Source organism: [Clostridium] ultunense DSM 10521 (assembly GCF_000511955.1).
In the GTDB taxonomy this organism is placed as follows: domain Bacteria; phylum Bacillota; class Clostridia; order Tissierellales; family Tepidimicrobiaceae; genus Schnuerera; species Schnuerera ultunensis.
This window is the reverse complement of sequence record NZ_AZSU01000002.1, coordinates 405691-463361: the sequence shown is the minus strand read 5'-3', so window position 1 is coordinate 463361 and position 57671 is coordinate 405691. Positions and strand designations below refer to the sequence as shown.

The following is a 57671-nucleotide window of genomic DNA, read 5'->3' as shown; positions in this document are numbered from 1 at the left end:
CTAGACTAGTAGTTAGAAGTTTATTAGTAAATCTAGTAACCTTACTATTAGGATTTCTAATTAAATTCTTTGGTAACATTGCGTAAAGAGTAAAAAGACAATTTCCTGCCGAAGAAGTAGCTTCCATAATATTCTGAGTCATAATAGTTAACTCAGCTTTAGCTTTAGTGGAGTAGGGATCAATGCTAAGTCCCAATCCTTCAAATAACACTAAATATCCAGCATTTAAATGGCAACCTCCCCTGTTAGACACTGCATAGCCTAATCCCTGACCTATGGCAGATCTAGGTTCATATGCAGAAAGCTCCATTCCCTTCGAATGCATGGCAAATTCAATCCCCCCATATTTCTCAGAAAGATATCTAGTCCCTTCGGCTAACTGATTTCCTATGCCTTTTCTATAGGCTATATCTTCAAATATCTCCGAAATATTCTCCGTTTTCCCAAATTCTATATTGTTTTCCCATAATCCTTTTTCATTTAATTCCATGGCGAAGGCAATAGTTCCTCCCGTACTTATAGTATCCATTCCTAGTTCATCTAGTTCTAAATTCCACCTTAATATAAGTTCCAGGTCATTATTTAATAGATTAGGCCCCAAAAGACCTAAGGTTTCTAATTCAGGTCCTTTTACTACTCTACTGCCAATTTCCACTTGACGGCCACATTGGATAGGACATGTAACACAACCTTTGTTTCTAATTAGAAAATCCTTTCTCAATCTTTCCCCAGATATCTTTTGGAAATCTTGGTACTGGCCATATTTAAAATTCTTAGTGGCCAATATGTTTCTATGCTGCATCAAACTAATTAACCCAGCCGTACCAAATTTCGGCAGTTGTTCTCCCGTTAGAGGATGATCTCTTAGTGAACCTATCCATTTTTTATAAAACTCCTTAGTCTTTTCTGGCTCTGCAATTTTAGGTCTAAGGTTTCCTTTGGCAGTTATGGCCTTTATTTTCTTATTACCCATGACTGCTCCTATGCCTCCTCTGCCAGCTGCCCTTTCACCGCTAAATATGCTTGCATATTTTACTAAATTCTCCCCTGCAGGCCCTATAACAATTTTCCCAGCCTTTGAATCTAAAGCCTCTTGGGTCATACTCACCTTTTTCCCCCATAGGTCCTTGGCATCATGGAATAATACTTTTTCCTCGGTTATTTCTATCCATATAGGTGATTCAGATTTATCCTTTATTATTAAAGCATCATATCCTGCCCTTTTTAAGGATAAGCCAAAATTCCCTCCACAATTTGAAGAGGTGAGTAATCCCGTTAAAGGAGAAATAGTTGATATATTAAACCTGCTTGAAGCTGGGGCATTGGTACCTGTTAAGGGTCCCGTACTTACAACTATAATATTTTCCTCATCGAAGGCCTTTACATTGGGATTTACATTATCCCTAATTATTTTAGCTGCCATTATCTTTCCGCCTAGATAATCTTCCCTATCGGCATCTGACCAAGGGTAGAGACTAGTAGTTCTGTTTTTTACATCTACGACTAAAACTTTACCCATATACCCACCACATTTGGCCATATTATCCCTCCATCCAAATTTATCGAATATTTATTCCTCAATAAGCCTCCTCTAATATCTTCATAACCCTATCAAAAGTAACCTCTACTGGATTTACAATGGCAGCACCATCGTTTATTGCAGTTTTTGCAATGGTTTCAAAATCCTCTTTTTTCACTCCTACATCCCTAAGTTTATTGGGTAGACCACATATTTCATTAAATTTATTTATAAACTTGTTGATTTCATCTATACACCGTCTTCCTCGATCTTCCCTGGGAGTTTGACTATAGACCTCTGGACCTGAAAAGGCAAGAAGTATTCTACCATATTCTTCTTGGCATAGTTCTAAGTTTAGGTTCATACAATGGGGAAGTAATATAGTCATAGCATCTCCATGGGGTACATTACAAACGCCACCGCAAGCATGTCCAATGGCATGGACTATGCCTACCATAGAATTTGAAAAAGCTATTCCTGCCATTAAGGAACCATTGGCCATGGCAAGCCTTGCCTTTTCATCCTTTCCGTCAACTACTGCTTTTTCAAGATAATTAGAAATCAATTCAATAGATGTTAAGGCATAAACATCACTTATTGGATTCTTTTGAAAACCACTAAAAGCTTCTATACTATGGGTTAAAGCATCTATTCCAGTAGAGGCTGTTAGTTTTGAAGGAAGGGTTGCTGTCATTCGTGGGTCTAACACTGCTACATCTGGCAATATACTATAGGATATAAATTCCATCTTAACCTTTCGACTTGTATCTGCAATTACGGAAACTAAAGTAGCTTCAGAACCTGTACCAGAAGTGCTTGGCACTGCAATAAAAGGATTTAATTTTCCACCTAATATCTCTAACCCCATATATTCTTTCAAATCAGTAGCATTGGTGGATACTAACATATTAACTCCTTTAGCTGTATCTATTACTGATCCTCCTCCTATAGCAACTATGCTATCACAATTATTCTCTTTATATAATTGGCTAATACTATTTACTATTTCAATAGAAGAGTCTTGGGGAATCTCTTTAAAGATAAGTCCCACTTCAATATTTGCATTTTCCATAGCATCTGTAACTATCTTTAATTGTCCGTTTCTAATCATGGATTTAGTAGTTAAGATAAGAGGTCTTTTAGCCTCCAGATTGCTTAACTCAAAAGGAATATTCTCTAAAGCATTCTTTCCAGAAATAATTTTTACCGAGTTTTTAAACTCATAATATTCAGGTAACATATTGGATCTCCTTTCTTTTTAAGCTATTAATCGAATATAGGCCTTAATTTTATTTGATGAAAGTTTTGGAATTTCTTTTAGAATCTTTTTAGAAATGATTTTAGGGAATAAATATGCTTCTACATAATATAAGATACGTATGAAAGGCATACTAGCAATTAAATCTCCTTTTACAATAAAGCGATGCTGTGCATAACCTTCATAGACTCCGATCTGTCCTAAGATTAGCATTAGTGCTGCTTCGTAACTTTTAAAAGCAATTGAAAGATCTGGGGCTCTATTATAATTGCTTCCTAAATATTTGAAGTTGTTTCCTACCTTTTCTACGGCAACTTGAGTATCAGTGTTAAAAACCTTTAATTCAATTATAAAACCGTCTTCGTAAAACTCTAATTCTTTTTGAATCGCCTTCTCTATTTTAGAACATGAGACCAATCCCTTTCCAAGAAATTTTAAACCGATTCCTGTAATCAGCCGTCTAAACTTCACATATCTCCCCCCTTTTCCTATGGACTAACATAACTTTACTTAACACCATTATATTATACTTTGAAAATTGTTCAAACATTTAGAACTTTTTAATTTTAAAATGGACACTCCCTTAAGAAGTGTCCACCTATTATCGAAACTTATATATTGTGTGATCATTACCTAAATAGTTAACTCTCGCATAAATTCTTACCATATGATTCTCTCCATCATAGCTAATTTCCACATCTGATGGCCTTCCGTCGTCTCCCCTATTTTCCAAATGCCTTTCCAAAATATTCAAAGCATAATCTCTATTATAATCATCATAATCCTTTTTGTACTCATCAGCCGAAATTTCCAATACCAAATTATGGACACCCTCCTGAACGGATCTCTTCTCTTTAATATTGTCGAAATCCATACCATCACCCTTTCTACTTTTATATAAAAATGCCAATCTATATTATCTTTTCTCATTAATTAATTATTATGTTATCAATTTTGGTTTAGCATATTATATAAAAGCCGTGGCCAAAACACTACTCATTATAGTAGCAATTAACTATCTCTCCATAATATATGGTATGACAATCACCTGATTTATACCATTTATTATTTTCTTCTTGGTACCACTTACTCCTTATTACATCATCTAAAAACTTTAGATCCATAGGATGTTTATATACTATTTTACACTCATAAACCATATGACAGTTTCCAATAGCAGGGGATTTAACTATCTGGCTATTGATAAGGGTTAAATTGCAATCTTTAATTTTATCATAATCCCTTCCCGATTTACTTCCACAAAAACCTATAGCTTTATTCATCTTATTGTCAAAGGGAATAGATATAGTAAAATCTTCCCCATTCTCTAATAGCTCATGGGTATATCGACTCTCCCTTACTAATACTGTAAATATAGGCCTGCCCCATTCATATCCTATATTTCCCCATCCTATTGTCATGGTATTAACTTTACCATCCTTATCCTTGACGGTTAAAAAAGCTCCCCTTTGTTCCATGTTTTTTAAAGAATCTACTAAATTTAAAGTATAATCAAAATCCATATTACTACCTCCTCAATAATCCGTATCTCAAACTATATTACTAAACTTCAGTTACTATTATATACTAATTGGCAAGTGAAAAACATGGCCTAAATAGCATTATTTACTATGATATAATATTAATATAGGGATTATTATCTTTTCTAATAATTTGGACATAATAAAACCAGGATTATTTTTAACCTATTGTATATATACACTAGCCAAATAAGGGGGTGATCTATATTGGAAATTCGTGAAAATGCTATAATTCCCTTAGGTTATGGGAAGTTTGTTCGATCGGATAAGATTGTGGCCCTGGACCCCATTGAAGAAAATAGAGGCCCTGGACGACGTACATTAGTATATATTGAAAATCTTAAAAATCCCATTGTAGCTTCCAGAACAGAAACTTCTATTCTAGCTAATATGTCAAAAACCCCCAAAGAGGTATTGGAAGCCACATCTGCTATGGAACTATTACAGGATATATTAGACGATATTGAACAAATTGGCCCTATGCTAAGGAAGAGTATTTTAGACGAAGCTGGGTTAGATCTAGACCGAATCCAAAGAAAAATCGAGGAAATATTAACTCATGATTTGGACTCTATAGGCGAATAAAAAAGCATCTCCTTTGATGTGATGTGATGTTACCCCCTAAATCCGGACACGGAATTAGGGGGTTTAATCATGTCTAAATATTCATTTGAGTTTAAGTTAAAAGTAGTTAAAGAATACATGAAGGGAGAAACTGGTGGTTACAAGTCTGTAGCTAAAAAATATGATGTAATAAATCATGGCTTGATTAGATATTGGATTAATGATTATTAAAAGTATGGAGAAGAAGGCCTAAAAATAAAATCTACAAAGACTTTTTACTCTGGAGAATTTAAGCTTCGTGTATTACAATATAGGCAATTCCAGGTAACAGCTCCTACGGTGAATTTTACCACAGATGCCTTGGATGATGCTCTTAAAAAGCTTCCTAAGAAGCATAAATTAGAAGCATAAATTAACAATTCACTCTGACCAAGGCTTTCATTATCAACATGAACAATGGGTGAAAAGATTAAAAAACAGAAATATTGAACAAAGTATGTCTCGAAGAGGAAATTGTATAGATAACTCCCCAAGGAAAATTTCTTTGGGCTATTAAAACAAGAAATGTACTATGGAGAAAAAAATTAAAGGATATATCAACTGGTATAATAACAAAAGAATAAAAGAGAAATTAAATGGCCTGTCACCTATTGAATATAGGAAACAAGCCGCATAATTAATATTATCCGAAAGTCCGGATTAAAGGGTTCACATCAGTTTTTGGATGCTTTTTTATCGTAAATAATATGTTTATATTTTCCACCATCTATATCTATTTAAAATAACTATCCTTTAAAACTAAATCTAGCTTTGCCTTTCTCCTTTAAATAATCTACAAACCTATCAGTGCATGTGTTTATAATTAATTCTTCTGGCATTTCAATGGATATTAATAACTCAAGAGCTTTATCAAATCTTCCTACATCAAAAGCCACATGACTATCACTACCCACGATTACTTTAACCCTGTGTTTTTTACACAACATGGCTATATCATAACAGTTTTCCTTACTGCCCTTTCTACTATGCAAAAATGAACTATTGTTAATCTCAACTAAAGTATTAGTTTCTTTTGCACCAAGTACAAATTCTTGTTTGTCAATTGGAAAAATTGGATTTCCTGGATGAACTATTATGTCTACGTTTTTATTTTTCATAGTATTTAAAAGAGCCTTTGTGTTTCCTTCTATATCACAAGGTTCTATACATGCATCGTGAAACCCTGCCGCTACTATATCTAAGTTTTCTAACATACTATTGGGTATATCTAATCTTCCCTTTTGGTCTAATATATTAGCTTCTACACCTTTCAATATTTCTACTCCCTCTATCACCTTTGGTAAAATTCTCTGGTTTCCTATATGAAAAATATGTGGTCCTCCTGGCATTGCAGGCCCATGATCCGTTATCCCTACATATTTTAATCCCTTTTTGCTAGCTATTGCTGCTATTTCTTGGACAGTACTATAAGCGTGCCCACTTGCAATAGTGTGGTTATGCATGTCTAATAATAATTTCATCAATTATTGCTCCTTTCTAAGCCTGGCATCAACCTTGAATAAATTAATATAATTACTCATAGGTATAAAGACTCGTTATGAAGATATCCCTATTTCTATTAGGAAGATTTACTCATTATTATATTTAATATCTGAAAATCCATTTATTCACATCATTAAAATCTTCCCAATCAATATGATCTATATTATTTTTAATACAGTAATCTCTTAGATAATCTTTGGCAAATAGATAATCTACTTTATCTGCTATGTTAATATCTGTAGAACCATCTCCAATAAATATAATCCTATCATACTTTTTCCTATATTTCTTAACAATTTCTACCTTAAAATCTTTATAACAATCTTTACGAATTAAATCTGGAAAATGTTCTTCATCATAATATTGTGCGGTAACTGAATCACCGTTAAAGATTAGTTTGTTTGCATAAATAGGAATATCATTAAATCCATGCTTGTTCAAAAAAGGCCTAATGCCCGTTTCATAACCACCACTAACAATTACAAAGGGTATTTTGTACTTATTTAAATTAGTATAGAAAAGTTTAAAACCTCTTTGTAATTTTATTTCATTTAATATAAAATCTAAATAAGATTCTTTTGATAATTTAACACTATCAAATTGATTGTTAGACAAAGTTCTTATATCTATTTCACCGTTATAATATTTCTCCCTGTATTTTTGTATAATATCCTTATCGCCAATTTTATTAAATAATTTAACATTAGTATCCTCTGTAGTTATTGTTCCATCAAAATCGCATAGAACTATTATATTTTTATTATTCTTTAAAATATTCATCCCAACCTCCAATTTTGTAAATAATTTTATCACTTATCAACTGGTATTATAGCAATTAGGCCTAAAAAAAGCAAAGTCATTAATATCCCTAATCAAAATAAGGCCACCAATGGTGACCTTAACAATTATATAGCTACCCATCCTAATGATAATCTTTTTAAAGTTCCCTCTGTTGGATTACCCGTTTCCTTATCCCAGCCTGCTATTTCATAATATAATTCTTTTGATTTTTCATATTTTTCTCTATCTAAAGCTGCTCCTTTAGAAGGTCCATCTTTGAAAGGCTCAAAAAGTCTTTCAGGTAAAGTATCATCTTCTTTGGTAAATCCTTCCCTAGCATTGAAATATCTCATCATATTTACCTTTCTCTCACCTATTTCCATAAGCTCATAAAGGGAAGTATCCCAGTCTATGCCATATTTAGCTAATGAGACTAGATCCTTTGGTCCGTATAAAGTCGCAACTCCCCATAGGAATTGACATAGGGATAATGTATCTATGGTAGATTCAAGACATTGAGTATTAAAAGCAAACCTAGTCTTTTCATCGTCTAATTCAAAATTGTCATCATACCCCTTATAAATTCCTATCATGGCTAAGTTCTTCCTTGCCTGACTTTCTGGAGGTAATGTAAGGACTGGGTCATGTTCTGAAGATTGATGGTCAGCTCCAAAGGGATTTACTGCATATATTAATCCTAAGGAAGGTTTATACTGAGGCATATGGGCAGGTAATTCTTGCTTCTTTGCAGTCATACTATATTTCTCAGCACCCTTACCTATTTCCTTTGCTGCTCTATAGCTTCCTTCTGCTAATAGATTCCCTATCCCTTCTCTTTTCCCAATCTTTTCTATTAGTTTAATTAATGTTTCATCGTTTCCAAAGGTCAGTTCTAATCCATCTGTATCTTCCTTGGTCAATATCCCCTCTTCAAAACATTCCATGGCAAAGGATATGGTAGCACCACAGGATATAGTATCTAATCCATACATATTACATAATTGGTTTGCAATCGCAACGGTTTCCAAATTAGTAATACCACAATAAGAACCTAGTGCTGCTGCTGTTTCATATTCGGGTCCGCCATAGAGAGGGTCAACTTTTCCTTCTATTTCTACTACCCTTTTACACCTTACCGGACAGGCATAACAAGTATCCCTTTTCTTTAATATGGTTTCAGTCATAGTAGTTCCAGTGATATTTTCTGCTCCTTCAGGAAAATATCCAGATATCCAATTCCTAGTAGCTAAAAATCCATTTTTATGATGACTAATAAGGCCTCTATTGGTACCATGCTCTCCTAATTGCTGTAATCCATGGCTATTATTAAATCTATCTACACCTTCTCTAGCTAGTGTTTTGAAATTTTCTTCATCAGCCGGTTTAAGGCCTAGTTTCTTCTTTACAACTACGGCTTTTAAATTTTTAGAACCCATTACTGCTCCTGTGCCATTTCTACCGTTGGCCCTATTACACATATTGATAATATTTGCAAACTTTACTAGATTTTCGCCTCCAGGTCCAATTTGAGCTATATCTATATCCTCTATACCTAAATCCTCTCTTATCAATCTTTCTGCCTCTCCGGTAACTTCCCCCCATATCTTTGAAGCGTCTTTCAACTCTATTTCATCGCCGTCTATGTATAAATACACCGGTTTTTCTGCCTTTCCCTTAAACACTAAAGCATTCCAACCATTTCCCTTCAAATAAGCAGGGAAAAAACCTCCAGCTTGACTATCCCCTATACCATTGGTTAATGGGCTTTTAGTAGTTACAGTTATCCTATTAGCCCCCGCTATAGGAAGTCCCGTAAATGGAGAAACGGATAAAACTAGAACATTATCTGGCGAAAGGGGATCCACCTTTGGTTTTAACTCTTTTAATAATATATAGGTACCTAGAGCAGAACCCCCTGGATAGAGTCTATGGGTTTCTCCATCTAATATAGTCTTCTTAATAGTACCCTTGGTTAAATCTACTTCTAAGATATTTGCATTTGGAAAATTCATGTTTGCACCTCTCCTTATTGAAGATTTAATTGTAATATACCTATAATACTATTTTACCCATAAGGGGGCTAGTAAAACAGAAATGGGATAAGATTGGGAAAAATGTAATTTCTGGTATTTAAGCTTAGCCTGTTTACATAATATTTATTTTCTTATATAATAACACCTATGTTGTAAATCAAGTAACAGCTGAATCCTAAATTTTTAGGTACGAGGGAACCAACTGGAGGGGTTTGCCCCTATTTGAAAGCTAACTTCGGAAACTAAGTTTAGGAAGGAGTAGGTAAAATGAAAAGAAACAAAATATCACATATTATTTTGGTCCTGCTAATTTTGGTGGTTTTTACTACACCTACTTTAGCTAGTGGGTCTAGTAGAACATTATATTATGGTCATCGTGGTGAAGATGTTTTGAGGCTCCAAAAAGCATTAAATCAAAAAGGTTACTACCATTATTATTTAGATGGAATATTTGGAAAGATAACAGAAAAAGCTGTAATCAATTTTCAAATAGACCATAGAATAAGAATTGATGGTATTGCAGGACCAGAAACAATAAGGACCTTATACAGCAGTTCTAGTCCATCAAGAGAAGGGACAAATATTAGAAATTATAATACTGGGGATATATACTGGCTGGCTCGAATTATTGAAGCAGAAGCTGGTGGGGAACCTTATGAAGGAAAGGTAGCTGTTGGGAACGTAATTTTAAACAGAGTAAATTCTAAAGAGTTTCCCAATACCATATATAATGTTATATTCGAATACTATGGAAGCATTCCTCAATTCAGTCCTGTTGCTGATGGCACTATTTACAACACCCCTTCTCAAGAAAGTATTAATGCTGCAAAAGATTCATTAAATGGTATGAGGCCCGTTGGAAATTCAACATATTTCTTTAACCCAAATAAAGCAGCTGGTACTTGGATTGTGAAAAACAAATCTTATGTATCAAAAATCGGTGGACATGTATTCTACCAATAATAAGTAATAATAAATCAGGGACTATCAGGAACTAGTCCCTGATTTATTTAACTCCTTTCTCATACAATACCTTCCCATATTTATCAATATGTTCTTTCAATTTATCATGTTCTAAGGAATCATAGTGGACAATATCAAAATAATAAGGCAAGGGCAATTTTTCATTTAATTCAATCCTCAATTGGTTTAATATTTCCATTGTAATATCCTTTCCGAATATGGCTATATCTACATCAGAACCATTCTTATAATTTCCCATGCTTCGGCTTCCGAAAATAAGGGCCTTTTCAATTTCTTCTTTCTGTACCAAAGCATTAATAATTAAGCTCATACTCTTTGACGGTATACCAAAATTCATATTTTTCCTCCTAAATAGTTATGTACTTGTAATATAGCACCATAATATTCTTCTTTTATCTTTTTTACAGCAAAATTAAAACGTTCCCTATTATAGGTATGAGCTAATAGATTGGGGTTTTCTAGCATATCCATCCACACCTCTCCATCTTGGATAATTTCATAGTGAAAGGCAGATTTTACTATTTCTCTTGGAAATTTGACTATTACATCCTGAGATTCTAAATAGTCTTTTAACGTTTTCCAAGCTAACTCAAATGTATATTCAAATCTTTGAACTAATCCCTCTTTTTCCAATATATTTAGGTTACCAAAGTCTAAAATAGCAGATTGAAATTGCTTATAAGCTTTATCAAAATTTTCAAATCTTTGACGCCATCTAATTTCTTTTTGGTTCATAAAATCAGCCCCCAATCTATTATTAGCTAAATTTACATTAGGCAATACTACTATTTATAGTATATCCAAATCCATATAACAACTGCAATAGGAAAACCATTGATTAATACCAATCTTCCATAATACTTGATTTACCCTACCAATAAATGATATTATTTATGTACTAAGTATATAGGAGGTTTTTATGGAAACTACTAATAATGGTCGAGTCTATCTTGCAGCTATATTATATTCTATAATCACTGGGTTTTCTTTCCTATTTGGTAAAATAGCTTTAAATTCTGCAGACCCTTTGGATATATTGGCTTATCGTTTTACTGCATCCTTTATAGCAATATTAATACCTATATTATTCAAATGGATTAATCTGAAATATGATAAAAATAAAATCAAAAGGATCCTTCCACTAGCCCTATTATATCCACTGTTGTTCTTTAGTTTTCAAACCTTTGGTCTAAAATATGCTTCATCCTCTGAAGCAGGAATTATGCAAGCATCAGCCCCCATCTTCACTTTGATCTTAGCCAGCTATTTTTTAAAAGAAAAAACTAGTATATTCCAAAAATTATCTATTATACTATCCGTATCAGGTGTTATATATATAGTAATAATGACCAGTTCATCTATAGAACTTACTGGATTAAAAGGTATACTATTGTTACTATTATCTGCACTATCTTTTTCCGGATATAGCGTATTGGCTAGGATTTTAACCAAGGATTTTAGCGGTATAGAGCTAAGCTATATAATGATTATTATCAGTTTCATTGCTTTCAATATAGTTGCCTTTGTAAAAAATTTGATAAATGGTACAGTTGGCAGTTTTTTGGCACCATTAGGAAATATAGATTTTGTTTTAGCCATATTATACCTTGGAGTATTATCCTCTTTATGCACATCTTTGCTTACTAATTATATTTTATCTAAAATCCAAGCTTCTAAAATGAGCGTGTTTTCCAACTTAGGTACCATTATTTCTATATTGGCTGGCGCCCTAATTCTAGGAGAAAAATTGTACTCTTACCATATTATCGGCTCCATTTTAATTGTTGCTGGGGTATTGGGAACAAACTTTTTAGACTCTAAATAGTTTAAAAGCCGTTCCCATATAAGCCAATAGTCCTGCCATTGCAGGTATTAAAATCCTTATTATATTTCCTGTAATATTAATTCCTTCCATTGAATTATAGACGAATAAAATTGCTACTGGATCTATGTCAATAGTTTGGACAAAAATTTAGGTTTTTTTGTGGGTCTCCGCCACCATTGACAATCCAAACATAAATGCTTTTAGGTTTCTACCCGAAGGCGATAAACTCAAAGCAAGCTATGTTTTGTGCCTTCGTGGTGGAATATTGTAGCATTTATTTATTGGCTTATCAATGGCAAGCCCTACGGGTGGCTATCATCCCCTCAGGCTCAAAATCTAAAGCAAGCTATGCTACTCTACATAGATTCTCATATTCATCTGGAGTCATGTAGTTGATTGATGAATGAATCCTTTTTCTATTATAAAATCCTTCTATATATTGAAATAATATTAACTTAGCATGATTATGATCTATAAATGTATTAAGATATACGCATTCTTTTTTTAGTATTGCATGAAAACTTTCTATACAGGCGTTGTCATAAGGACAACCTTTAGCACTATACGATAGTTTAAATTGCTTTGATTCCACTGTTTCACGATATTCCTTTGACGTATANACTATCTTTTTCCGGATATAGCGTATTGGCTAGGATTTTAACCAAGGATTTTAGCGGTATAGAGCTAAGCTATATAATGATTATTATCAGTTTCATTGCTTTCAATATAGTTGCCTTTGTAAAAAATTTGATAAATGGTACAGTTGGCAGTTTTTTGGCACCATTAGGAAATATAGATTTTGTTTTAGCCATATTATACCTTGGAGTATTATCCTCTTTATGCACATCTTTGCTTACTAATTATATTTTATCTAAAATCCAAGCTTCTAAAATGAGCGTGTTTTCCAACTTAGGTACCATTATTTCTATATTGGCTGGCGCCCTAATTCTAGGAGAAAAATTGTACTCTTACCATATTATCGGCTCCATTTTAATTGTTGCTGGGGTATTGGGAACAAACTTTTTAGACTCTAAATAGTTTAAAAGCCGTTCCCATATAAGCCAATAGTCCTGCCATTGCAGGTATTAAAATCCTTATTATATTTCCTGTAATATTAATTCCTTCCATTGAATTATAGACGAATAAAATTGCTACTGCCATAATACCTGCCGCTATTACAAATTTAATAAAAATCTTAATATCTCTGTGGATATCTATAACTTTTATTCGCTTATTTAGGTCTTTTATCAACAATACTGTGACTAAAGTCGTGGATATGCTAGTAGCTAGGGCTAAACCCTTTACTCCCATATATTTAGATAATATTATATTTAATACTAAATTGGCCAACACCCCTACTGCTGAAGAAACCATAGGCGTTATGGAGTCATGCATTGCATAGTGTACCTTTGTTAATACCAATACCAGGGCCATGCCTCCAAGACCTAAAGCATAATAGGTTAATGCCCTTGAGGTCATTAAAGTTGCAGTTGGTCCAAATTCTCCCCTTTCAAATAATAGTTTTACTATAGGTTCAGATAATGTTACTAATATTACTGTAGCCGGTACAGCTATGGAAAGGATAATTTTAGTTCCCTTTTTCATGGCAGATTTCAAGGATTCGATATTTTCTCTATTGTATTCTTGGGATATTATAGGAAATAGTACAGTCACTATGGCAGTAATAAATATTCCTAAAACCAATTGAATAATATCATTAGCATAGTTTAACCAAGAAATAGAACCGGTAGTCAATGTAGAGGCTATTGATTTATCTACTACTACATTAACCCTATTTATGGAAATGCCTATGACTATGGGCATAAACATTATCCCAAATTCCTTTATATAGGCATTTTTAAAATCTAATATCCTTTCATATCTATATCCTAAATGTATAGAAGCAGGTATTACCGAATACAATTGTACAGCAGAAGCTAGTATACCTGCTACCATCAATCCATAAACTCCATATTTATTTAAAGCGACCAAATATATTAAATATACTATATTATAATAAATCCAGGATTTAGTACCAGCTTTAAAAGCATGGAAACTTTGTAAATATGCTATAAATACTGCCCTTATTATTATAAAAATGCCAATGGGTAAACCTATTTTCATAAGATTTACTGTGGCTTTAAATTCTTCACCAACAAACCCTTTAGCTAAAACTCTAACTACTACTGGGGATAAAACCCAACCAAGTACCATTAATAGTATAGAAAGAATAATAACCATATGAAGTAAATTATTTACATAGTCTACTTTCCTCCAACTTCCTTCCTTTTCCTCAATTTTCAGTAATATAGGTACCATACCAGTACTAATCCCTTCTCCAATTATTTCAGCTAATAGAGTAGCTGCCACAAAAGCTGTAAAATAGGCATCCGTTTCAAAACAACAGCCTATTTTGGAAGCTATTAATGCTTCTTTTACAAAGGTTAGAATTCTATTTAATATACCAAATATAATAATAAATCTAGCAGATTTATATGCCTTCTCCATCATAGATTTCAATTATATTCCCCCAAAATTTATGATCAAATTATCTATTATAGTGATTATTATGGTACCCCAATATAGTTTATACAAAACAAAAATAAATAAAATCTCGGATGGAGATTCTGTGCCCCATCCGAGTACTATTAACTCTATTAACAATCAACAATCACATTTATCTACTTTCTGAATAATTCCTTCAAACATGGATAAATTTGTCTATATTTGTTGTATTTTACATCATATAAAGCTACCTTATTGCCATCTGGATAAATTGTATGAGTTGTTTTTATAAAGTTTTCACATGCCTCATCTACAGAATCAAATAATCCATACCCTACCGTTGCTAAAATCGCAGCTCCATATGCCGGACCATCATCTGAATTTACCTTATTAACTTTCACATTTAATACATCAGCTATAATTTGACACCAAAAATAATTTCTAGCGCCACCGCCATTTATAGTAATCTCAGAAATATTGATTTTCATTTCCTTCATAATTTCAAAAATATCTCTCAAGGAAAAAGCTACACCTTCCAATACTGCAAGGGTCATATCTTCCCTTTGAGTAGTCATATCCATCCCTATAAAAGTCCCTCTTGCATATGGATCATTATGAGGTGTTCTTTCCCCCATTAAATAAGGTAGGAAAAATACCTGATTATCTAAATCTGAATCTTTAATTTCATTTATGATACTATCATAATTCTTAGATTTGTTTATGTTTTCAACCCACCATTTCAACGAAGCAGCTGCTGCCAAGGTAACACCCATTACATGATAACTGCTACTTGCATTACAAAAGGAATGTAATCTATTAGCTTTATCCACAGCAAATTCATTAGAATTTGCAAAAACCACCCCTGAGGTTCCTAAAGATACTGAACATTGATCTTTACCCACTACTCCTCCGCCTACAGCAGCAACTGCCTGATCGCCACCGCCTATTACAATTTTTACATCTTTATTAAGGCCTAATCTATGGGCCAGTTCCCCTTTTATTTTTCCTATAACCTCATAGGAGTTATAAAGCTTAGGTAGCTGTGATATAGTTATATTTAGAATATCCAGCATATTTTGTGACCATTTTCTATTTTTAACATCTAAATATAATGTACCTGAAGCATCAGAAAAATCTGTAGCAAATACCCCACTCATCTTATATGCTATATAATCCTTAGGTAACATAATTTTTTCTATCTTTTTAAAGTTATCTGGTTCGTTTTTCTTTAGCCATAGTAATTTAGGAGCAGTAAACCCTGTTAATGCAATATTACCAGTCCATTTAGAAATATTTTCTCTGCCAATTACATCATTCAAGTATGAGCATTCATCTTCAGTTCTTTGGTCATTCCATAGTATGGCTGGTCTAATCACTTGATCCCTTTCATCGAGAATAACTAATCCATGCATCTGCCCACTCATGCTTATGGCCTTAACTTCACTCCTATCAATACCTTCAAGTAATTCTTCAAGTCCTTCTATAGTCTTATTCCACCAATCCTCCGGGTACTGTTCTGACCACATAGGCTTAGGAAAATAAATAGGATATTCTCTGGTGACTGATTTTATTATCTTTCCTAGTTCATCAATGGCAATTATTTTTACTGATGAGGTTCCAATATCAATTCCAATAAAGTACATCTATATCCCTTCCCTTAAAGTCTATTTCATTGTAATTACAGCCTTTACCACTTCATCTGGATTCTTAATTATATAATCGAAAGCTTCTTTTGTATTTTCAAAATCGAATTCATGGCTTACTATATCCCTAACATTAATATCACCGCTAGAAATAGCATTTATAGCAACTGGATACAAATTCCTATAGCGGAAAATGGTCTTAATCTGTCCTTCCTTATTCATCAATTTCATAAAATTAAATTCGATTTCATCCTTAGGAGTCATACCTACCATAACTATAGTACCTGCAGTTTTTAAAACATCTACCGTTTGTTTTACCGTAGCAATAGCTCCTGCGGTCTCTATTACTACATGAGCTCCTTTTTGTTCAGTTAAAGTCAATATTTCTTCTACTACTTTAACTTCCTTAGCATTTATAATATGAGTTGCCCCTAATTTTTTTGCCTTTTCCAATCTGTTTTCTAGCATATCTACTACTATAATAGTGGAAGCCCCTCTTGCTTTACTTGCTAATAAAGTTGAAAGTCCGATACACCCAGTACCAAAAATTACAACTGTATCACCTAATTCTACTCCACCTAATCCTGTAGCATGAAGTCCAACAGATAACGGTTCCACTAAAGCACCTTCTACACTTGAAACATTATCTGGCAACTTAAAACACATATCTTCTGGATGCGCTACATAATTGGTAAAAACGCCATGATAAGGGGGTGTAGCAAAGAATTCCACATCTGGGCAAAGATTGTACAAGCCATTTTTACAATATTCACATTTGCCACAAGTTTTCCCTGGTTCTAAAGCTACTCTATCACCAACTTTAAGATTCTTTACATTATTACCAACCTCTATAACTTTCCCTGTCGCTTCATGACCCAGTATAAGATCTCCATCAACAACAAACTCTCCAATTTTACCATATTGATAATAATGTAAATCTGAACCACATACTCCTACAGCTTCTATTTGTACTAAAACATCATCTTCTTGAATTTTAGGCATAGGTAGGCTTTTCCAGACCATATTATTTGTACCGCTCATAAATATACCTTTGTTTTCCATATTATTAACCTCCTTTTAAAACTGGTGCGTAAATATTGTAATTCACGCACCAATTTATTATAATTATAAAACTAACTCGTTATTTTATAGCCCCTGCTTTCTTATGCATTTCAATGTATTCATCTACATTATCTAAAGTAATTAATGGACAATCTATATCAATATCTATTTGTTCTTCTTCACCAGTTAATAACTTGTGACTTGTGCTAAGTAAAGCTTCAGCTAAATCATATGCACTTTGTAAACTTGTAGAAGTCATTTTGCCTTCTTTAATTAATAATACAGCTTCTGCAGTACCGTCTACACCATATGCTAAAATATCTTTAAATTTAGGATCATCTTTAACAACTTCTAATGCCCCAGCTGCCATATTATCATTCATGGAGATTATTGCATCAATCTTATCATTAGCTTGAACCCATGTTTCCATATAATTCATTGCCTCGTCTTTGTTCCAGTTTGCAATTTCCTCACCAACTATTTTAACATCTGGTCTTTTAGCAAAAAATTCGTTTTCCCAACTTTTTCGTCTTTCATCAGCATGAAAATTTCCTGGAGGTCCATTTAAAACAACCACATTTGCATTTTCAGGTATTTGTTCAACTGCTAAATCTGCGTTTACCTTTGCTTGCATATATGGGTCAGCATCCACTGAAGATGCCCCTTCAATCCCATCAATACGAGCATTAGTAGTAATAGTAATTATTCCTGCTTCTACCGCCTTTTCTGCATAAGGTCTTTGTGCCTCACCATTATTAGGCTGTATAATAATTACATCGTATTTGTTAGCAATAGCATTTTCAATTAAACCATTCTGGGTATCATCAGAAGCTTGTCCATCTAAAACATCAACTTTAATATCATCATATTTTTCAGATTCCTCCATAACCGCATTGGCTAACCAAGCTGCAAATGAATCTGCTTGAGCACGAGCAATATAAGCTATTCGATATACACCGTTTCCATTACTATCTTCACCACCACCTTCGACTTCACCACCACTTTCAGTGGAAGGGCTTGAACAACCGGCTACCATTGTTATCATTATGATAACCATTAAGATCATTGAAAGTATTTTTTTCATTTTTCAAAACCTCCATTTTTTTATTATTAAAATAGAATTAACTATTTTAACCATATTTTATTCAGCACTTCTAAGCTTTTTATCAGCTTTACCCGTTTTAGCCCAAATATCATAAATTACTGCTAAAGCAATAATTGCCCCTCTTACAACTTGCTGTAAATAAGAATCTACTCCTACCATTACCATAATATTATCTAAAAATCCTACTATGAAAGCCCCAGCTAAAGTACCCATAGCAGTACCTACACCACCAGTAAAACTAGTTCCTCCGATAACAGTTGCAGTAAGAGCCTTAAATTCGTATGATATAGCACCATTAGGCATACCGCCATTAACACGAGACATGAATATTATCCCAGCAATACCTACAAAAATACCATTGATAATATAAGCCTTCATCTTAGTTTTGTTCACATCAATACCTGATGCATTAGCAGCTTCCTCATTGCCACCAACAGCGTATATCGATCTTCCAAATATAGTATGCTTTAATAAATATGCAGTTACTAGCAAAGTAATTATTAAAAATATAATTGGATTTGGAATGCCAAATGTACTACCTTGTCCAAAAATAATATAATCTCCTATTTGATAAATATTTTGTCCCCTTGTATATAGTAACGCTGCTCCACGAGCCATTGTCATCATCGCTAAAGTAGCAATAAAAGGTGGTGTTCTAAACTTAGTTATCATTAATCCATTTAGTATATTACATGTAACGCTTACTATAATTGCGACTACAAAGGATAGAAGTAATGAACCAGTATTTACATAAGTTGAAACTGACAATACACCCGCCAGTGCTAGAACAGATCCAGAAGAAAGGTCTATCATTCCTGATATAACCAATATTGTTTGTCCGAACGCCAAGATTGTGCCAACGGATATTTGGTTAGCAACATTCTTTAAATTATTTGGTTGTATAAAATTTTCATTGGCTAACCAACTGATAATAAAAAGTGCTAATAGTACAAAATATATACTATATTTACTCATCAGATTTAGCCACCTTTTACCATAACTATTTTTTTTCATACTTCCACCTCTTTTTCATTACTTGATGCAGTAGCATATAGCATTATATTTTTCTGTGAGAAATTTTCTCTATCTAACTCACCTGCAATACGTCCTTTAGCCATAACATAAATTCTATCGCACATCCCTATTAATTCTGGTAATTCTGAAGAAATCATTATTAATCCTTTCTTCTCCTTCGCTAGTTCTACCATAAGTTTATAAATTTCATATTTGGCACCTACGTCTATTCCTCGAGTTGGCTCATCTAATATAAGAATATCTGGATTTGTTACCATCCATTTAGCTAATATGACCTTCTGTTGATTCCCACCACTTAAAACCTCTACTATAGTTTCAATATCTGGTGTCTTTACATTCATCTTGTTGCAATATTCAGTTACAGTTTGAATTTCTTCATCTTTATGTAATCTACCACCATAAATGAACCTTTTAAGATTTGATAAGGATACGTTTTCCTTGACAGTGCGAACAGGAATAATCCCAAACCTTCTTCTATCCTCAGATAGCATTACCATTCCATTTTTAATACTGTCTTGAGTATTCTCAATTATTGTTTTCTTTTTATTGATAATAATTTCTCCTGATTCATATGGATCAAGACCAAATAATGCCCTCATTACTTCTGATCTACCTGATCCCATAAGACCAGCAAAACCAACAATTTCACCTTCCTTTAAATAAAAATTAATATCTTCGAACTGCCCAGTACTAGTCAAATTATTTACTTCCAAGATCTTATCTCCGATTTCTACATTTTCTTTTGGATAACTATTGTCTAGTTTTCTTCCTACCATCTGTGCTATTACCGTTTCCATGTCATAATCATCTTTATTTCTAGAATCAACTACAATTCCATCTCTAAATACGGTAATCTCATCTGCTATTCTAAATATTTCATCCATTTTATGAGATATATAAATAATACTAACCCCTCTTTCTTTTAACCCGTTTATTTTGTTAAATAAAACTTCTACTTCTTTTTGAGTAATCGCCGAAGTAGGCTCATCCATTATAATTACATCTGAATTATATGATATAGCCTTTAATATCTCCAGCATCTGAATATCAGAGATTGATAAATCTTTTAATTTGATGGTTGGTAAATAATCTAGACCTTCCTTTTCTAATAGTTCTAGTGTTTTTTTCCTGATCATTTTCCAATCTATATTTCCATATTTCCCCTTAGGCCAATTTCCAACAAACAAACTTTCTTCAATTGTCAATTCTGGTATATAGTTTAATTCTTGAAAAATCATAGAAATTCCTAAGCTTCTTGCTTGTATAGGATTATTAATTTGAACTACCTTTTCATCAATTAAGATATCTCCTGAATCTTGTTTATAAATACCATTTATAATCTTCATCAAAGTTGATTTTCCCGCACCATTTTCACCACATATAGCATGTACAGTGCCTCTTTTGACCGCAAAACTAACATTGTCCAGTGCTTTAACACCTGGAAAAGATTTACTTATATTTTTGACTCTTAATTTGATGTCCTTATCCACTCTAAAACCTCCTTTCTAAAACTTGCTGAGCATTTTATTAAGATAAAGTTGTTTCTCTTTGAATTAATTTAGTTTCAATTAAACGATCTTCAATAGGGATCTTTTCCCCATCTATTTGTCGTATCAATAACTCTGCTGCTAAAGTTCCTAATTCTTTAATAGGCTGACGAATGGTTGTTAGGGATGGATGTAGCAGTTCTCCTATAAAACTATCGTCAAATCCAATCACTTGAACCTGACTAGGAATTTTAATATTTTTTTCTTTCAAATGTCTCATTACTACAGCAGCAGCAATATCATTAAAAACGAATATTCCATCATAAGCTTCGATGTTCTTAATATTATTTAAATTTTCCCCAAGCATCTTAACATGAAAATCTGTTTCGAACTGTACAATATCCACTTCTAGACCCTTTTCCTTGGCTGCTTCTAGAAATCCTTTGCATCTCAATTCTGTAGCTTCAAAAGCCTCTGGACCTTTAATATGGAGAATTTTTCTACATCCTTTTTCATACAAATGATTAAAAGCTATCTTCCCACCATCATAGTTATCAGATGAAACGGTAATTATGGAAGATGATATATGATTCTCAAAGGAAACCACAGGAATTTGAATATTCAGATATTCTTCTTTACATTGAGTCCTAGATGCAATTATACCATCTACCCTATAGGCTTTTAACGCTTCCAAATATTCAACCTCTTTCTCTTTATTATCACCAGTATTACATAGAAATAAGGTATATCCCATCTTATTACAATATTCTTCAATAGCTGTAGCCATTTGATTAAAAAATGGGTTTGTAATATTTGGTATCATTAAAGCTATAGTTTTGGATTTTTTGGTGAAAATTGCCTTAGCCAATGCATTAGGGATATATCCTGCTTTGTCTATCTCTCTTTGAATCTTTAAACTTGCCTCTTCACTTACATATCCAGTACCATTTAAATACCTTGATACAGTTGCTATACTAACTCCAGCTCGCTCTGCTATTTCTCTTATGTTAGACATTGCATACCCCCTTTAACAATTTAATGATTTCGTTTTCCTAAGATGTGAAACATGTTACATATAGTTTCTATTAAAACATGAAACATATTATTTGCATATGTAACATGTTTCATGTCTGTTAATAATATTAACACTATGTAATAGCTTTTGTCAACAAGATTTTATAAAAAATGCTTTTTTATTTATTAATAAGTATTGCTTATGATATTCCAAAACAAAGGATATTATTCTCCTTTTTGGACATAATAAATATAAAAGGGAGAGGGGAGATATTTATGGGGGAAAAATTCGTGGTGATAGTAGATGAAAATTTTTCTGAACCTATGCCAAAGGAAGAAGCTATAAAGAAAGTTAAAAGTTATGATGATAAAACCGTCAATGCTTATATGGTGTCAGAAGAAGAGGCAAAAAAATTAAAAGCTATCATAAAATAAGACAGAGGTCTTTATTTTCCTCTGTCTTATCTATTAATTAGTCCTTTTATCAATAGCCTAATTTCTTTTATCCTTAGTATAGAACATAGTATTAAATATACTAATACCCCTACTACTACAGATAACAACAGGATTAAGAGCTCTCCCATTCCTGAACTGATAAACTTGGCAGTTAATCCATAGTATAGGAAATATACTATTATTCCCATAATTGTTGATGCAAACAAGATTTTAAAAAAGCATATTAAAAACTTTTTTAGCCCAATAGGACCAACTTTTTTTCTTAGACTTAAAAATAATAATAAAGTTGTAAAGGTTGCAGATATGCTAGTAGCTAAGGCTAGTCCTGCATGGCCCATAAATCTAATAAATATCAGGTTTAATACGATATTCAAACCTACTGCCAAAGCACCATTTACCATAGGGGTTTTAGTATCTTGGAAAGAATAAAATACCCTATTTAACATAAGCCTTAAAGATGCCCCTACTAACCCTAAGGAATAAAATATAAGGGCTCGGGCAGTCATTATAGTAGCCGTTGAATCAAAGGCTCCCCTTTGGAAGAATATCCTTACCATAGGCTCAGCTAATACCAACATTCCTATGGTGGCAGGTACGGTTATTATCAGTATTATATTAATACCTTGTCCCATTATCCTTTTAACCTGCTGATTATCTTCTTGAGAAAAGGCCTTAGATAACATTGGAAATACTACAGTAGTAATGGCCATAATGAATACGGAGATAACTAAATCCTTTAACCTAGAAGCATAGGTAAGGGCTGAAATACTTCCCTCAACTAAACTGGAAGCTAAAGTTTTGTCTATCACCACATTTATCTGTTGCACTGCAGAGCCTATCATTACAGGTAAAACTAAAACCAATGCTCTTTTTAAATAAGGATCCCTTAAATTAATATCCACTCTAAATCGATAACCCTGATATTTAATAGCTGGAACCTGGATTAAAAATTGGGTGGAAGCTGCTACTACACTAGCCAACATAAGTCCTTCTATATTTCCTTTATCTCCTAAAAATATCAAAAAAAATAAGAATACAAAATTATAAGGAAGTCCCATAATAGCAGGAGGGCCAAATATCTCGCTACTATGTAGATATCCAGAAAACACATAGGTAAAGCCTAAAAAGATTACTATAGGTAGACCTATCCTATTTAATTTTACAGCCAATTCAAATTGTTCCCCTGTAAAGCCTTTAGCTAATATTTTTATTATTAAAGGAGATAGAAAAAATCCTAAAAGGGCTAACAATATGGTAATAAAAAAAACCATATTGAGTATATTATTCAAATATTTAAGTTTAGCTTTTTTGCCACCTTTCCCTTCTACTTCAGTAAAGATAGGGATTAAAGTTGTATTCAAAGAAGCCCCCAGAGTAGTCATTAAAATAGTTGTAGCAGTCATGGCTACAAAATATGTATCCGTCTCAAATCCAGAACCATATTTGGAAGCAATTAACACTTCCCTTAAAAATCCTAAAAACTTACTTATCAAGGTGAAAATTGCAATCATAGCTGCTGATTGGGCTACTTTCCCTGTTTTTGTCATATATATTCTCCTTTTCTAAACCCTAGGCTCTCATTAGTTAATTTCCTTATAAGTACCAACTGTTCCATGTACATTAATATATTATATCATACTATGTACGCACAAAATATAAAAAAATAACCCTAAGGAATTTCTAAATTCCTTAGGGTTAAATTGTTTTAAATTTGCCCCAAAACTTTTAATAAAACATGAGCTATAACTGCAGAAGCCATATAGGTTCCAAACATTACGAAGATTGCAAGAATCACGATTCTCCAGCCTGTCTTTTTAAGTGAATCTAAATTTTTGCCAGTATAAATTCCAGCATAGCCAAGAATTGGAGTAGCTAATGCTAAAAAATTCACCTTTGATACCAGTTCCGATATAATAGCTGAACCAGGAACTCCTGGCACCGTTAAAATTGTTGATAAGGTGACAATATAGGCTACACTTGGAATCTTAAGAGGAATTATCTCAGATAATACTATTCCAATTAATGCTATGAGCACTAATATTAACATTCCGGGTATAGCTTCTATTACGCTTACTTTATATCCAGCCATATTTCCAAATACTGAAATTATTCCCGTTATCAATAATACAATTAAAGACTCTTTTAATTTCATTTTAATTTCCCTCCTTAGTTACAGGTGCCTCTGGCAATTGTCCATATTTTAGTTTATATACCCTTTTATATAACCACTCGGATAAAGGTAAAGCTAACCAAAGGGACATATATAAACCATCCAATCCAGAAAGCATATTAGATGTAGCTCCAAAAGCCGTAAGCATCTCTTCCATTTCAGGAAACATTGCAACTAAGGAACCAACACCAGCAGTCATCATACTACCAGAGCCTACTCCTGAAGCCATAGCTAATGCATAAGGATGTAGGGGAGTATTTGCTGCTAAAAAGCTAGCCAATAACCCAATAAATATAGTGCCAAATACGGTTCCAACTATATAAACCCCAAGAACTCCTTGTCCTTCTTTACTATCCAATCCATACATATCACCAATTAAAGCAACATTAGGTTCTCTGGCTATTGAATGGGCTCCACCAATTGCCTCTCTTTTTAATCCTAATAAGACTGCAATTGGAATTCCTAATAAAACGGTTCCTAAATTACCAAATTCTTGTAATATAAGAGCAGGACTGGCAGCTATTATTTTAGGTAATGTAGGTCCAATATTGGTGCCATATTTAGCCATCAATAACATTAAAGTCAAACCTATTAAGGATCCCGCATCCTCCATTTCCTTTTCTTTTGCAATATTCAGAAACTTTGGAGTTGTTAGAAGTCCAAAAATCATAGCATATAACATTGGTAGCAGGACTATTGTTCCAATTCCAATGGGAATGTTTTTTACGCCAATGAATTCAGCAATGACTACCAATATTAAAACCAATAAATGCAGTTTAACATTTTTCATTATTTCACCCCATTTTTATTTTGAATTACATAATCAATGCCCTTTAAAACCATATTGCTCATAACCGTTGAGCCAATAATAAGTGCTCTATCATCGCCATCAAATTTGGGGCTATGCCAAACATAAGTCATATCCTTTTCTTTATTGCCTACCCCTAGCCAAAAGAAAAATCCTGGAATCTTCTCAGTGAAGATGGAAAAATCCTCGCCTCCCATAGAAGGTATCGGGTCAATAATCCCCTCTTCCCCCACTATTTCCTTTGTAGCATCATAAGCTAGTTTTGTTAATTCTTCGCTATTGAATACAGCTGGTAGATCAAATATATAATCTAACTCCACATCTACCATATAAGCCTTTGCAGTATAATCCAATACTTCCTTAATCCTCTTTGGCAACATTTGCCTTGTTTCTGGGAGAAAGCTTCTTACAGTACCTGTCATTTCTACAAGCTCAGAAATAACATTATTGGCTGTTCCCGAATTAAAAGTTCCTATGGAAATAACTGCTGAATCTAAAGGACTAACATTTCTACTTACTATAGTTTGTAAATTCATTATCATAGCAGAGGCTGCTACAATAGGATCTCTTGTGGCATTAGGTATTGCTCCATGCCCTCCTTTCCCTTTAACTCTCATTCTTATAGTATCAACGGCTGCCATTAATCCACCCTTTTTGATGGCAATTTTCCCCCAGGGTATCTCAGGATTATTATGCAAGCCAAAAATTAAATCCGCCTTTACCTCTGTAAATAGCCCTTTCTCTACCATTAATTTTGCACCCTTATTTATTTCCTCTGCAGGTTGAAATACAAACATTACATTTCCCCTTAATTCATCTTTTATACTAGATAAAATTATGGCAGCGCCCATTACAGTAGCTGTATGGATATCATGACCACAAGCATGCATTACTCCATCTATTTTAGATTTGTAGGGCACATCATTTAATTCCTGAATAGGAAGGGCATCAATATCTCCCCTTAGAGCAATAGTAGGTCCATCTTCCTTTCCCTTTAATAAACCTACTACACCTGTTTCCAATCCTATATCTATTATTTCAATGCCCAAGGATACCAGCTTGTCCTTTATCTTTTCAGTAGTCCTATATTCTTTGAAGCTTAACTCTGGATGCATATGAAGGTCTCTTCTAAAATCGATTACTTCCTCTTCATATAATTTTTTCATTTCATCTAAATTTAACATAGAAGTTCTCTCCTTTTTCCACTTTTTTATGAAATCATGGATCCTTATCCCTTCTCAATTCAAATTTATTTAAAATATCCTTCATATAATGGGAAACTTTTACTGATTTTCAATACTTCTGCTTTAATTTCATCAAGTACTTTCTCAGTATCTATATTATCAGCTACTTTATTTATTATTTCCCCTATTTCTTCCATATCCTTTTCCTTCATCCCCCTTATGGTCATAGCCGTAGTCCCTATCCTAATTCCGCTAGTTACCATAGGCTTTTCAGGATCAAAAGGTATCATATTCTTGTTTACAGTAATACCTACATAATCTAAAGCTTCTTCTAATTGTCTACCTGTCAATTTTCTAGGCCTTAAATCTACTAATAATAAATGGGTGTCAGTGCCTCCAGATACTATTCTAAATCCATAATCCGACAATACTTCCCCTAATTTTTGTGCATTTTTTATCACTTGGGTCATCAGCTGTTTAAATTCCTCTGTAGCAGCTCGCCTAAAAGTATAGGCTTTTGCTGCCATTATATGAAGATGGGGGGACCCTTGAGAACCAGGGAACATGGCTTTATCAATCTGTTTAGCATATTCCTCTTTACATAGTATAAAACCTCCCCTAGCTCCACAAAGGGTCTTAGTTGTAGTGGATGTAACAAAATCCGCATATTCCATAGGATTTGGATAGAGTTTTGCTGCTACAAGACCTGCAACATGAGCCATATCTACCAAGAAATAGGCATCTACAGATTTAGCTATTTCTGCAATCCTTTTGAAATCAATAGATCTAGGATAAGCGCTCCCTCCAGCCACAATCAATTTAGGATTATGCTCCTTTGCTATTTTTTCAATTTCATCATAATCGATTAACTCCGTTTCTCTATTGAGGCCATAGGGAATAAAATTATATATTTTCCCAGAAAAATTTACTTTATTCCCATGAGTCAAATGGCCACCTTGATCTAATCTTAGACCTAGCACAGTATCATTAGGTTCTAGTATAGCAGCATAGACCGTTTGATTTGATTGGGAACCGGAATGGGCTTGTATATTTGCATGGCTTGCCCCATATAGGGCTTTTGCCCTTTCTATCCCTAGATTTTCCATTTTATCAATTACATGACATCCTGCATGATATCGTTTGCCAGGAAAGCCTTCTGTAGTCTTATTAGTCAATATACTACCTTGTAATTCTAATACTTCAGTAGGTACATAGCTTTCAGAGGCAATCATTTCAATGCCCGACCTTTGTCTTTCTAATTCCTCTTCTACTATTTTAGATAATATTGGATCTGATTTTTTTAAAGTTTCTAACATATTTGTCTCCCCTTTACATTGTCATTGTGTAGTACTATTATTACAAATATTCTAACTATTTGTAATTAACAAAATCACTATTTTATTGAACTATTTCACCAAACAAAAACAGTAGCCGAAGCTACTGATAATTCTTTGGGGTACTACCAGTTATAGATTTAAAGGTTTTATAGAAATAATTTAGATTGTTAAAACCTACTTCTCCTGCTATTTCCTTTATAGTCAGATCCTCATTTTGTAATAGTTCAATTGCCTTATCTATCCTAAAATTATTTAAATACTTTATAAAGGTCATATTGAAATATTTTTTAAACAGTCTATTTATTTGATTTTCACTAATATGAAATTCTTTTGCACATTGGTTTAGCTGAATAGGATTTTTATAGTTTACACTTATATGCTGGAGTATATCGTTTAATAGTGAATTATCGGTTAGTTTATATCCCAATATCCTGGAAATAGATTGTTTTAATTGGAATGCATCCACAGGTTTTAATAATATATCCTTTGCTCCCAATCTTAGAGATGATTGGGCGTATTCAAAATAGCTATAAGCAGTAATTACAATAAAATTTATGGGATCAGGATAATGCTTATTTATATGGTCCATAACATCTATCCCATCATAACCCGGCATTTCTATATCTAATAATACTAATTCAGGTTTCAAATGGAATATCCTATCTATGGCTTCCTTGCCATTGGCAGCTTCCCCTATTATATCAAGTTGAATATTGTTATTATAAATTAGGTATTTTAATAGATCTCTAGCTAATTCTTCATCATCAACGATCAATGTACTTATCATAGAAATTATCAATCCTCCTTTATAACTGGAAGTACGATCAATACTTTAGTACCTACCCCTTTTTTACTTGAAATCTCAAATTTAAACCTATTAGGATATAATAACTCTAATCTCCTATATATCATCATCAACCCACTTAGATCTATAGTTGTAGATTGTCCCTTTATTCTGTTATTTAATTCTTCCACCTCTTTTTCTTCCAATCCAGAACCATTATCTTCTATTTGCACAACGATTTTATCTTCTTTTTTATAGCAGTTTATTTCTATATATAATCCATCTAATTTATCCTTAAAACCATGAATAAAAGAATTCTCCACTATTGGTTGAATGAAGTTTAAGGGAACCCTTATAGGTCTTACTTCTTCAGATATATTAATATTTATCTTAAGCCTTCCACCATATCTTAATCTCTGTAATTCCAAATAGTCTAAAATAAACTTCATTTCTTCATTCAATGTAACAATAGTATTACTTGATTTTAAGGAATACCTTAATATATTTGACAACCTAATAATTGATTCATAAGTTTTATAACTCCCATCTTTTATAGATAAACTAGCCAGAGCATTTAATGTATTAAAAAGGAAATGATTATTAATTTGAACACTTAAAACTTGTTCCTTTGTAGATCTTAAACTCTCCTCCAATAGCAATTCGTTTTTACTAATATCCTTAATAATTTCCTCCTTTTTACTTAACTCCAGTTCCGTATTCTCCAGTAAATAATAATAGGAAATATTCTTACTCAAAGTTTTTATATGTTGTAAAATAGCCATAACCCTACCTTGATGTACTATCTGCATCTTATTATATAATTCACTATATAAATTAGATTTATGATTTAAATCATTTTGGCTCTTTTCATATATCCTAATATGCCCCCCTTTTATAGTACCAATTATTGCTTCATTAATAATAATTGGCATAACAAAAACCCTTAGACCATACTGGCAGACGAAGGCAGAGGGGTCCTTATAATGGGGTGGCATATATTCATCATTAATATTATATAGATTACAGTTTTTTATACTTTTATCCACATTACAATTCTTTATACAGAATTCCGGATAATTATCAGAAACTATAACGGGTTGATTTAACAGATCGAATATGGCTATAGGGATTCCAAGGATTTTAATAGATTCGTCAAATATTTTTTGAATTTTATCATTAATAATTATAGTATTCTGAGGACTTTCCATATGGGTTTCCCTAGTCTCCAGAATCCTGTTTAAGTGATTGTTTCTATTATAATATACTGGGGTCGATATTATTAATTCTTTAATAGGTTCCTTCCCAGTATTTATAGCTTCATGGACTGATCCTGCATCTATATGGAATAAAGAGCCCGGTTCCTTAATACTCATTTTTTTACCAATAAGTTGTTCTCCTCGTCCAGATAATACATACAAAAACTGTTCATCTCCGTAATGAATATGTTCTTTTTGCCTTTTCCCCGGCAAAATGGTACTAATACCTATATGCATTATATGGGAAGAACTCCTGCCATCTGGTTCATATATCCATTCAATATTTCCCCAGTCAAAATATTGTATATTGCCCATTTTCCCCACTCCTAATTTTATTTTTATATCATCATATTATACCATACTATTTAGATGGGCAAAAAAATTCCCCCATACAAAACTGTATGGAGGATCGCCTAAATTTACCTTATCTATTTCTACGGTTATGGTTTTAAATGTAATTACAGTTAGATGTTCACTATTTTTACTTGGGGGAGTAATGTTTAAGTAAACTTTATATTTATCTTCTTCCCTAAGAATCCTTTCTATTTCCATAGAATAGCCAGAGGTTGGAAAGGATTTAGTAATAGTTACAAATACCTTATTATTTTCAGACTTTGAACTTATACCTTCCACCCCTGAATAAGATTGAACCATTCCCGATAAGGTAAAAGGAATATTAGATATCTGGTCTAGAAAATCACTAATCCTCTGCAATAGTATTATGACTTCAGCTTGAGTAGCATAGGCATAAGGATTAAATTTAGATTTTGATTGACCATTAATTAAGCCTGCGTGGAATAAATCCGCTAAAGCTTTCTTTTTTTCTACAGAAATACCTTCCATATCGGTAAAAGGAATAGTCCCATCACTAGATTTAATGGCCTTTATATCCAACAGCTTTTTTCCTAATATTTGGGCCATGTCGATTCTAGTCATTTTCATCTTCCATCCTATTTCCGTCCTAGTATAGCCCTTTTCCTTCAATAAAGAAGAGAAAGATAAAAGGAATTCATCTTCATAAAATGGGTCATTAGGGTTTAAGCGGTTAAAATTTTCCCTGGCTAGATAGGGAAAATAGTAGAGCAAGAAATCCTTTTGAATCCTTTCTTTAGACCAGTGATTCCCTAATTTTTGCTCCATGCCCGTTGAACCAAAGGCAGATGATGGCATGACTAGGACAAAAATTAAAAAAAGTACAACTGCTCTCTTCATCTTATCCCCCCTTAATCAATAGAGTTGACAAGTTATATCATCAACCCTATTATATCCCCTTTATCCCTTTATTTGGTTACATTATAGTTACAATAATATGGGTAAAACCTCCCATATAAAATTATAGGGAGGTTTACCCATGTCATCCTTAAGGATTTCAAGATGGATAGTCCTATAGCTTATTACTTGGGGTAAAATAGTACCCTTCTGAGGGGGAGCAATAATTAAATGGACTTTATATTCACCATCTTCATAAACTATTTTTTCCACAGCCATTGCATAACCTGGTGTAGGAAATTCTTTTGTAACTGTCAAGTATATTCTGTCTCTATCTTCCTTTACAACTATTCCTTCTTTACCACTATAGGTATTTTCTGTTTTTAGCTGCTTAAAAGGTATTTCTTTTCTATTCTCTATATCCTTTACAGTCTCTTTTACATAAAATCTATATGGAGACTTTCCTAAATATTTTTTATCTATTTCTATATTTGCTGTTAAATAAGTCACTACTGTTGGTAAAATAGTATCTTCATCCGGTGGAATTATAGATAAATCTATTTCATATCTGCTTCCTACTTTTCTTATTTTATTTACCTTCAAATCATATCCAGGGGATCCAAATTCCTTGGTAACGGATACAATTACTTTATCCCTTTCTTCCTTTACAACTACTCCTTCTTTACCACTATAACTAATTTCTGTTTTCAATTGTTTAAAAGGTATAGTTTTTTTATTCCATTTATCCCCTTTCTGCTCTAATATCTTCCTAATCCTTTCTAAAACAGCCTTTAGTTCACCATAAGTTACTTTACTATTTGGATTAAATGTTTGTTTTGTCTTTCCCTTTATTATTCCTTCGTTAAATAGTGCAATTAATTTCTCTTTAGTATTCTTATCCATATGCTTAATGTCTTTGAATGATAATTCCATTGAACTTATATCAATTATATCTTCATCTATTAATAGTTTTCCTAAAATCATCACTAATTCTTCCCTAGTAACATTACCTTTACCCTTAGTAGGTTCCCATGAATAACCATATTCCTCTAGTAGGGAAGTTAACGATGAGTTAAAGTCCTCTCGGGATACAGGTTTATTTGGGTTTGGTTCTTTAGTCTTGTCATTTCTTTCTGCTAGTACTGGTATTGTCATAGCCAGAATCAATACTGCTACTAATAATAAACTAATGAACCTTTTCACTATAATCACTCCTTCCAAAGTTTGGGAATTTCTTTCTTATATTATAGTATATAGAATAGTATTTACTAAAGTATTACATCTATGTTACAATACGGTTACAATATTACAATTAGGTATATATTCCTATTGTCAAACAAAGGATAAACAAAAAGAGGCAGCTATAAACTACCTCTAATATAATAATTTATCTGGCTTCTCCTAGATAAGCCTCCTTCACTTTTTCATCTTCTAAAAGGTCCTCACCTGGCCCCTCTAAAACCAGTTCCCCCGTCTCCAACACATAGGCATAATCTGCCACTTCTAAAGCCTTCTTAGCATTTTGTTCCACCAACAATATTGTATTGCCCTGTTGATGTAGCATCCTTATTATTTCAAATATATCCTTTACTAGGAGAGGAGCTAAGCCTAAAGAGGGTTCATCCATCATAAGCACCTTTGGTCTTACCATTAAGGCCCTACCTACAGCCAACATCTGTTGCTCCCCTCCCGAAAGAGTTCCAGCTTTCTGCCAATTTCTTTCCTTAAGTCTCGGAAACATATCATAAACCTTATCCATATCCTCTTTTATGCCTTTTTGGTCCGTCCTTGTATAAGCCCCTAGTATAAGATTTTCTTCAACTGTTAAATTCTCAAATACTCTTCTGCCTTCTGGCACCATCACTATTCCCTTCTTAACTATATCCTTTGTGTGGAGATTGGTTAAATCCTCTCCATTATATTCAACTTTTCCTTCTGCCTTGTCCACCAATCCCATAATAGCTCTCAGAGTAGAAGACTTTCCCGCCCCATTAGCTCCAATAAGGGTGACTATTTTATTCTCCTCTATGGATATATTAATTCCCCTAAGGGCATTAATACCTCCATATCTAACATGTAAATTGGATACTTCTAACATTACTCCACCCCCAAATAAGCTTCTATAACCCTTTGGTCCTCTTGAATTTCCTCTGGGTTACCTTGGGCAATTAAAACCCCATGGTCTAAAACCAAGATCTCTTCACATATTCCCATGACCACTTCCATATGATGTTCGATTAAAAATATGGTTAAGTCAAATTCTTCCTTAATCTCTTGGATAAAATCCATCAATTCTCTGGTTTCCTGAGGATTCATTCCAGCTGCTGGTTCATCTAATAACAATAGCTTTGGCTCTGTAGCTAAGGCCCTTGCAATTTCCAACCTTCTCTGCATCCCATAGGGTAGAGAATAGGCTTTTTCATCCATTGAATCCTTTAAGCCTACCTTCTCCAATAGATAAAGGGATTTCTCATACATCTCCTTTTCTTCAACCCTGTAGCTAGGAAGCCTTAATATGGAAGAAACCACATTAGATTTAATCCTCAAATGATTGCCAATAAATACATTGTCTAAAACGGATAATTCCTTAAATAGCCTAATATTCTGGAAGGTTCTACATACACCAAGTTTTGCTATTTCATCAGGACTCAATCCTGTCAGTAGATATTCTTCACCTTCCTTTGGATTAAATATAACTTGTCCCTCAGTAGGTTTATACACTCCAGTAACCACGTTAAATACTGTAGTTTTTCCTGCCCCATTAGGACCTATTAGACCAACAACTTGCCCCTTTTCTATATTTGCATTAAATTTATTACAAGCTATAACTCCACCAAATTTCATGGTCATATCATCTATTTTTAGCATCTTCCAATTCACATCCTTTTTAGCTTTCTTTCAATAATCCTTCTTTCCTAAATATAACTACTACCATAAGGATTATAGAAAAAACAACCATCCTCATTCCTGGCACTCCTTTTAATTGAACGAAGCCTAAGTTAATGGATTCATCTAAGAATCTTAAAGCTTCCATCATAACCGTAACTATTATGGCAGATATTACTGATCCCTTTATACTTCCTAAACCGCCTAATACTACAATCAATAATATATTAAAGGTAAGGGTGATCCTGAACATATTTGGGTCAATAGTCCCCAATAATGCTGCCAGAAGCCCACCACCAATTCCTGCTAAAAAAGAACCAAAGGTGAAACTCATAACCTTATGTTTAAATAGATTGATCCCCATAGACCTGGCTGCTATTTCATCTTCCCTAATAGCCTTAAAGGCCTTTCCATAACTTCCATCCATTAAAAAGACCATAAATCCAATGGTAAGAAGGCCTATCCCCCAACTCCACCACACATTGGTGTTATTAGGAATTCCCTTCAATCCTAAAGCCCCATTGGTTATGGATTGGGTGTTGGTAAAAACTACCCTTATTATCTCTGCAAAGCCTAAGGTGGCTATAGCTAAATAATCGTCGGTAAGCCTTAGAACCGGTGCTCCTATTAAAAATCCAAATATCCCTGCCATAATTCCAGCCATAAGAAGAGCAGGAAGGAAACTCCACTCTAAATTAGCTAAAAAGGGTACCATAGGTTTCATAAAAAAATTCATCTCTTTCATAGGAACAGGCATAGTCAAAATTGCCACCGTATAAGCCCCTATGGCCATAAACCCAGCATGACCTAAAGAAAACAATCCAGTAAATCCATTAATAAGATTCATACTAAGACCTAAAGTTATATAAATTCCGCAAAGGTTTATAATTCTTAATTTATAATCATCTAAAGTCCTATTGGCAATAAATAACCCTACTATTGTAGCGACAATAATTATCAAAGAAATATTATTAAATCTATTCTTATCTTTCATAGTCTACACCTTCTCTGTAATTTTTTCACCCATTAAACCTGTTGGTTTAACTAGGAGGATTATGATTAAAAGGACAAATGCAAAAGCATCCCTATATCCAGTTAAATTTGGAAGAAAGGCGATTAGCAAAATCTCTCCTAATCCCAATATGAACCCACCTATAACTGCACCAGTAATATTCCCTATTCCTCCAATAACAGCAGCTATAAAACATTTAAGACCTGGCATAACACCCATTAGAGGCATTAATTGAGGATATTTAGTCCCCCACATTACTCCTCCAACAGCCGCAAGGAAGGAACCGATAAAAAAAGTAATGGAAATGATCCTATTTATATCTATTCCCATTAAACTAGCCGTTTCATAATCCTTAGACAAGGCTCTCATGGCCATACCAGTTTTAGTTTTAGTTATAAAATAGGTAAGACCTAAGAGCAGTATTATGGTAACTGTTGGAATTACGAAGGTAACTATACCTACTGATACTCCTCCTAATCTTATTACCTTATTCAATATATTAGGGACAGGGAAGGCCTTTGGCCTCCCCCCAAATACTACTATTCCAAAGTTTTGTAAAAAGAAGGAGGCCCCAATGGCCGAAATCAAAATAGTAATCCTTGGAGATTCCCTTAATGGTCTATAAGCTATTTTTTCAAGGAGGAGACCGATAAATCCGGTAAATATTGAGGCAAATATAAACACAAGCCACCAAGGAATGGATGTAAATAATATGCCATAATAGGTGATATAGGCTCCTAACATGAATATATCCCCATGGGCAAAGTTTATTAGCCTTAAAATTCCGTAAACCATGGTATAACCTATGGCAATTAAAGCATATAGACTGCCTAAAGAAATACCATTAGCCAAGTGCTGTAAAAAATTTAGATTACCCATATTCAGTCCCCCTTATGTCCCTAGACTATTATTTAGGTTCAACAGTAGTCAGATATACAAATTCACCATTTTCAACTTTATTGATAACAGCAGACTTAACTGCATCCCCATTTTCATCTAAAGTAATATTTCCTGTTGCTCCTACAAATCCTTCTAATTCTGCCAGTCCATCCCTTATAGCTTTTGGATCAGCAGACCCTGCTTTTTCTATGGTATCCATTATTACCATATAAGCATCATAACCTAAAGCCGCAAAAGCATTGGCTTCCTTTTCAAATTTTTCCCTATAGGCTTCTAAAAATATTCCAGACACATTGGTTACTGGTGCTTCTGCTGTAAAGTGGGTACTAAATACAGCCCCCTCTACTGCATCTCCACCTATGGATAAGAATTCAGGCGATTCCCAAGTATCTCCGCCAAGAATTGGAACATCTATACCTAAATCTCTAGCTTGTCTAATAAGAAGTGCAGACTCTCCATAGTTTCCTGGTGCAAATATTACATCAGGATTCTTAGCCTTAACATTGGTTAACTGTGCTGAAAAATCCTGGTCTCCAGTATTATAGGATGAAGTTTCTACTATACTATTATCATCCCCTGTTAATTCCTTAAAGGCATCTATGAAATATTTACTCAGTCCTACAGAGTAATCCTGAGTAACGTCTTGGATAACAGCTGCAGTCTTTGCTCCCAAATCATTTACTGCATAATTGGCCATTACGGTACCTTGGAAAGGATCGATAAAACAAACTCTAAAATAATAATCATTATTTAACGTAACTAATGGATTAGTTGGAGAACATCCTACGGCAGGTACCTCTGCCTTCTTAACTATATCTCCAGCTGCCATAGATAAAGAACTACCATAACTACCGATAATAGCAACTACTTCATCCTTTTCTATCAATCTAGAAGCTGCATTAGCAGATTCTACTTTATCCGATTTATTATCTACTATGACTAATTCTACTTTCTTACCTAATACTTCTCCCTTGGCTTCATGAGCCAGTTCAATACCTTCAACTGTCATCTGTCCACCAGCAGCATTAGCCCCAGTCATTGGCTCAAATACTCCAATTTTTATTACATCAGAGGAGCCACCACCTGTGTCCTGAGATTGACTGCAGCCTGCTAAGGACGAGATAATTAACATTGATACAAGTAACAACAGACCAAATTTCTTTTTCATTAAATTTTCCCCCTTTTATAATATTTAAGACATGTAGCCTTACATGTCTTCTTGTATTGATCTGCAGAAAATAAAGTAGATTCTTAGATAGTTTAGCTAATATTTCTATTTTTTAAAATGTTCCGTATATTTAAAGTATATCTATCCACTATAGATTTGTCAATATATTCTAGTATGCCCAGACTATTCATATTTGTACAAACTATACAATATTATATATTATATTCTAATATTTTCTTAAAAATAGAGGATTTTGAAAACTTTTGTCTAATATTAAAATATGGAAAACTTTATCCTTAAATTTAACATAAAGGAGTTGGAGTTTAATGAAATCAAAAGATAAGAAAAAACTTAGAAAAAAGGTCAAGAATATAGATCATCGTAACCATAGTATAGGAAAAAGAATGATATTATCCACAACTTCCATATTAATTGTTTTAACTTTGGCCCTAGGTCTAGTTTCTTATTTCATTTCTAAAGGTGAATTGATTAAATCCTATAACGAACTACTTTTCAACAAGGCGGTAGATTCAGCAAATTTAGTAGATGAACAGATTATAAGCTATACTCTTTCAGTTGAAACTCTAGGAAATTTAGAAATCATATCGGATCCAGATGTACCCAAAGAAGAAAAATTTGAACTATTACAAACTGAAAAGGCTAGACTAAAATTCTCCCATATTGGTTTAGCTAATGTACAAGGAAATCTAATATTAGACAATGGTACTGAAATAGATATTTACCAAAAAGATTATTTTCAAAGGGCTATATCGGGAAAAACCTACTTTTCAGAGCCTATGAGAAATGAAATAACAGGAAAGGTAGAAGTAATAATTGCTGCTCCTTTGAAACATCGAGGTGCCCATATAGGAGTAATAATAGCCTTTAAATCTGCCGATGAATTCTACCAAATAGCAGAAAATATAAAATTTGGTGAAAATGGATTTGCTTATATATTAAATGAAACTGCAGATATTGTATCCCATCCAACAGTTATAGGAAGCGCTTCCATTGCTAATGGTTCTAACCAAGTTGCTAATTTTGATGGATTGAAGAATCGGGTAGCTCCAAATATAGTCGATGAAGTAATAGCAATGGAGGAAAAAATCAAGGCAGGAGAATCAGGTATTGGTAGATATATAGAAGGAAATAAAATAGTACATATAGGTTTTGCTCCTATAAAATCTAAAGGCTGGACTTTAGTAGTAAGTATAGATGAATCAGAAGTATTAAGTGGGCTAAACTCCTTAAAACAAACTCTGATATATGCTATAATCTTTGCAATTATAATAGGTACATTATTTTCATTAATATTTAGTAGAAATCTTACAAAGCCAATTGCTGAAATTACAGATTGTGCTTATAATCTGTCTCAACTAGATTTTAGCGTAGATATAGAAGAAAAATTATTAAAAAGGAAAGACGAACTTGGAAAAATGGGCTACTCCCTCCAATTAATAATCGACAATATGAGAAATTTTGCCCAAGAGGTTCAAGAATCTTCTCATCAAGTAGCAGCCTCCTCAGAAGAATTGGCAGCCATATCTGAGGAATCTACGGCAGCAGCCACAAATATAGCCGAATCTTCCAATGAAATTGCTGAGGCCTCCCATGCTCAACTTAGTGAGATACTCAATGTAACTTCTTCAATAAAAGAAATATCAAATCATATAGATCGTGTAACTAGACAGACGGAAAATGCAGAAAATTTAAGAATAAAAGTAATAGATAGAACGGAAATAGGAAAAGACAAGATAGAAGAAGTAATCGTACAAATGAGAAATATAGAAGACAGTACCAACAGCGTTAGAGCATCCTTAGACAATATTAGTTCTAGTTCTAAAGAGATGAATCAAATGCTAGAGGTTATCCAAGATGTAGCAGAACAAACCAATTTATTAGCATTAAACGCTGCCATAGAAGCAGCCAGAGCCGGAGAATTTGGTCGGGGTTTTGCAGTAGTAGCCGATGAAATAAGGAAACTAGCTGAAGAAACCCAAAAATCTACTGAGGAAATATATCTTCGATTAGTAAACAACAATGTGTTAATAGAAGATGCCAATGAAAAAATGGATTCTGGAGGTAAAGAAGTAGAGTTAGGAATTACAAGGGTTAATGAAACAAGGGAAAGCTTTAATGAGATTGCTGAATTAATCCATCAAATAGCAAAAAGTATAGAAGAAGTTGTCCAAGCCACTGATAATGTAGAAAATTATGTAGAGTCTGTAGTGGATTCCTCTACTTCCATTGAAAAAATGAGTCAGGACATAGCTTCTCAAATTCAGAATTCCTCTGCAGCTTCAGAAGAACAGATGGCTTCTATGGAAGAAATTACTTCATCCACTGAGAGCCTAGCTTCTCTAGCAGAAGAACTACAATTACTTCTCAGCAATATAAAACTAAAAATGAACATAAAAAACTAGCCCTTTAAGGGCTAATTTTTATGGGGTTGAAGGTCAACATAAATTTGCCAACCTCCATTTGTGTGTGGGTAGTTTAATACATTAATCATTATATCACAAAATAATAAAAAAGGAATATCGAAATTACTATTTATTTCACACTACCCAATAAGTTCCTATTATAGATAATGCCTTCTCTGTTTATTCCGTAGGTAACCCCTCAATTCTAGTTCCCACCCTTTCCTTCACACATTCTCTAGCTTTATCTAAAGATGTTATTATAGCTCTACGGCCTTTTTTACTTTTAACGAATTTTATAGCAGCTTTTATCTTTGGAAGCATAGAACCTGGAGCGAATTGACCCTCTTCCATATATTGTTCAGCTTCCTCAACTGTAAGCCTTTCTAATCCCTTTTCCGTTGGTTTATGAAAATCGATACACACCTTTTCCACTGCAGTAAGGATAATTAGCATATCAGCATCGACTACCTCTCCCACTAACTCCGCTGCTAAATCCTTATCTATTACTGCAGGTATTCCTTCCAGTTTTCCATTATCTTTTCTTATTACAGGTATACCGCCACCACCAGCAGTTATCACTATAAAATTTGACTCTACCAATGCTTTAAGTGTTTTAGATTCTATAATATCTATAGGTTCTGGTGATGGCACTACTCTTCTCCAACCCCTGCCTGCATCCTCCTTCATTATATATCCCTTTCTCCTCTCTAATTCCATTGCCTCCTCCTTTGAAAAGAAAGAACCTACTGGTTTAGTTGGATTGCAGAAAGCTGGATCTTCTTCATCTATTAATACTTGGGTTATCATAGCCGTTATTCCCTTGTCTATACCCCTTTTTCTCATTTCTTCACCTATAGATTGTTGTAAATGGTAACCTATATACCCCTGACTCATGGCACCACATTCTGGGAAAGGCATATTGGGTATACCTATTGCCTTTTCATATACAGAGACAATTTGACCTACTTGAGGTCCATTGCCATGGACAATTACTACTTCATGACCTTCCTCTATAAAATCCACTATAGATGCTGCTGTTTTTTTAGCAGTTTCAAGCTGAGCTTCCGCTGATATATCCTCTGGATTTTCTTGAAGCGCATTTCCTCCTAATGCTATTACTATCCTATTTGCCATATATCCACCTTCTCATTTAGTTTTATCTATATAATTATAACTCAAATTAAATAAAAATAATAATAGCAAAGAAAAATTCTTTACTATTATTTTCAACAATCTACTTAATATATTCTAAAAAACTATTTCCATTTTCAGTTTTTTCTACATTGAAATAATCAGAAATAGTTGCTCCAATATCTGATAAAGTATTTCTTTCTCCTAAAGCTACTTTATTCAACCTCTTACCATATACTAGTAAAAATGTTTTTTCCCTAGTATGTTGGCTAAAACCTATAGTTGGATCGTTGCCATGATCAGCTGTAATAAATAATATATCCCCATCCTTCATACTATTAATAATATCTCCAATATACTTATCCACAATCATTAGCTTTTTTACATACTTTTCTACATCTTGAGCATGTCCAGCTAAATCCGTTTCTTGAACCGTAGCTGCAATAATCCCTTCAGATAAATAACTCATAGAATCCAAGGTTTCTTTCATAACCTTTTCAGTATCTACTGCGGGAATTTTTGTCGCTTTTTCACATTCTATTACATCTTGCATCTTACCAATTAAGGTTACTTCATAATTGTTTCTAGCTAATATAGCACTTATCTGTTTTTCTGGATTTACCCCATATCCTAAGTGCCTACTTAAATAACCTTTATTATACACTCCAGATTTCGGTGAGTTAACACCTATTAGTCCATCTTTCCTTTTTTCTATGCTTCCTAGTATTTGCTCTACACTAACTCCTTCTCCACCGAGAGCTATTACTCTATTTACTTTTACAACAGATCTTACCTTTTTCCCTATATCTATAACTTTTTCGAAAGGAATATAGTCTAACGGAGCAGTTACATTGTATATTTGACCGTAATCTGTTTCAATATTGTCTGCTACCACCACTAAATCATCTACAAGAATATACGGTTTATTTTCTTCAGGACAAGTTACCTTATGGCCTTCCTTTATTAATTGATCAATAACCTGTTCTCTAAAAAAAGAAAAGGGTTCTAATAAGGGTTTCTTTGGTTTAGTACCCATTATTTCTTGATGGCCTACATAACTATCTGCACCATAATGTTCAAGATTTAATATGCCATAACTTCCTATATTGTCTATATTACTCAATCTATTATGGTTGATTATATTATTAATACCCAGCTTTTGAAAATTTGGTATTTCAATACTTTTAGCCTTATCCAATATATGACCAAAAGTATTTGCTCCTATATCTTGTGGCCTATATTTATGAACATCATTCATATAACCTATTCCCAAGCTATCAACAACTACCAAAATAGCACGTTTCATATTATCACCTCTACCTTAACCTATTACCAAAACTATCGTATATCCCTAAAATCCTAGGATTATTATTACTAATTCCTTCTACTAGAGCTACCTCAGATCTGGTTACAAAAATTTGTGTTCTAAAAGCATAGATTACCGTATCTCCTATAGAAATTTTTTTATCCCCTATTATCAGTTCACCATAATAATCAATATTGGTAGGTGAAATATCAGACGCTTCCAATATATTGTTTAACCCTTTTTCTAGGCTAGACCCTACCATCGCCTTTCTTATATTACCTCTTCTATAGTACCCCCCACCAAATACATAAGCTTTCCCATTATAGCAATGAGAAATTTCGCTAACATATACCATAGCTGGGATTTCAGGTTGATCCCTATATGCATTGATAGGGATAGTACCTGTAAATGCATGACCCGGTTCTCCATGAGTTCCACCAATATCTCTAATCATAGATATGGATGCTATAGAATTAGCACTAGGGGCGTTTATTTGTTTTAATTTTATATTCAATTCTTTTTCTAATACCTTTGCACTATTAATCAATGTTTTTGAATTATGAGTTTTTTCTATTATGCCTTTCTCTGGATTATATAAAAAACAAGGGAAAACAGTAACTCCAACAATCCTTACTCCCTTATATTTCATTATCTCCTTAACAGATTCTAGCAATTTTTCAAATTTAAATCCACCTGTTTGTCCTTCATATATTAAATCATCACTATCTACTACTCTCAATAATATATCCTGTACTTTCCCTTGCTTTTCTGCTTCTAAGGCAATTTCTTTTGCTTTTTCAACTGAAAAAACAGTTACCACTTCAGGATCTAACTTTAATATTTCCTTAATCATATTAGATGGTATTTGAACTAAATGTCCTACGTTTCCTATCTTGATTCCATGCTTAGCTAACACCATAGCCTCCCAAGGATCTACAGCTACTGCCTTCTCTATGCCCACTTGAGCAATTCTCTTAGCTACTTCTGGATTTCTGCCAATTTGTTTAGTCATCATGTATATTTCTACATTGTTTTTATCCGCTTCTTCTTTTATTAGCTTTGCATTTTCTACTATCCTATCTAAGTCTAAAACATAAGTATTGGCTCGTATTTGCCCACTCTGGTGTAGATTAATTGCAGTTTCCACTAAATCTATATTCCTTCTCAATGTTATATCTAAAAACATTTAACCACCTCATATCAATACTTTATTTACTGCTTCTTTAAGAACCCTTATAATAGTATCAGCTCCAGATCTCATAGGATTAATCCTAATCATATAATCTTCTAGCTTAGGATTATGAGCTAAAAATGTACCCGATACTCTATAAAACATTCCCGTAACTTCATACCTTGACTCAGCTCCTACTGGATAAGGGGCTCCTCCTAGAATATTGGTATACTCTAGTACCTTTTTAGCTATAGGAGCTTCGAATTCTACAAGTATTACCCTTGACTGAGCATTTGCTATAAATGCAGACTTAACGCCTTTTACCTCTCCCTTATTTATTCTTGATACTACTTCATCTCCTACTTGTTTTTGAATGGCCAACATTACTGGAGCATATACTAAAGATCTCAATGCATCCATAGCCTCATAACCTTGTACCTGACTTCCACCAGAATAGTTCATATCTTTTATCCTATCTATGGTTTTCTTATCTCCTACTACACAACCTATTCCCTGAGGACCTAAAAGCTTAAATAATGAAAATGCGCTAATATCTCCACCACTTTGAATTCCTATTTTCTCCGCCTTCATAACAACATAATTATCATCAATTAAAATATATAAATTTTTATTAATTTGTTTTAGTCTTTTAATTGTTTCCTCTAGGTTATATCTATCATCTATTCTTTGCCTTGAATGTTGGATGAGACAGAATTCCACTTCCTTAATTGTTTTCTCATTAAAATCATCCATTATATTGAAATCCACCTTAACTGGTTCTAGTCCCATGGATTCAATAATAACCTTTGTAGTTGGATATATTGGTGCATCATGGATCAATATTTTATCATTAGGCTTAACTTTAGCATTTATAACATTTCTAATAGCACCAGTTCCAGCACCCCTTACTAATATACAGGCCTCTCCATGGAAAAAATCTGCTATTACTTTTTCTACTTTTTCAGTATAAGTAGGTTTCCCTATACCAGGCACTACTCCATAGTCTCCAGCATTTAAAAATTCATCACCTCTAAAATGTCTGTGAATTATATCTACAAGTCTAAACTGAAATTCTTTTGCCTTTTCTATATCCATAGTTTCTATTGGGTAAACTTTCAACTTTCTTCCCCCTTTAAGATATATTGAGTAATCTATTTGGATTATCCACCAAAAATTTACTAATCGTCTCTTCTTTAATTCCCGATTCAATTAATAAAGGTATAAATTTATCAACAATATAAGAATATCCAATTCCTTTATATTTTTTTAAATGGGATTTTCTAGTTAAATCTAAAGATAAGACAATTTGATTTTCATGTCCCCTTGCTACTAATTCTTTTATTAATTGAATTCTATTTTCATCAGGTTGATAATTTATTTTACCAATTGTATCGAACCCTAAATAACAACCCTTATCAGCAACTCTTAGATGATATTCCATATTATAATTTAAATCCATATGACCTATTAATACTTTTTCTAAATCAACATTTCTTTCTTCAAGTATTTGTATTTGCTCTAACGCCATTGTTCCCAAGGTAGTATGGGTAAAAATTGGCCTTCCTGTATTTAGATGTACATTTCCTATAATATAAAAAAGTCTTCTTTCTGTATCTGTAATTCTGTTATGACTAGTACCCACTTCCCCTAAGACATGAGCCTTTATATGGGTTCCATCCATACCTTCCTCAATATCTTTAATTAACATATTAGATAATTCTTTATCACTTAATTGGTAAAAATATTGGGGTAAAAAGGGCTCTTTATAAAATCCAGTACTAGCAATTATATTTAATCCTGTTCTTTCAGCTAATTCTACCATTATTAGAACATCTCTGCCCATACCACGATTTGTAACTTCAACTATTGAATCGATTCCTTTTTTCTTAAGTTCTTTTAATTCTAACATTACCTCATTTGTATCGTTATAATTCGTATCAGGATCTTTTTTATGGCCTGATAAATCCAGTTTAATATGTTCATGTATATAGGTTTTACCAAGCCTTTTTACCTTTCCTTTTACTGTAGTAATCATATCCTTACTCCTTCTTTTTTCTAAATATTTTTAGATAAACCTGTCAATACTTTAATTGTCATTAAAATACTGACAACTTTATCTAAATAGCAGCTAAACTAAGTTAAGGGAGAAGTTTCTCCCTTAACTTAAAAGGATTCCTTATTTTACCCAATAGGGAATAAGCCTAATAGGTGAAGAATATTTACTATTAAACCCATTGTTATAGCACCAAGGGGTCCAATAGCCATAGATGCAATAGGCTTCTTTGAAACCTGATTTAAGAAAAATAGACCAATTACCCAAATATAACCTATAGTAGGAGCTATTGCATTAGCTGCTAACATACCACCAACAAGCAATGCAATATCTAATACTTTGGACATTGCAGTACGTGCATTATCTCCTAATTCTTTCATACCTGGGAATTTATCCATTCCTGTAGCTATAAATCCTAATAATAGAATTTCTATTGCCATTATTAAAGCCCCAACAAAGAAAGAACCTACCATTCCCATGATCCCCATATTGATAAATAGGATTGCAGGAACATGGACAGCTTTAGTACCCGCCGGTGAATATACTCCTGAAATAATTGCAGTAGTCATTACTAAAGGTATAAATCCTAAAGTTCTTCCTAATGCAACCATTGCTGCTTCAGCATATTGACCCTCAGCCGTAAGAGTTAAAGAAGCTGGCCCTTCAGCAATTAACAATAGGGTTGTAGCCAATGCAACAATTCCACCACTAATAGCTAAAACAAACATATTTTTTCTAATCTTTTCTATATTTTTACCGAATACTGCAAATGCACTTGCTGTTTCCCCATCTGATTTCTTATTATGCCTTGCGGCAACAAAAATCATAGCAGCAATACCAAACAACAACGCCATACCATCAGCATTTAATACAACTTCTACTGTTTTTATAGAAAATTTACCATATAGAGATGTTATTTGTTTTATGATCATAGTTAAAACTAATACAATTCCACCTTTTACTACTCCTGCTTGATATGCAACTGCTATTGCTGGAAATACTGAAAAAGAAACAATTATTAAACTTCCTACTGTACCTAGATCTCCAGTAAAATCAATAGGCAATACTGAAAAAATATCCATTATTACCTGCATGCCAAATAACAAAACAACTCCAAATAATGCACCTACCGATGTGGATATCCATTTGCCCTTTTCGTTATCCGGAAATAGAGTACCTATAATATCACAAGCCAACATAATAGTATGAACGATAATTATTTTGCCTGCAATAGATGTAGGAATACCAAATCCTATTACCAGACCAAATGATAAAGCAAAACTTGTAGCAAACAAAGTCTTTCTATCCATTACACCATCAAAATATTGAGGATATAAAGGGCGTAAGCCATCATGAAATACTGCTATATTTTGGTTTGCTAGGTAAGTACAAATACCACCCAAAGCAGCCATGACAATTATGGTGAGTAAATTAATTTCAAATAACATTGTCTATTCCTCCTTATTCAATATTTCATCAATCAAAATTGGAATAACCTTCTCTGCGTCAGTATTTACAAAACCAAAAGCTTTCTTTCCATCTTTAACTGCTTTTCTCATTTCTTCCTCTGACAAAACCTTTCCAGGAATACTTACAGATAAACAATTTGCTGCACCGATTATTCCAATAGCCATAGCTAAAGCCCCTCCTGCTCCTGTTGCACAAGAACCAAAGTAATAATCTGCTTGTCCATTTTTTAGATCAAGTACAGCTTCTATATCTCCTTTAATATTAACTTTAACCTTTCCTTTACCATATTCTTCAATAAGCTTTCCAATTTGTTGTTTGTCCATCTGTCCACCAACAACAATATTTACCATTTAAATCTCCTCCCTTACTTTTTCTATTTATATGTCTATTAGCTCACATATCCACAAACAATCACCTCTTTGCATGTAATTATTTTTTAGACCAGTCATAATAGACAAGAGTCCTTAGTTATTTATATTATTTAAATTACATAAATGGAGAGCTATATATCCGAATTCTGATTTGGGTATTTCAATATTGAATTTTTCTTCCAATTTGCTAATTAATGAAGGTACTCTATCATAGATAGCAGAGGTTTTTACTTCTCCCATTAAAACATCATCAAGAGGCAAAATCTCTTCTCCTTTTTTAATCCTTGCTAAAGCCATTGCCATATGAGTTACTAGCATAGACCCGTTTTTCTCGGTTATTGTTAAAGACAATTCCCTCTCAATTATTTCTGTAAACTCCTTGATAATTTGTATTATATCTTCATCTATTTCTCCAGCATCTAATAATAAATTTAATCTCATTAACAACATATTATCCATTTCATTACCTCCAAAAGAATATACAGTTTTCAGTATATTGAAATTAAAAAAATTAATACATAGGAATAATCTGGCATTCTAACACCTTTTTTTGAATATTTTCAATATATTCCATATCAATAAATTTTTTAATTATATTTTTAAGTTCTAAATTATTATTATTTATAACCATAACTGCCATAGTATCATTTTTATTTATTTCTAGGCTTTTTGGGTTTTTAAGCCTTTGCGTATTAAACTTTAAACCTTTTTCTTTAATCTCATCTTCATTCCATACTGCTGCATCTATTTCTTTATTTTTTAGTTTTTCTACTATCTGATTATAAGATGTTTCAATATATTTTACATCTTTTCCTTCACATTCATATTTAGTTAATAAAAACTGGTCTGGTGAAGCAGTATCTATTCCTATTCTCATACCATCCTCTATTTTATTAACATGATTATCTCTAAATAGTATAATATGCTCTCCTACATAACTTCCTTCTTTAAAAATATGCATCACATCAATAAATTTAAATTTATCTTTTTCATGAGTTGCAGCCAATTTAGAGGTAATAGTGAAATCATATTTTCCCATATCTAATGCTTCAATTCTTTTTCCTGCCCCTCTCATGAAGGCTAAACTAAAGGGAATATCAGCTTTTTCAAAAGCTTTGTATAATCCTGTGGCTAAACCTTCATAACGTTTAGAATAAGGTAAAGGCATAACTCCCATTACTACTCCAAAGTCAGAAATACTCCATAATTTCTTATAATCAATAGATAATATAAAAGTACCCAAATGTCCTCTACTCTCAAGCCCTATTGCTCCTTCATCCTCTAAAAGTTTAATTGCAGACTGGACTGTACCTCTTCCAGTACTAAAATTCTCAGCATAATCTCCTACAGTTCTTATTCTATCCCCTATATTATAGCTAATAAGCTCTCTAGCCAAAAGCATTGCAACTTCGCCATTTTTAGACATTAACTTTCTCTTACAACTAAGCATATCTATCTTCCTCTTTCAAATTCACTATCAGTATACAGAATATTGTATATTAATAATAGCATATTAAGCAAAGGTTTGCAATGCTTTTTTATATAATTTAGAAGCAAAAAATAAGTTCCCACTTTTAATCATTAAAACTTCTGATGGGAACTTACTAAATCTATATTATTTTATACTCAAACTCTCCATTGGGTTTAACATGGAAGAAATCTCCATAGCCTATCTTGAATATATTTTTATCTATTGAATCCATAGCAATTCCATCTCCAATTATCTTTGTAAAAGGGCCTATATAGGATATATCATTTTGGAATATAGCCCCATAGACAATACCATCTTTGTGCACTATCTTCTTATATATTTGTCCGTCATCATATATGCTAATCTGGTAACTATGGTCTTTAGGATTTGGATTACCTATAGATATAGTTGGAATACCATAGAAATTCATGGAGTTTTTAAATCCAAAAGAACTCTCTATTTTTTTATCAATCCCAACCATATTATATGCTGCAGTTATACCTTCATTTACCGCTAAAGGCCATATACCCGGTTTATTTGCACAGACATCTCCTGCTGCATATATATCCTCTTCAGCCGTTTGACATCTATTATCGACTATAATCCCCCTGTCGAATTCAATATTTGTACCTTCAATAAAATCTGCATTAGCCCTAACCCCGGCAGCTACTACTACCATATCCGTTCCAATTCTTGTACCATCTGTTAATATTACCTCTACCACATTATTTTCTGAATCTAATACCCCCTTCTGAGCTAATTTATCCGTTAATATAGTAGCCCCTCTTTTCATTAACTCCCTTTCATAAGTTTTAGCACTTCTCTCATCCAATTGCATAGGCAATATATTTGACACCATTTCCACAATATGGACTTTAAGACCCCTATTTATAAGCTCCACAGCAATATCTATGCCTATCAATCCTCCACCAATAACTACTGCAGTTTTAGATATGTTTACAAGTTTGTCTATGGCCATAGCATCCTCTAAATTTCTTAGGGTAAATACATTTTTGCCTTCCCTTAAGTTTTCTACAGGAGGAATTGCCGCTGATGAACCGGTAGCTATAAGGAGTTTATCATATTCATGGAAAGTACCATCTTCTAATATCACCTTCTTTTCCTTTGATTCAACCTTACTAACCCTTTTGTTTTTTATCCATTCTATATTATTCCTATTGAAAAAATCTTTATCTATAAAGGATAAAGTCTCTAAATTTCTTTTTTTACCTATATATAGATGGAGCATACATCTGGAATAGACCTTATCATCAACAGATATTAGGGTAATAGAACTATTTTTATCTAATTTTCTCAAAGTTTTTGCTCCATTAATACCAGCCGCACTAGCGCCTAATACTAAATATTTCATTCCATCACCTCCACTGTATACAATGCTTTAGTAGGGCAGAATTCTACACATCTTGGAGTATCCTTGTTATCGCACATATCGCATTTCATAATGACTTCCTTATTTACTCTGTCTGGCTTTAAAACCCCATAGGGACAGGACATTACACACATAAAGCAAGCTGCACATTTATCTTTATCGTATTCTACTAATCCCGTTTCATCATTTTTAGTCATGGCACCACTCATGCAGGTAATTGCACACTCTGGTTCCTGACAGTGACGGCATACAATGGGAATGGGATTTTGCTTATGATCTAACTCTATATGATTTCTACTTTCGTTAGTCCTATCTTCTAAATCCAAATCATAAATAGACTTCCCCTTTTCATTGTGTTCAGCCATACATCCTAATACACAACCAAGACAGGCCATACATTTATCCTTATCAATCATTATCCTTTTCATCTCTAATCCCCCTTTAAATACCCAAGGCATTTCTTTTAGATAGGATAATATTTTCTAATTTATCTGCTGTACTTAAGACATCATCGTCCATGATTAACCTACCACCTGTTAATTCTTCCAAGTCTTCAGTCAAAACTTTAGTAACTATTTTACTGCCAGTTATATAAGGTGGTTTCGCTAAATGTAGAGGTAACCCTAAAGCAAGAGCAAAAGCACCATCTGCTAAAGCCTGTTCTTCTAACCATTGAGGCGCAGAAAGAATAAGTGGCAGTTGTGGTAAATCTATATAAAGTATTCTAGCTAATTCTTTAGCAACAGCTTCCAACCTTCCAATAGATAAACAGGGTCCAAAGTTTAATACTGGAGGAATGCCTAATTGTTCACATATACTTCTTAAACTATCTCCAGCTAATGCTGCTGCCTGTGGAGACATAAGTCCAACATTTTCTAAACCTCCACTAGAACATCCTGCTGATAAAACTATAATATCCCTTTTTATAAGTTCCTTTGTAAGTTCAACGGTAAATACATCATGCCCGCCTGAAACCAGATTGGAACAACCAACAATTCCTGCAATCCCTTTTATCTTACCTGCTACTATTAAATCTATTAACGGCTTATAGCTACCTCCTAAAAATTCCCTCAATGAATCCTCGCTAATTCCAGTTAAGGTATCATCATTTCCATGATTAGCTGGCATATTTATCTTTATTTTATTTCTTCTATTCTTATAGCTCTTTATCCCTTCTTCTATTACATAGAGAGAAATGTTTTCCCTATCTTCATAGGAATACTGAACAAATTCTGCCTTCTGCTTTTTAGCCACATCATCAATACATATCATCTTCACCATTAATTCTTCAGAAATAGGCTCTATACCTGGAAAAGTACAGTTAAACTCAGATAAAACCAAATCTATACTACCAGTAGCAATTAGAGCCTCACTAGTAAAATTGTTTCCAGAATGACCTGAAAATACATCCTGATAATGTTCTCCCCTTAACTGTAAATCTTGACCAACACAGGTTGAACCAACTAATTTAAATCCCTTTGCCCCAACCTCCTTAGCTTTTTCCTTTGCATAATATGAAACTAAAGCCTCTTGAAGGTGGGAGAATAAAGAATGCTGATGACCAGTAATCATGATATTTATATAGTCTGGATCTAAAACCTTAAACCCTACACTAGCAGGTCTTATCTGAGGCTCTCCTAGCATTATATCGTTCAGTTTGTTTGTTAAAAATAACCCATATAATCCGGTGGAAATACCAAGATTTAAAGCGTGTAACAACATATCTACAGGATCACTATTAAGGTTAGTAGAGGTTTTTACTAAGGAATCAAAGACTTCTGATTTTGCTCCTCCCGGTAATATGCCTAGTTCTTGCCATCTTTCGTATCGTGGTTCATAGGCTAGTTTTTCTACTAATTCCATTTCCTTAAATCTAGGTTTGTATAAATCCTCCAATACCTTTTCGCCAATTTTAACTGCTTTCTGATGATAACCTCCTCCATCAATTTCAAATAGTTGAGCTAATTGATTTAAAGTATTCTTGCCCTTTATCTCTCCCTTTTTTTCTCCAGTTTCTTTTAAATTCCAAGCAGCATTCTCTACTATATGGAGATAACAAGCGGATCCAGCAGTAACTGCTCTTAAAAAATTCCTAGCTACAATAGTATCCGATGTAGCACCACATACCCCTTTTGGAGCATCTGGAGTAATCCTGCAGGGTCCATTAGCGCAAAGTTTACAACAAACTCCTTGGAGTCCAAACCCACATTTAATATCCTGAGTCTCTATCCTATGATGACAGGTGTCAAATTCCAATTCTGCAATAAAATTTTCCAATATTTTATCTGCAGAATTGCAAGTAGCAGCTTTCATTTTCAAAGCCATAAAAATACCCCCTTAATATTATACTTATCATGTTAACGTTTACCACTTTGGTGTACTTTTATTTAAAAATATATGGAAGTTATACACTTCCTATATTTTATAATCATCTAAAATGGTTTGAAAATTAATGGATTCTAAATCCTTTTTTAAATTCTCTTGAACATGGTATAAAGCTTTATGAATAGAACAATTTTTTACACCAATATTATTACATTCCTCTGGGTCGTATAGACATCTATTTATATAAATAGGCCCATCTACGGCTTCTACCACATCTAATAAAGTTATATCCTGCGGTTTTCTATTTAAAACATATCCTCCATTTACCCCCATAAAAGATTCTACCAATCCTGCATTTCTCAATTTCTGTAGTAATTTTAATAGAAATCTAACAGGTATATTTTGTTCCCCTGCTATTATATTTGCACTTACCCTAGCACCTGGCTCCATTGTACATAGATAATATACAGCTCTTAGAGCATAATCTGCTTCTTGAGTTATTCTCATTGATCTTCTCCTTGTTTAAAGTTATACCAATTTAGTGTACTTTCATTATATGTTAATTATTTGGTATTGTCAATATTAAAAATTAAAAAGCAAAAATCAAATGGCAAAAAATTTATTCACCACTTGATTTCCTTATACTATTTATTCTCAGTTATTATCTCTGCTAATTTTATATTAGAAATTAAAGATTCAAGTTGAATTTTTGATGATAAACCAAAACTCAGTCTATCAAAACAAGCATTAGCTGCTGGATGATAATGTTGTCCTTTTTCTTCAGCTTCTTTACCAGCTCTAATAGCTTCCTCTAAAAAAGATCCATCTTTCAAGCGTTGATCCTTAGGTATTGGATTTAAAACTAGATTACAACCATATTCCAATTGATTTGCATCTTCATAGGATAATTTCTTTAATAGCCTATAAGGCTTAAGACTTAATATATATCCATCACAATATTCTGTTTCAAACCCTAATATATTTACCCCGTGATCCTTAAGCCAGTTTAAAGTCCCTTCTATATCTAGCATATCTTTAGGTGATGTAGCCACAAGGGTAATATCCATTTGGGAAAGAGCAGGTAAGTCATAACAAAGCCTTTCCTCTTTAATATCTCCTATTCCTCCTATACCAGCTGAAACTACTACCGGGCAGCCTATTTCTTTGGCTACTGCCATAGTACCTGAAGCTGTAAGATAGGCGTTTATATTAGTATTACACTCTTCTTTAACCTTACGGCCATCAAGTCTAGTCCAGCTATCCCTTTCCTGTCTTGATGTGATGAACTCCTCAATGGTTCCTATGCGTATTTTTCCCTTTTCCATCCAAGCTAACATTGCTCCTTTGGGCCAAGCAGATAATATCTCATAATCCTCTACGGATATAAGGCCATGGCCTAACAAAGCCGTTTCTACCAAGTAGTTTTTAGGTCTATTTCCATCCGTCAAAATCATTTATATTCTCCTTATTTACCACTGCAAGGGGAGAGTATACTGGGCCTTCCACTTCTTCACCTTGAACAATTTTTAGAGATAAAAGCAAAGCTGCTTTTGTATATACCGATGGGGAATAGGTAATAGAACCATCAAGACGCCCTTCCTTTATAGCTACCTGTGCCTCTTCTGTAAAATCTACACCATATACTATAATTCCATCCTTTTTATCAGCTGTTTCTAAAGCTTCTACTGCAGCAAGAGCCATTACATCATTACAAGCAAATATTCCTTTTAAATCTGGATGAGCTTGAATAAGATCTGTAGCAATATTATAAGCTGTATTTCTATCCCAATTCCCAGGTTGAATACTTACAATTTCAACTCCTTCTGTGTTTTCAAAGACCTCTTTTGCTCCTTTAGTACGACCTTCACTCTGTCCAGCTCCAGGGATACCTTGTATTATTGCTACTTTGCCACCATCAGGCATTTGTTTTAACATATCTTCGGCAACCATTTTACCTTGATTCTCGAAATCCACAGTAATAATGCCATCCACATGTCCACCTTGTTCTTTTAATGCATCTTGATTTACTCCAGGCCCTAAATTTATTACGGGTACATTAGCTTGATTAGCTCTTAATAGCCCTGGAATTAAATTGTTACCATCTATTGGTGAAAATATAATAGCATCGTAATCCTTCACTATCATTCCATCTAATGTCTCAAGTTGGGAAGTAGTATCACCTTCTGTAGGTGCAGATAGTACTTCTACTTCAATTCCTAATTCTTCTCCAGCCTTTTCATATTTATCCTTCATATTTGACCAGAAGGGATTAGTAAGAGAAATTATTAAAACACCAATTTTTTCTCCTCCATCAAGTTCTGGCATTGGTTCCAATTGATCCATTAATATTTCTTCCATTTCAGCAATTTTAGAATTACCTTCCTCTTCACTATTATTTTCTTCTACTAAATCCATTTCTTCTGCATCCTTTGTACTATCTAATTCTCTAGTTTCCATATCCTTAGACGTACAACCAATTAGCATGCTAATTAACATAGTTAAAACTAATACTAATGATATAACTTTTTTCATTTTATTACTTCATCTCCTTTAAAATATGTTTTCTGCAATTATCAAATCTGTATCTGTCTTCTTTGCCTTATTTCTGATATTGATACAGATATGATAATGATTGCCCCTATGAACAACTGCTGATAATATGAAGAAATACTCAATAAAGTTAGGCCATTTCTAACTACTCCTAACAGAAGGCAAGCTATTACTGTACCACCAATACTAGCTTTACCTCCTTTCATAGAAGTTCCTCCTAAAATGACAGCAGCAATAATATCTGATTCTAGCATAAACCCTGCATTAGGTTCAGCTGCATTAAGCCTTGATATATAGATTAATCCTGCTAATCCAGCCATTAATCCAGAAAATATGTAAATTGTTGTCTTGTAAAAATTAACAGAAACCCCTACTCGTCTTAAGGCCTCCTCATTTCCACCTAGAGCAAGGCTATATTGTCCCCATTTTGTATATTTAAGTAAAAAAACAGAGAGTATAGCCATAAATATTCCTAATATTATTGGAGGATTGATCTTACCAAGATCCCCTTTTCCAAAATATGTAATTTGGGGAGGAAAACCGTATATTGGCATACCCTCTGTTATTACCAAGCTAATTCCTCTAAATAGGGACATACTACCTATAGTCACAATAAAAGGAGCTATTTTAAGCTTTGAAATAATAACACCATTAATAGCACCTAATATCCCACCTATTAAAACCCCTATTATAGATGACAACACTACAGATACTCCACCCTTTAGCATTAATCCAATACATATTCCAGTTAGTGCAACAATACTTCCTACAGATAAATCAATACCTCCAGAAGAAATCACGAAAGTCATTCCTATGGCCATTATTAACTGTGTTGAAGTATGGTCAAGTATATTTCTTAAATTATTCCAAGTAAGAAAATATGGAGATTTTATTGACAAAAATATAACTAATAAAATCATAATTCCAAGTAAAAATAATTGTGTAAAAGGTTTTTCTATTCCAACAGACTTCTTATCATATCCTTTAATCAATACATTCACTCTCTCTTAAACAATTCTTAGCCCCAAGGCTAATTCTCTCCCTTAGTTCCTGCGGTGTAACTTGGTTTTTCATTACATCATCAACTACTTCACCATGTTCCAGAATAAAAATTCTATCAGATATATCAAATACCTGATATATATCATGACTTATAATTAGTACTGCAAATCCTTTATCAGGTAACGATTTTATCAAGTGATTAGCTGCTGTAGATTCCTTTACCCCCATGGCAGCTGTTGGCTCATCAAAAATTATTAGTTTTTTCCCCTGGTAAACAGCCCTTCCAATTGCCACAGACTGCCTCTGGCCTCCCGACAAATAACCTACAGGTGTTTTTAAATAAGGAATATTTATATTAAGGTTTTTTAGTAGAAACTCAGTTTCTCTATACATCTTTTCATAATCCAATATAAAACCGAATTTAGTTATCTCCTTACCTAAAAAAATATTTCCGGTCACATCCCTAAAATTATCTAAAGCCAAATCTTGATAAACTGTTGCTATACCTTTTTCATAAGCTAGTTTAGGTGTGATATATTTGTAAAGATTATCCTCTATGTATATACTCCCACTATCCGGTCTTATAGTACCAGATAGAATTTTAATAAGGGTACTTTTACCAGAACCATTATCTCCAACTATTGCTGTTATTTTATTCTTTTCAATTTCCATAGTTACATTCTTTAAAGCATTTACTTTTCCAAAACTCTTTGAAATATTTTTTAAGGATGCAAATACTATATTTCCCTTTGGCTCTTCCATAACTTTCTCCTTATTATCCTTATTATTCTTGAACCTTTAGCTATTTTAGCATAATTAATCCTTTTATTCCAATTAATAAAATCTATGTAAGTATAGATTGTATAGGTTTTTTTAATACTACCTATAAACAAAGACTCCCTCTCATTTTATATTGAAATAAGAGGGAGTTATATTTCTATATTACTAATCCATATTTAATTCTCTATAAGCTTTAAAACCATAGGCAGATTCTGCAGATTTAATAGCATTTACTACTGCTCTCTCCATAGCTCTTGCTGCTAAAAATCCTACTACGTTTATATCAGCTTCTATTTTCCCTGTGGCCATAGCAAATATAGTATCGCCATCAAATATGGAATGAGCTGGCCTCATGGTTCTTGCATAACCATTATGAGACATGGAAGCTAGCTTATTAGCCTCAGCCTTTGTAAATATTCCGTTGGTGGCTACAACACCTATAGTAGTATTACCACTAAAAATATTCTTCTTTTCACTATACTTTTTAGCCATTATATTTTCCGTTCCAGCTAAATTTTTCTTATCTTCATCTAATAAGCCCGCTAAAACCTCTCCAGTTTCTGGATCGATAATATCTCCTAAGGCATTGACAGCTACTATAGCACCTACCTTTAAATCTCCTATCTGGATGGCATATGACCCTAATCCACCTTTCATAGCCCTTTCTATCCCTAAAAATTTTCCTACAGTCGCCCCAGTTCCTGCACCAATATTTCCATTAGGGCATTCCTTTTCCGTTGCATTAACACAGGCTTTATATCCCATTTCTAAATCAGGCCTTACTTTATAATCTCCTACTACCAAATCAAATAACACTGCACTACATACAATAGGTACCTTAGTTACTTGTACATCGAATCCAATATCCTTTTCTTCTAAGTATTTCATAGCTCCAGAAGCTGCATCCAGCCCAAAAGCTGAGCCTCCAGATAGCATTACAGCATGGATTTTATCCACTAAATTTTGTGGATCTAATAAATCCGTCTCCCTAGTTCCGGGAGACCCTCCTCTTACATCTACTCCACCAGTGGCACCTTCCTCACATATAATTACTGTACAACCAGTTGCAGCTTTTAAATCCTGAGCATGACCTACCTTGATTCCATCTATATCTGTAAATTGTATTTCTTTCATCTTATGCCTCCTCCTATATTTCAGCTA

The 57671-nt window shown here is 33.4% G+C and carries 56 protein-coding genes and 2 pseudogenes (1 of these 58 running past the window's edge); 8 read left to right on the top strand and 50 right to left on the bottom strand.

The window, feature by feature from the left end:
* The 5 genes from CUL_RS0105040 to CUL_RS0105020 form a co-directional block, all read right to left on the bottom strand.
* Positions 1 to 1540 carry the 5' portion of an aldehyde ferredoxin oxidoreductase family protein gene (locus CUL_RS0105040; RefSeq protein WP_025640710.1) on the bottom strand. 362 nt of this gene lie to the left of the window's left edge, so 1540 of the gene's 1902 nt are visible here — the first part of the coding sequence; it begins with the start codon at positions 1538 to 1540; the stop codon falls past the left edge of the window.
* A gap of 37 nt (positions 1541 to 1577) precedes the next feature.
* Positions 1578 to 2759: an iron-containing alcohol dehydrogenase gene (locus CUL_RS0105035; protein WP_025640709.1), complete on the bottom strand. Its 1182-nt coding sequence runs from the start codon at positions 2757 to 2759 to the stop codon at positions 1578 to 1580.
* 18 nt (positions 2760 to 2777) lie between these two features.
* Positions 2778 to 3248 (bottom strand): hypothetical protein, encoded by a 471-nt coding sequence (locus CUL_RS0105030; protein ID WP_005582606.1) that lies wholly within the window; start codon positions 3246 to 3248, stop codon positions 2778 to 2780.
* A gap of 130 nt (positions 3249 to 3378) precedes the next feature.
* On the bottom strand, positions 3379 to 3651 hold the full coding sequence (locus tag CUL_RS0105025) for a hypothetical protein (protein ID WP_005582604.1): 273 nt from the start codon (positions 3649 to 3651) through the stop codon (positions 3379 to 3381).
* Between the two features lie 118 nt (positions 3652 to 3769).
* The gene (locus tag CUL_RS0105020) at positions 3770 to 4300 is read right to left on the bottom strand and encodes a flavin reductase family protein (protein WP_025640708.1); all 531 of its coding nucleotides are present in this window, start codon (positions 4298 to 4300) and stop codon (positions 3770 to 3772) included.
* 225 nt (positions 4301 to 4525) lie between these two features.
* Between CUL_RS0105020 and CUL_RS0105015 the strand changes: the two genes are divergently transcribed.
* From CUL_RS0105015 to CUL_RS19690, 3 genes and pseudogenes are all read left to right on the top strand, one after another.
* The gene (locus CUL_RS0105015) at positions 4526 to 4903 is read left to right on the top strand and encodes a hypothetical protein (RefSeq protein ID WP_005582599.1); all 378 of its coding nucleotides are present in this window, start codon (positions 4526 to 4528) and stop codon (positions 4901 to 4903) included.
* A gap of 69 nt (positions 4904 to 4972) precedes the next feature.
* A complete protein-coding gene (locus CUL_RS18845) occupies positions 4973 to 5113 on the top strand; it encodes a hypothetical protein (protein WP_157752619.1) in 141 nt (46 codons plus the stop codon).
* A 181-nt stretch (positions 5114 to 5294) separates the two neighbouring features.
* Positions 5295 to 5558, top strand: a pseudogene (locus CUL_RS19690) (transposase); the annotation flags it as partial.
* Positions 5559 to 5667: 109 nt separating this feature from the next.
* Here the strand turns inward: CUL_RS19690 and CUL_RS0105005 are convergent.
* The 3 genes from CUL_RS0105005 to CUL_RS0104995 all read right to left on the bottom strand — a co-directional run bounded on the left by CUL_RS0105005 (position 5668) and on the right by CUL_RS0104995 (position 9216).
* The gene (locus tag CUL_RS0105005) at positions 5668 to 6402 is read right to left on the bottom strand and encodes a phosphatase (protein ID WP_005584431.1); all 735 of its coding nucleotides are present in this window, start codon (positions 6400 to 6402) and stop codon (positions 5668 to 5670) included.
* 124 nt (positions 6403 to 6526) lie between these two features.
* Positions 6527 to 7204, bottom strand: a complete 678-nt coding sequence (locus CUL_RS0105000) for an MtnX-like HAD-IB family phosphatase (RefSeq protein WP_025640707.1) — start codon at positions 7202 to 7204, stop codon at positions 6527 to 6529.
* Between the two features lie 125 nt (positions 7205 to 7329).
* Complete coding sequence (locus CUL_RS0104995; RefSeq protein WP_025640706.1) at positions 7330 to 9216, bottom strand: aldehyde ferredoxin oxidoreductase family protein; 1887 nt, start codon at positions 9214 to 9216, stop codon at positions 7330 to 7332.
* A gap of 288 nt (positions 9217 to 9504) precedes the next feature.
* Here CUL_RS0104995 and CUL_RS0104990 point away from each other — a divergent pair, with 288 nt between their 5' ends.
* Entirely contained in the window at positions 9505 to 10200 is a 696-nt protein-coding gene (locus tag CUL_RS0104990) for a cell wall hydrolase (RefSeq protein WP_025640705.1), read from the top strand.
* 43 nt (positions 10201 to 10243) lie between these two features.
* On the opposite strand, the gene CUL_RS0104985 is transcribed toward CUL_RS0104990, so the two are convergent.
* A complete protein-coding gene (locus CUL_RS0104985) occupies positions 10244 to 10558 on the bottom strand; it encodes a nucleotidyltransferase domain-containing protein (RefSeq protein ID WP_025640704.1) in 315 nt (104 codons plus the stop codon).
* A complete protein-coding gene (locus CUL_RS0104980; protein WP_025640703.1) occupies positions 10555 to 10956 on the bottom strand; it encodes an HI0074 family nucleotidyltransferase substrate-binding subunit in 402 nt (133 codons plus the stop codon). The genes CUL_RS0104985 and CUL_RS0104980 overlap by 4 nt, the downstream gene beginning before the upstream one ends.
* Before the next feature lie 184 nt (positions 10957 to 11140).
* On the opposite strand from CUL_RS0104980, the gene CUL_RS0104975 reads away from it, so the two are divergent.
* Positions 11141 to 12046 carry a DMT family transporter gene (locus tag CUL_RS0104975; RefSeq protein WP_025640702.1) on the top strand — a complete coding sequence of 302 codons (906 nt, stop codon included), beginning with the start codon at positions 11141 to 11143 and terminating at the stop codon, positions 12044 to 12046.
* 346 nt (positions 12047 to 12392) lie between these two features.
* On the opposite strand, the pseudogene CUL_RS0104970 reads toward CUL_RS0104975, so the two are convergent.
* A pseudogene (locus CUL_RS0104970) lies at positions 12393 to 12665 on the bottom strand (integrase core domain-containing protein); the annotation flags it as partial.
* A gap of 26 nt (positions 12666 to 12691) precedes the next feature.
* Here CUL_RS0104970 and CUL_RS0104965 point away from each other — a divergent pair.
* Positions 12692 to 13084 carry an EamA family transporter gene (locus CUL_RS0104965; protein ID WP_236616432.1) on the top strand — a complete coding sequence of 131 codons (393 nt, stop codon included), beginning with the start codon at positions 12692 to 12694 and terminating at the stop codon, positions 13082 to 13084.
* Here CUL_RS0104965 and murJ (CUL_RS0104960) read toward each other — a convergent pair.
* The 7 genes from murJ (CUL_RS0104960) to CUL_RS0104930 form a co-directional block, all read right to left on the bottom strand.
* Complete coding sequence (gene murJ / locus CUL_RS0104960; RefSeq protein WP_051403513.1) at positions 13070 to 14557, bottom strand: murein biosynthesis integral membrane protein MurJ; 1488 nt, start codon at positions 14555 to 14557, stop codon at positions 13070 to 13072. The genes CUL_RS0104965 and murJ (CUL_RS0104960) overlap by 15 nt on opposite strands.
* Before the next feature lie 170 nt (positions 14558 to 14727).
* Positions 14728 to 16194, bottom strand: coding sequence for a xylulokinase (xylB, locus tag CUL_RS0104955; RefSeq protein WP_025640699.1), 1467 nt, complete (start codon positions 16192 to 16194; stop codon positions 14728 to 14730).
* Positions 16195 to 16215: 21 nt separating this feature from the next.
* A complete protein-coding gene (locus CUL_RS0104950) occupies positions 16216 to 17256 on the bottom strand; it encodes an NAD(P)-dependent alcohol dehydrogenase (RefSeq protein ID WP_025640698.1) in 1041 nt (346 codons plus the stop codon).
* A gap of 79 nt (positions 17257 to 17335) precedes the next feature.
* Positions 17336 to 18340: a sugar ABC transporter substrate-binding protein gene (locus CUL_RS0104945; protein WP_025640697.1), complete on the bottom strand. Its 1005-nt coding sequence runs from the start codon at positions 18338 to 18340 to the stop codon at positions 17336 to 17338.
* Positions 18341 to 18397: 57 nt separating this feature from the next.
* Positions 18398 to 19375: an ABC transporter permease gene (locus CUL_RS0104940; RefSeq protein WP_025640696.1), complete on the bottom strand. Its 978-nt coding sequence runs from the start codon at positions 19373 to 19375 to the stop codon at positions 18398 to 18400.
* Complete coding sequence (locus tag CUL_RS0104935) at positions 19372 to 20886, bottom strand: sugar ABC transporter ATP-binding protein (protein WP_005582556.1); 1515 nt, start codon at positions 20884 to 20886, stop codon at positions 19372 to 19374. Before CUL_RS0104935 ends, CUL_RS0104940 begins: the two co-directional genes overlap by 4 nt.
* Before the next feature lie 37 nt (positions 20887 to 20923).
* Positions 20924 to 21898: a LacI family DNA-binding transcriptional regulator gene (locus CUL_RS0104930; protein ID WP_005582558.1), complete on the bottom strand. Its 975-nt coding sequence runs from the start codon at positions 21896 to 21898 to the stop codon at positions 20924 to 20926.
* 275 nt (positions 21899 to 22173) lie between these two features.
* On the opposite strand from CUL_RS0104930, the gene CUL_RS19280 reads away from it, so the two are divergent.
* On the top strand, positions 22174 to 22332 hold the full coding sequence (locus CUL_RS19280; RefSeq protein ID WP_005582822.1) for a hypothetical protein: 159 nt from the start codon (positions 22174 to 22176) through the stop codon (positions 22330 to 22332).
* Between the two features lie 26 nt (positions 22333 to 22358).
* Here CUL_RS19280 and murJ (CUL_RS0104920) read toward each other — a convergent pair whose 3' ends face one another.
* The 14 genes from murJ (CUL_RS0104920) to CUL_RS0104855 form a co-directional block, all read right to left on the bottom strand.
* On the bottom strand, positions 22359 to 23900 hold the full coding sequence (gene murJ, locus CUL_RS0104920; protein WP_005582821.1) for a murein biosynthesis integral membrane protein MurJ: 1542 nt from the start codon (positions 23898 to 23900) through the stop codon (positions 22359 to 22361).
* 158 nt (positions 23901 to 24058) lie between these two features.
* A complete protein-coding gene (locus CUL_RS0104915; protein WP_025640695.1) occupies positions 24059 to 24505 on the bottom strand; it encodes a hypothetical protein in 447 nt (148 codons plus the stop codon).
* 1 nt (position 24506) lies between these two features.
* A complete protein-coding gene (locus CUL_RS0104910) occupies positions 24507 to 25313 on the bottom strand; it encodes a DUF3100 domain-containing protein (protein WP_005582819.1) in 807 nt (268 codons plus the stop codon).
* The gene (locus CUL_RS0104905) at positions 25313 to 26515 is read right to left on the bottom strand and encodes a M20 metallopeptidase family protein (protein WP_025640694.1); all 1203 of its coding nucleotides are present in this window, start codon (positions 26513 to 26515) and stop codon (positions 25313 to 25315) included. Before CUL_RS0104905 ends, CUL_RS0104910 begins: the two co-directional genes overlap by 1 nt.
* A 65-nt stretch (positions 26516 to 26580) precedes the next feature.
* Complete coding sequence (locus CUL_RS0104900; RefSeq protein ID WP_025640693.1) at positions 26581 to 27831, bottom strand: serine hydroxymethyltransferase; 1251 nt, start codon at positions 27829 to 27831, stop codon at positions 26581 to 26583.
* A gap of 121 nt (positions 27832 to 27952) precedes the next feature.
* Entirely contained in the window at positions 27953 to 28639 is a 687-nt protein-coding gene (locus CUL_RS0104895; protein WP_025640692.1) for a response regulator transcription factor, read from the bottom strand.
* A gap of 8 nt (positions 28640 to 28647) precedes the next feature.
* Positions 28648 to 30207, bottom strand: coding sequence for a histidine kinase (locus CUL_RS0104890; RefSeq protein ID WP_025640691.1), 1560 nt, complete (start codon positions 30205 to 30207; stop codon positions 28648 to 28650).
* Positions 30208 to 30243: 36 nt separating this feature from the next.
* The gene (locus CUL_RS0104885; protein WP_025640690.1) at positions 30244 to 31104 is read right to left on the bottom strand and encodes a protease complex subunit PrcB family protein; all 861 of its coding nucleotides are present in this window, start codon (positions 31102 to 31104) and stop codon (positions 30244 to 30246) included.
* 87 nt (positions 31105 to 31191) lie between these two features.
* On the bottom strand, positions 31192 to 32304 hold the full coding sequence (locus CUL_RS0104880; protein WP_005582813.1) for an S-layer homology domain-containing protein: 1113 nt from the start codon (positions 32302 to 32304) through the stop codon (positions 31192 to 31194).
* Between the two features lie 184 nt (positions 32305 to 32488).
* Positions 32489 to 33199, bottom strand: a complete 711-nt coding sequence (locus tag CUL_RS0104875) for an ABC transporter ATP-binding protein (protein ID WP_005582811.1) — start codon at positions 33197 to 33199, stop codon at positions 32489 to 32491.
* Complete coding sequence (locus CUL_RS0104870; RefSeq protein WP_025640689.1) at positions 33199 to 33969, bottom strand: ABC transporter ATP-binding protein; 771 nt, start codon at positions 33967 to 33969, stop codon at positions 33199 to 33201. Before CUL_RS0104870 ends, CUL_RS0104875 begins: the two co-directional genes overlap by 1 nt.
* Positions 33970 to 33988: 19 nt before the next feature.
* A complete protein-coding gene (locus CUL_RS0104865) occupies positions 33989 to 34981 on the bottom strand; it encodes a branched-chain amino acid ABC transporter permease (protein WP_005582808.1) in 993 nt (330 codons plus the stop codon).
* Positions 34982 to 34984: 3 nt separating this feature from the next.
* Positions 34985 to 35878: a branched-chain amino acid ABC transporter permease gene (locus CUL_RS0104860; RefSeq protein ID WP_005582807.1), complete on the bottom strand. Its 894-nt coding sequence runs from the start codon at positions 35876 to 35878 to the stop codon at positions 34985 to 34987.
* A 28-nt stretch (positions 35879 to 35906) separates the two neighbouring features.
* The gene (locus tag CUL_RS0104855) at positions 35907 to 37067 is read right to left on the bottom strand and encodes an ABC transporter substrate-binding protein (protein ID WP_005582805.1); all 1161 of its coding nucleotides are present in this window, start codon (positions 37065 to 37067) and stop codon (positions 35907 to 35909) included.
* Positions 37068 to 37393: 326 nt separating this feature from the next.
* On the opposite strand from CUL_RS0104855, the gene CUL_RS0104850 reads away from it, so the two are divergent.
* Positions 37394 to 39490 carry a methyl-accepting chemotaxis protein gene (locus CUL_RS0104850; RefSeq protein ID WP_025640688.1) on the top strand — a complete coding sequence of 699 codons (2097 nt, stop codon included), beginning with the start codon at positions 37394 to 37396 and terminating at the stop codon, positions 39488 to 39490.
* Positions 39491 to 39670: 180 nt separating this feature from the next.
* Here CUL_RS0104850 and arcC read toward each other — a convergent pair whose 3' ends face one another.
* The 18 genes from arcC to CUL_RS0104755 all read right to left on the bottom strand — a co-directional run bounded on the left by arcC (position 39671) and on the right by CUL_RS0104755 (position 57644).
* Positions 39671 to 40624: a carbamate kinase gene (arcC, locus tag CUL_RS0104845; protein WP_025640687.1), complete on the bottom strand. Its 954-nt coding sequence runs from the start codon at positions 40622 to 40624 to the stop codon at positions 39671 to 39673.
* 100 nt (positions 40625 to 40724) lie between these two features.
* On the bottom strand, positions 40725 to 41927 hold the full coding sequence (locus CUL_RS0104840) for a phosphopentomutase (protein WP_025640686.1): 1203 nt from the start codon (positions 41925 to 41927) through the stop codon (positions 40725 to 40727).
* 10 nt (positions 41928 to 41937) lie between these two features.
* Positions 41938 to 43113: a YhfX family PLP-dependent enzyme gene (locus CUL_RS0104835; protein ID WP_025640685.1), complete on the bottom strand. Its 1176-nt coding sequence runs from the start codon at positions 43111 to 43113 to the stop codon at positions 41938 to 41940.
* Between the two features lie 9 nt (positions 43114 to 43122).
* Positions 43123 to 44217: an aminotransferase class V-fold PLP-dependent enzyme gene (locus CUL_RS0104830; protein WP_005583157.1), complete on the bottom strand. Its 1095-nt coding sequence runs from the start codon at positions 44215 to 44217 to the stop codon at positions 43123 to 43125.
* A gap of 13 nt (positions 44218 to 44230) precedes the next feature.
* Positions 44231 to 45133, bottom strand: coding sequence for a phosphotriesterase family protein (locus CUL_RS0104825; protein ID WP_005583158.1), 903 nt, complete (start codon positions 45131 to 45133; stop codon positions 44231 to 44233).
* 146 nt (positions 45134 to 45279) lie between these two features.
* Positions 45280 to 46599: a YhfT family protein gene (locus CUL_RS0104820; RefSeq protein ID WP_005583159.1), complete on the bottom strand. Its 1320-nt coding sequence runs from the start codon at positions 46597 to 46599 to the stop codon at positions 45280 to 45282.
* Positions 46600 to 46602: 3 nt separating this feature from the next.
* Positions 46603 to 46971 carry a DUF2620 domain-containing protein gene (locus tag CUL_RS0104815; protein WP_005583160.1) on the bottom strand — a complete coding sequence of 123 codons (369 nt, stop codon included), beginning with the start codon at positions 46969 to 46971 and terminating at the stop codon, positions 46603 to 46605.
* A 114-nt stretch (positions 46972 to 47085) separates the two neighbouring features.
* Complete coding sequence (locus tag CUL_RS0104810) at positions 47086 to 47451, bottom strand: PRD domain-containing protein (RefSeq protein ID WP_025640684.1); 366 nt, start codon at positions 47449 to 47451, stop codon at positions 47086 to 47088.
* Positions 47452 to 47503: 52 nt separating this feature from the next.
* Positions 47504 to 48418 (bottom strand): GntR family transcriptional regulator YhfZ, encoded by a 915-nt coding sequence (yhfZ, locus tag CUL_RS0104805; RefSeq protein WP_035142900.1) that lies wholly within the window; start codon positions 48416 to 48418, stop codon positions 47504 to 47506.
* A gap of 184 nt (positions 48419 to 48602) precedes the next feature.
* Positions 48603 to 49835, bottom strand: coding sequence for an NAD(P)/FAD-dependent oxidoreductase (locus CUL_RS0104800; RefSeq protein ID WP_025640682.1), 1233 nt, complete (start codon positions 49833 to 49835; stop codon positions 48603 to 48605).
* Positions 49832 to 50281 carry a 4Fe-4S dicluster domain-containing protein gene (locus tag CUL_RS0104795; protein ID WP_005583164.1) on the bottom strand — a complete coding sequence of 150 codons (450 nt, stop codon included), beginning with the start codon at positions 50279 to 50281 and terminating at the stop codon, positions 49832 to 49834. Before CUL_RS0104795 ends, CUL_RS0104800 begins: the two co-directional genes overlap by 4 nt.
* 13 nt (positions 50282 to 50294) lie before the next feature.
* Entirely contained in the window at positions 50295 to 52178 is a 1884-nt protein-coding gene (gene cooS, locus CUL_RS0104790) for an anaerobic carbon-monoxide dehydrogenase catalytic subunit (RefSeq protein ID WP_025640681.1), read from the bottom strand.
* Between the two features lie 90 nt (positions 52179 to 52268).
* Positions 52269 to 52685 (bottom strand): RrF2 family transcriptional regulator, encoded by a 417-nt coding sequence (locus CUL_RS0104785; RefSeq protein WP_025640680.1) that lies wholly within the window; start codon positions 52683 to 52685, stop codon positions 52269 to 52271.
* A gap of 137 nt (positions 52686 to 52822) precedes the next feature.
* Entirely contained in the window at positions 52823 to 53632 is an 810-nt protein-coding gene (locus tag CUL_RS0104780; protein ID WP_025640679.1) for a pseudouridine-5'-phosphate glycosidase, read from the bottom strand.
* Positions 53610 to 54710 (bottom strand): sugar ABC transporter substrate-binding protein, encoded by a 1101-nt coding sequence (locus CUL_RS0104775; protein WP_005585081.1) that lies wholly within the window; start codon positions 54708 to 54710, stop codon positions 53610 to 53612. Before CUL_RS0104775 ends, CUL_RS0104780 begins: the two co-directional genes overlap by 23 nt.
* Before the next feature lie 41 nt (positions 54711 to 54751).
* Complete coding sequence (locus CUL_RS0104770; RefSeq protein WP_051403502.1) at positions 54752 to 55720, bottom strand: ABC transporter permease; 969 nt, start codon at positions 55718 to 55720, stop codon at positions 54752 to 54754.
* Positions 55713 to 56492, bottom strand: coding sequence for an ATP-binding cassette domain-containing protein (locus CUL_RS0104765; RefSeq protein ID WP_025640677.1), 780 nt, complete (start codon positions 56490 to 56492; stop codon positions 55713 to 55715). The genes CUL_RS0104770 and CUL_RS0104765 overlap by 8 nt, the downstream gene beginning before the upstream one ends.
* 183 nt (positions 56493 to 56675) lie before the next feature.
* The gene (locus tag CUL_RS0104755) at positions 56676 to 57644 is read right to left on the bottom strand and encodes a P1 family peptidase (RefSeq protein ID WP_025640676.1); all 969 of its coding nucleotides are present in this window, start codon (positions 57642 to 57644) and stop codon (positions 56676 to 56678) included.
* Between the last annotated feature and the right edge of the window lie 27 nt (positions 57645 to 57671).

Excerpts from the sequence above, each read along its gene's own strand:
- CUL_RS0105020 (WP_025640708.1), bottom strand. The coding sequence starts at position 4,300 with ATGGATTTTGATTATACTTTAAATTTAGTAGATTCTTTAAAAAACATG.
- yhfZ (WP_035142900.1), bottom strand. The coding sequence starts at position 48,418 with ATGTCTAAAAATGGCGAAGTTGCAATGCTTTTGGCTAGAGAGCTTATT.
- CUL_RS0105005 (WP_005584431.1), bottom strand. The coding sequence starts at position 6,402 with ATGAAATTATTATTAGACATGCATAACCACACTATTGCAAGTGGGCAC.
- CUL_RS0104910 (WP_005582819.1), bottom strand. The coding sequence starts at position 25,313 with ATGAAAAATGTTAAACTGCATTTATTGGTTTTAATATTGGTAGTCATT.
- CUL_RS0104795 (WP_005583164.1), bottom strand. The coding sequence starts at position 50,281 with ATGAAAAGGATAATGATTGATAAGGATAAATGTATGGCCTGTCTTGGT.
- CUL_RS0104975 (WP_025640702.1), top strand. The coding sequence starts at position 11,141 with ATGGAAACTACTAATAATGGTCGAGTCTATCTTGCAGCTATATTATAT.
- CUL_RS0104940 (WP_025640696.1), bottom strand. The coding sequence starts at position 19,375 with ATGAAAAAAAATAGTTATGGTAAAAGGTGGCTAAATCTGATGAGTAAA.
- xylB (WP_025640699.1), bottom strand. The coding sequence starts at position 16,194 with ATGTACTTTATTGGAATTGATATTGGAACCTCATCAGTAAAAATAATT.
- CUL_RS0104990 (WP_025640705.1), top strand. The coding sequence starts at position 9,505 with ATGAAAAGAAACAAAATATCACATATTATTTTGGTCCTGCTAATTTTG.
- CUL_RS0104995 (WP_025640706.1), bottom strand. The coding sequence starts at position 9,216 with ATGAATTTTCCAAATGCAAATATCTTAGAAGTAGATTTAACCAAGGGT.
- CUL_RS0105025 (WP_005582604.1), bottom strand. The coding sequence starts at position 3,651 with ATGGATTTCGACAATATTAAAGAGAAGAGATCCGTTCAGGAGGGTGTC.
- CUL_RS0104855 (WP_005582805.1), bottom strand. The coding sequence starts at position 37,067 with ATGAAAAAGAAATTTGGTCTGTTGTTACTTGTATCAATGTTAATTATC.
- CUL_RS0104900 (WP_025640693.1), bottom strand. The coding sequence starts at position 27,831 with ATGTTAGAAACTTTAAAAAAATCAGATCCAATATTATCTAAAATAGTA.
- cooS (WP_025640681.1), bottom strand. The coding sequence starts at position 52,178 with ATGGCTTTGAAAATGAAAGCTGCTACTTGCAATTCTGCAGATAAAATA.
- CUL_RS0104800 (WP_025640682.1), bottom strand. The coding sequence starts at position 49,835 with ATGAAATATTTAGTATTAGGCGCTAGTGCGGCTGGTATTAATGGAGCA.
- CUL_RS0104825 (WP_005583158.1), bottom strand. The coding sequence starts at position 45,133 with ATGATTACTACAGTAAAAGGAAAGGTAAAAAGGCTTGGTAAAACCTAT.
- CUL_RS0104850 (WP_025640688.1), top strand. The coding sequence starts at position 37,394 with ATGAAATCAAAAGATAAGAAAAAACTTAGAAAAAAGGTCAAGAATATA.
- CUL_RS0104980 (WP_025640703.1), bottom strand. The coding sequence starts at position 10,956 with ATGAACCAAAAAGAAATTAGATGGCGTCAAAGATTTGAAAATTTTGAT.
- CUL_RS0104810 (WP_025640684.1), bottom strand. The coding sequence starts at position 47,451 with ATGGATAATATGTTGTTAATGAGATTAAATTTATTATTAGATGCTGGA.
- CUL_RS0104870 (WP_025640689.1), bottom strand. The coding sequence starts at position 33,969 with ATGCTAAAAATAGATGATATGACCATGAAATTTGGTGGAGTTATAGCT.
- CUL_RS0104840 (WP_025640686.1), bottom strand. The coding sequence starts at position 41,927 with ATGAAACGTGCTATTTTGGTAGTTGTTGATAGCTTGGGAATAGGTTAT.
- CUL_RS19280 (WP_005582822.1), top strand. The coding sequence starts at position 22,174 with ATGGGGGAAAAATTCGTGGTGATAGTAGATGAAAATTTTTCTGAACCT.
- murJ (WP_005582821.1), bottom strand. The coding sequence starts at position 23,900 with ATGACAAAAACAGGGAAAGTAGCCCAATCAGCAGCTATGATTGCAATT.
- CUL_RS0104885 (WP_025640690.1), bottom strand. The coding sequence starts at position 31,104 with ATGAAGAGAGCAGTTGTACTTTTTTTAATTTTTGTCCTAGTCATGCCA.
- murJ (WP_051403513.1), bottom strand. The coding sequence starts at position 14,557 with ATGATGGAGAAGGCATATAAATCTGCTAGATTTATTATTATATTTGGT.
- CUL_RS0104860 (WP_005582807.1), bottom strand. The coding sequence starts at position 35,878 with ATGGGTAATCTAAATTTTTTACAGCACTTGGCTAATGGTATTTCTTTA.
- CUL_RS0104890 (WP_025640691.1), bottom strand. The coding sequence starts at position 30,207 with ATGGGCAATATACAATATTTTGACTGGGGAAATATTGAATGGATATAT.
- CUL_RS0105000 (WP_025640707.1), bottom strand. The coding sequence starts at position 7,204 with ATGAATATTTTAAAGAATAATAAAAATATAATAGTTCTATGCGATTTT.
- CUL_RS0104895 (WP_025640692.1), bottom strand. The coding sequence starts at position 28,639 with ATGATAAGTACATTGATCGTTGATGATGAAGAATTAGCTAGAGATCTA.
- CUL_RS0104780 (WP_025640679.1), bottom strand. The coding sequence starts at position 53,632 with ATGATTTTGACGGATGGAAATAGACCTAAAAACTACTTGGTAGAAACG.
- CUL_RS18845 (WP_157752619.1), top strand. The coding sequence starts at position 4,973 with ATGTCTAAATATTCATTTGAGTTTAAGTTAAAAGTAGTTAAAGAATAC.
- CUL_RS0104875 (WP_005582811.1), bottom strand. The coding sequence starts at position 33,199 with ATGTTAGAAGTATCCAATTTACATGTTAGATATGGAGGTATTAATGCC.
- CUL_RS0104835 (WP_025640685.1), bottom strand. The coding sequence starts at position 43,113 with ATGTTTTTAGATATAACATTGAGAAGGAATATAGATTTAGTGGAAACT.
- CUL_RS0104785 (WP_025640680.1), bottom strand. The coding sequence starts at position 52,685 with ATGAGAATAACTCAAGAAGCAGATTATGCTCTAAGAGCTGTATATTAT.
- CUL_RS0104950 (WP_025640698.1), bottom strand. The coding sequence starts at position 17,256 with ATGGAAAACAAAGGTATATTTATGAGCGGTACAAATAATATGGTCTGG.
- CUL_RS0104905 (WP_025640694.1), bottom strand. The coding sequence starts at position 26,515 with ATGTTAAATTTAGATGAAATGAAAAAATTATATGAAGAGGAAGTAATC.
- CUL_RS0104945 (WP_025640697.1), bottom strand. The coding sequence starts at position 18,340 with ATGAAAAAAATACTTTCAATGATCTTAATGGTTATCATAATGATAACA.
- CUL_RS0104775 (WP_005585081.1), bottom strand. The coding sequence starts at position 54,710 with ATGAAAAAAGTTATATCATTAGTATTAGTTTTAACTATGTTAATTAGC.
- CUL_RS0104755 (WP_025640676.1), bottom strand. The coding sequence starts at position 57,644 with ATGAAAGAAATACAATTTACAGATATAGATGGAATCAAGGTAGGTCAT.
- CUL_RS0104820 (WP_005583159.1), bottom strand. The coding sequence starts at position 46,599 with ATGTTATTTGAAATTAATTTACTCACCATAATTGTCATGGCTGCTTTG.
- CUL_RS0104765 (WP_025640677.1), bottom strand. The coding sequence starts at position 56,492 with ATGGAAGAGCCAAAGGGAAATATAGTATTTGCATCCTTAAAAAATATT.
- CUL_RS0105035 (WP_025640709.1), bottom strand. The coding sequence starts at position 2,759 with ATGTTACCTGAATATTATGAGTTTAAAAACTCGGTAAAAATTATTTCT.
- CUL_RS0104865 (WP_005582808.1), bottom strand. The coding sequence starts at position 34,981 with ATGAAAGATAAGAATAGATTTAATAATATTTCTTTGATAATTATTGTC.
- CUL_RS0104930 (WP_005582558.1), bottom strand. The coding sequence starts at position 21,898 with ATGTCTAACATAAGAGAAATAGCAGAGCGAGCTGGAGTTAGTATAGCA.
- CUL_RS0104915 (WP_025640695.1), bottom strand. The coding sequence starts at position 24,505 with ATGAAATTAAAAGAGTCTTTAATTGTATTATTGATAACGGGAATAATT.
- CUL_RS0104815 (WP_005583160.1), bottom strand. The coding sequence starts at position 46,971 with ATGGTAAATATTGTTGTTGGTGGACAGATGGACAAACAACAAATTGGA.
- CUL_RS0104985 (WP_025640704.1), bottom strand. The coding sequence starts at position 10,558 with ATGAATTTTGGTATACCGTCAAAGAGTATGAGCTTAATTATTAATGCT.
- arcC (WP_025640687.1), bottom strand. The coding sequence starts at position 40,624 with ATGGCAAATAGGATAGTAATAGCATTAGGAGGAAATGCGCTTCAAGAA.